This is a genomic window from uncultured Clostridium sp., assembly GCF_934754915.1.
In the GTDB taxonomy this organism is placed as follows: domain Bacteria; phylum Bacillota; class Clostridia; order Clostridiales; family Clostridiaceae; genus Clostridium.
Map to the genome: position 1 here is coordinate 1 of NZ_CAKVKB010000023.1, position 42,204 is coordinate 42,204.

Consider the following 42,204-nt stretch of genomic DNA (forward strand, 5'->3'; position numbering starts at 1 on the left):
ATATACAGTATGCCCTATCTATTTTGAAAGCAGTATAAATAGGGGGATGGCCTTTAAAATTTGCAGTATTTAAAGGCTTATTTGTCTTTGCAAAAAATAACAGTATGATTAAAAATTATATTTTAATCATACTGTTATTCTTTTTATATCATTTAAAATTTCTATATTATCGTCTTAACTTTTCATTTCTGTAAATAAAATTCGAATTTGAATTCCATCTATGTTTTTAATTTCTAGAATATTTTGATATTATTTCAAAATTATAGGCGTTATATTTATATTTTTTTGTAAAGTTATTAAATTATTAATAATAGTTATTTAAAAATATATTATAATTATTTAATAAATATTTATAGTTATATAATAATATAAAATTATTTTAAAAAATATTTTTATACTTATTTAAAATATTCATATTTTTATTTAAAAATTATTTACAGTCATTTAAATAGTTTTTAAAGTTATTAATTATTTTTTACTAATTATTTAATAATTCAGGCTTGTTATAAAATAATAAAATAAAGTCATTAATAATTCTGATAAAGTTTTTTGCAATTTAAGAAAAAATATAAAACTTCAAAATTTCTAAAAAGCTGATTATATCTAGTTTTAGAGTAGATTGTTGATTTCGATAAACTGTAAGTAAATAAATAAATAGTATGATAATAAATAAATTGAAAGTAATGATATAAACAGTAGGATTTAAAATTAACATAGATAAATTTCAATAAAATAAAGAAATAATCTGTTTAACTGGAACATAAGTTTGTATTTTGTTATAATAATTTCAAGAATATGGCCTAATAAATATATATGTTTTAAAAGTTCAATTATAGTTCATTATGAGAATTATTTATCTTACTTAAAATAATTCTTTAAAGTTAAATAGAGGTGAATTTGTTTTATGAATATAACTAAGAAACAATTTGAAGAACATCCCAAAGTAGATTATGTTCTAAGTGAATATTTATATAAATATAAAATAGATATGGAAAAACAATATTTTTCTACATCTAAAGATAATAAAGCTATTGATGCTGATAAAATAAAAGCATGGCAACGCTCATATAAAATAAATTACTATAACATTATGCTTTTTGATAAATATCTGTATATGAAATATGGGAAGACAGACTTTTCAATAAGAGACATAAAAGAAAAACATATTCAGGAATTTTTAGATTTCTGCCTTAATGTAATGAAAAACAAACCTATAACCATAAACCAGAAACTTGTATCATTAAGGCTTATAATGAAGTATATATGCAAAAATTATAATGTACTTCCATATAATATTGCTCTTATGGTTCCTAAATTAAAGATAGAACAGGTAAAACCACAATCTATAAGTTATAGTGATATAAAAAAAATTCTTTCTATATTAAGAGATAAGAATTATGGAATAAGAGATGTGTGTATATGTAAAATAATTATGACAACAGGAATGAAGATAACAAGTATATTTAATATGAAAATAAGTGATGTAGATATTGAAAATAGACTTATAAAGTATAATAATTCTGGAAAAGATATATTTTATCCTATTCAAGACACATTGTATAATGATTTATGTTGTTATATTAATTTTAGAAAGAATATAAAACCAAAGTGTGATAATTTATTTGTGAATTCATCAGGAAAACCTAAAAATATAAGATCATTTCAAATAGCATTCAGAAATGCTGTTATAAAAGCTGATTTAGATGAAGCTTATACAGCACAGAATTTAAGAGCAAGTTTTCTTTATGAAATGGGAAGAATATTAAATGATGAAGATGAGTTAAGTGAACTTACAGATCAAAAAATAGTAAAACAGTATATTGCACTTAAAGAAAATCATTTTAACAATATAATTTAAAAAATTATTAGAATGATTTAGGTTTTAAGTAATTTAATCGTAAAAAAGTCTGCCTTGCATATTGTGTGTTTCTGCTTTTTTTCTAAAGTTATCCCCCAATATATTTCCTATAGAATAAAAAATAAAATTTTAAGATTCTAAAGATTTAAAAACTCTTAGAATCTTAAAATTTTTATAACTATAGATTAATCAATCTTTTTTATATTATATTTTTCCTTTAATTTTTGTATTTCAGCTAATAAAGAATCTCTGTATTCATTTGGAACTTTTATAGTTATACTACTTAGCTCACTTTCATTTAGAAGCAAAGATAGTTTTTCTTTATCTATAGTTCCATTTTCTAAATTATATGCTGATTTAATTTTTGAATATTTTTTATTCAAAATTGAAATTTCATAGTTATCAATAATATAATTCTGATCTTGTGGCAGAAGCTTAGAAATTGCGACTCCAGCTTTTATGCTTAATTTATCATTATCAACTGCAAGTTGAGCTTTATCAGTAAGATTACCAAGACATTTATACGAAATAAGCTGTCTGCTTGTTATATGATATTCTTCAGCAATTATAGAATTTATATTAAATTTAAGTTTTTTATCTAAAGAATCCTTTTTAAGTTTTCTATATTTAAAATTTATTGAGCGGGCTTTTTGTATTGTTGTAAGCTGCCTTTGAACCCAGTTTGTATCAACTATAATCTCTTTTGCTTCTTCTTCAGAAAGATCATTTTCTTTTATTACTGCATGAATTTTAGCATATTTATCATAATCCTGATTATCTCTAAGTATTTTAAATGCATGAACTCTATTATGTCCACTTAAAATCATATATTTTCCACTGTTATCTTTTTTCCATACGATAACAGGTTCTTGAAGTCCGATGCTTACAATGCTTTCAATAAGTTCCTGCATTTTTCCAGCAGGAAGCCTATCATAGAAATTCCATTCATCTGGAGCATTATATAAGTCATCAAGATTTACAAGTACAGAATCAAGACCGCTTGAAGCATTGACAAGGTGATTTACTATGCTGTCTGTATAATTAGATGTATTAGCATTATTTAGTTCAGTTTTCTCAGTATTTTCCTGTGAAGGAGTGCTGCTGAAAAAACTTGAAGCTATGCTATTTTTTTTATCTGTATTTCTATTAGTTCGTAAATTAAAAGTACTATTTTTTTTTGCCATGTTTATACTTTTCTCCTATTATAAACAATAATAATTTATATCATATTTATTTAAAGTTATATTATTTTACTATTTTAAGAATTTCTTTAGTTAATTCCCTGAATTCTTTAGAAATTCTGCAGCTGCTGTTATATTCAAGAACAGGCATGTTTTCAACCTGTGCATTTTCAATATTTGTATCAACTCTTATCATACTATTTAATAATATATCACCATAATTTTCTTTAAGCCATTCATGACTTTTTTTAGTTATGCTTTTTCGTGAATCATAGTTATTAATTACAAGTTTATAATCTACAAAATCTGAATTAAATTGTTTTGCGTCATCAATAAAGTTTAACAGTATTCCAATTCCTTCTAAACCAAAAGCTCCAAGCTGAACAGGAACTATGCAGTAATTTGTTACATTTATCACATTAAAGTTAAGGATTGAAAGACTTGGATTTGTATCAATAACTATAAAATCATAAATTCCCTCATTAATTGTATTAGTCAGAATTCTTTTGAATATGTATTCTCTTGCATTTTTTGTGAACATAAGCATATCTATTGCAGATAATGCAGAATTGTATACTACAAAGTCTAAATTATTATATTCACTTTTTAATATACAATCTTTTATGTCAATTTCATTTTTTAAAGCAACTGCCAAGTTCTTGTCTTCATCAGTTTCAAGGTTAAAAGAGTGTGTCAAATTACCCTGCATATCAGCATCTATACATAATACCTTGTAACCAAGTTCTGCAAGACAAAATGATACTGATCCTGTAACAGAAGTTTTTCCCACGCCCCCTTTGTTACTCATAACTGAAATAACTTTAGTATCTCTGAAGTTTTCCATGTATATTTCATCAATATTTAATTTCAAATAATCACAAATTTTTTTTAAATGTTTCTTTGGAGGTATAAACTCTCCAGATTCCATTTTTTTATATTCATCTAATGGAATATTCAATTCATCACAAATCTGCTTTTGAGTTAAATCAAGTTCGTTTCTTTTATCTTTTATTAATTTGTAATATAATTTGCCTTTCAAATATAATCACTCCTCTAATGTATATATTACCATAAATATGAGCAAATTTGACTCATTAATGAACAGTAAATCTTATAAATTTTATAAAATGTCTTCATAATTGAAATTTTAGGTTAAAACCATATATATTACAATTAATAATGTACAATTTACAATTGACAATGAAGGATGAAATCTTTTAAAGATTTCTTTAATGTTATGTATTTTTATTATTGGGATATATCTTTTCTTAAAATACTCACATATGAATAATTTAAGCAAAAATATATATTTTTTTAAAATGCATATTTGAAAATATTTATAATATCTACAACATTATGTTATGAAAAGATAAATTATTATTATATGAGAGGATAATATAAAAACTATATAACAGAAATAAAACCAATATATAATTTTTATATAATTCAGCTATAACATGCATATAGCACAGATATAACAAAAATATAACGTTAAAAGTATATAAAAAATATATAGATGTTACATAAATGTTATATTTGATTATATAACATTTATGTAACATCTATATATCCTAAATTTAAATAGCTTAATAGCGAAATTGACAATATTAGGAAAATGTGATAGCATGAGTAAAAATGGAAAAAAATTTCAAAAGCGGATTATGCATAATAAAGGTCAAGTATTGATAAATAAAGAGAATTTTTAGTTGTACATATAACAAAAGAATTAAAGTAACATAATAAACATTAATTAAATTCTGATTTCAAAAGGAGAAGTGAATATTCTCATAAGAAATGGAATTTTTTTGACTTTAAATTAAAAAATATTCTCATAATTTATATATGATGGAGGAAAATATCATGAAGAAGGAAGTTTACATTGCAGTTGATCCAGGATTTGATACAATCAAAGTTGTAGCTAATGGGGAATTTTTTAAATTTCCATTTAATACAGAAAAAACAGACGAAAAAAAAATATCTAATATGACTGTTGCTGATGATTTTATCTTGTATAGGAATAAAGATAATGAAACATGGAGGATAGGACAGTATGCAAGAGAGCTGCTTTTTGAAAAGAAAGACAATTCAGATGTGGAAGAAAAAATGAAAAATTTCTATTCAGAGAAGAGATTTGTTTCTGATGAATTTACAATAGGATTAAGAACAGCTATAGCAATAGCAGTTTCAAAACTTGGTCTATATGAAAATATAAAAAATATAAATATCTACATTATGGTGGCTCTTCCTCATTCAATAAGGGATAATTATTCCACTCAAGTACGATCTATATTGGCAGGAAATCATAATTATTATCTTCGTATTGGAAAGGAAGAGGAAAAAGAATATGAATTTTCTATAGATGAAAATAATATTTTTACTGTAAGTCAAACAATAGCATCAATATTAGGAGAGACGTCAGATGATGAAGGAAATATAGATGAAGATAAATTTTATTACCTATCTGATGGTCCTACTTTAGTTATAGATGGTGGATTTTATACAATAGGAGAAGTTGCAGTTGATAGAGGAGGAAGTATAGATGAAGAAAAAACATTTAGTGATACTAGTCATGCAATGAAAAATATAAATAAAGAAATATCTAAAGAATTGGAAGAACAAAGACCTGATATTAAATATTATGTTATTGAATATTTAATGTCTAAAAATAATGGAAAAATAAAATATCTCAAAGATGGCAAAGCAGAGATAATTGATTTAAATGAATTAAAAAAATTTAAGATAAAGGATATGAGCAGTAAATTTATTGAAAGTCTTAATAAAAAATATAATAATCTTTTGGATTTTAATTATGTTCTAGTTACAGGTGGTACTGGAGCAAGTTATTATGAATATTTGAAAGAATATTATGTTGGAAAAGGAATTGTTGAGGAAGACAGATTAATATTGACCAATAATATATTAAATGGAAAAACTTTCGATATTGAATTTGCTATTGCTGCTGGGGCTTATAAAGGACTAAAAGGAAAGCTTGCAGCTCTTAAGGAATAGATAAATGAAATCTCAGAGAATTGGATTAAGATTTAGCAAAAAGGATATTGATATTATTTCATGGTTTTTAATGCTCAGGGAAAATAATATTGAACAGAGTTTTGCAGTAAAAACTTTACTAAAAGCATTTTTTTTAAATGAAAATATAAATGGAGGAACAGTAAAACTTAGAGAAAATTCATATATGGAACCTACATCTATATCTATAAATGAGAATGACATTAATGATGATATTATGCAAATAAAGGTTCAGGGAATAAAATTGGCAGCATTTACAAAAGATATAATAAGGATGTATATAAAAATAGGAAATGAAGATAAAATTCCTGATATTTCATATTTTCAAAATATTAATACAAAGTATAAAATGAAATATTTAAATAATATTTTTTATAATACCTTTAATAAAGTAGAAAATGAAAAAGATACTATTAAATATTGATAATAGCAAACAAGTAAAAGAAAATATTGATTATGATGAAAACAAATCAGTAAATGAGATAAAAGTTTCAAAAAGAGATTTTACAAATCAAAATCTTTCTAAAAATTCGGAAGTATTAAAAGCAGACAAAACCAATAATATATATAAGGAAAGTAATGAAGTGGAACAAAAAATTGAAGTAAAAAAAGATATTAAACCTAAAAAGAAAAATCCATTGCTTGCACAGATTTAAAAATGCAAAAGTGAACTTAGTTCACTTTTGCAAGAAAACTTTCATTTTCCTGCAGGAAATTATATAAAAGGAACTTTCACATAAAGATTAAATCATAACATATAAAGCATTAAATAACTTAATCAATATACTTATAATATGATAGCTGATTTTTTAAATTTAACAGTTCCTTTTATTCAATAATAAAACTATTTAAATAATTAAAGAAATATTGAAAAGATTTCATTATCAATTATCAATTGAAATATATACAATATTATGCGTAATAATTAGGAATTAATATATTGTTACTTCTATTAGTACATAGTAAAATATAAAAAGGATTTAGAATTGAAACATATAATCATAGAGAAGTTTTATAGCTTAGAATTTTTTAATTAAAAAAAGATAAATATAATTTATAAAATTTTATAAATTGACTAATAAATAAATTTGGCTAAAATATATTAATGAGTTATATATGTTCCAATAATAAAACTACATAATAATTAAAGAAATCTTAAAAAGATTTCGCTATTCATTGTCAATTGTCCATTATACATTGTCAATTGGAGTATATGTTTAAAATAATAGAACTATATAATGATTAAAGAAATATTGAAAAGATTTCATCATCAATTGTCAATTATACATTGTTAATTGAAATATATATTAATGAGGTTTATATAATAGTGAAAAAAGTCAATGAAGTTTTTAGTGATTATAAAACAGAAAGCAATATAAAAGAAGCTGTTGTTACAAAAGTAATACTAAAAAAAAAGAGCAGAATACTTGAAATAGAAATAAGCTCAAATAATTATATTGATATAAATGAAATTGAAAGATTGAATAATTTTATAAGAGACAGATTTCTCTTAAATGATGCCAAAATAAGTATCAAATATCATGAAGATGTTGAATTAAATCCTATAGAGAACGAAATGGATAATATTTTAAATTTTCTATCTAATAGGCATCCATATTTAAAAGCAGCAATAAATAAATGTGATTATGAAATAAGAGATAAAGAAATAAATTTTAGTTTTAATATGGCAGTATCACATATGCTGAAAAATTTAAAATATGATAATGAGATACAGGAAGCTATAAAAAACATATATGGCAGAACTTATAATATTAAATTTCATGATATTGTTACAAATGAAGAACAGAGCAGACTTAATGAAAATAAAAGAAAAGAAGAAATGCTCAAATTACAAAAAGAATTTGGAATGGAAAGCAGCAGTAATCATAAAAGTACAAAGAACAATGGCGATTTAACAAATTCAGAAAAATCAAATGTGTCATCGGCTGTTACTAATCCATATAATAAAGGATATGAAAATAAAAATGGAAGTGACTTTAAAAGAGAAGATAAAGGAAGCAAAAAGAATAATCCATTTCTTATACTTGGAAGAAGTACAAATATAAAAGACCCTATAATAAAGATTGTTGATATTACACCATATGAAGGAACAGTTGCCATTGAGGGTGAAATATCAAATTTGGAAACAAAAGAATTAAGAAGTGGAAAGATACTTGCATCTTTTGATTTATATGATGGTTCAAGTTCAATGTGCTGCAAATGTTTTATAAAACCCGAACAGAGTGAAGAAGTTATATCTAAATTAAAAAAAGCCAAAGGTGTAAGGCTTTTTGGAAATTCAGGATATAGTAAATTTTCTAATGAAATTGAAATAATAGCTAATACAATAGTAGAAACAAATGGAATAAAGAGAGCAAAAAGAGTTGATAATTCTGAAGTGAAGAGAGTAGAACTTCACATGCATACAAAAATGAGCCAGATGGATGCTATGACAAGTGCCACTGATCTTATTAAGAGAGCTATGGAGTGGGGTATGAAATCTATTGCTATAACTGATCATGGAGTAGTTCAAGCATTTCCAGAAGCACATAAACTTCTTGGAAGAGATAATCCTGATATGAAGATAATTTATGGGGTAGAAGCATATCTTGCACCAGATAAAACTCCTTCAGTTAAAAATATAAAAGGACAGAGTATTGATACGATATATTGTGTACTTGACCTTGAAACTACAGGGTTTTCACCTAGACATGAAAAGATAACTGAAATAGGAATAATGAAAGTCAAAAATGGAAAGGTAATTGATAAATTTAGTACTTTTGTAAACCCTGAAAAGCCGATTCCACCAAGAGTTGTTGAAGTAACTAATATTACAGATGACATGGTAAGAGATGCTGAAACAATAGATAAAGTATTTCCTAAAATGCTGGAATTTATTGAGGGAAGTGTTCTTGTTGCACATAATGCAGAATTTGATATTGGATTTCTAAGACATTATGCAAAAGAATTGGGATATGATTTTGACTTTACATATATTGATACATTAACTCTTGCACATGATCTTTTCCCAGAATATAAAAGCTATAAGCTTGGACGAATAGCTAAAAATCTGGGTATAAAAGTTGAAGTGGCACATAGAGCTCTTGATGATGTTGATACTACAGTAAAAGTATTTAATATAATGATTGATATGTTAAAAGAGAGAGGAACAGAAACTCTTGAAGATGTTGAAGAATATGCATGCAATGAAGAGTCTAAGAAAGTACAGTATAAAAAAGTAAAGACATATCATGCTATAATACTTGCAAAAAATTATGTAGGGTTAAAAAATTTATATAAGCTTGTATCATATTCTCACTTAGATTATTTTTATAAAAAGCCTCGTATATTGAAGAGTATGTTAAAAAAATATTCAGAAGGTCTTATACTTGGAAGTGCTTGTAGTGAGGGAGAACTTTATCAGTCAATATTACTTGGAAAGTCTGATGAGGAAATTGAAAATATAGCAAAAGAATATGATTATCTTGAAATACAGCCTCTTGGAAATAACGATTATCTTGTAAGAAATGAACAGGTTCCTGATAAAGAATATTTAAAAGAAATAAATAAAAAGATAATAAGTCTTGCTGAAAAGTTAGGAAAACCTGTAGTTGCTACTGGTGATGTTCACTTTATGGATCCTGAAGATGAAATATATAGACGTATTCTTGAAGCAGGACAGGGATTTAAAGATGCAGATATGCAGGCACCTTTATATTTAAGGACTACAGAAGAAATGCTTGAGGAATTTTCTTATTTAGGAAAAGAAAAGGCTTATGAAGTTGTTGTAGAAAATACAAATAAGATTTCTGATATGTGTGAGCAGATAAGTCCTATATCGCCAGAAAAATGTCCACCTCATATTGAAGGATGTGAACAAACAATTAAAGATATAGCATACGGAAAAGCTCATGAGTTATATGGGGAGTCTCTTCCAGATGTTGTACAGGAAAGACTTGACAGAGAACTTGATTCAATAATAAAAAATGGATTTTCAGTTATGTATATCATTGCTCAAAAACTTGTTTGGAAATCAAATGAAGATGGATATCTTGTTGGTTCCAGAGGTTCGGTTGGTTCATCTGTAGTTGCATATATGACAGGAATTACAGAAGTTAATGCCCTTCCGCCTCATTATAGATGCCCTAAGTGTAAATATTCAGATTTTAATGATTATGGAGCAAAAAATGGGTTTGACCTTCCGGATAAAGTATGCCCTGTTTGTGGTGAAAATATGGGAAAAGATGGAATGGATATACCATTTGAGACTTTCCTTGGATTTAATGGTGATAAAGAACCTGATATAGATTTAAATTTCTCAGGTGAATATCAGGCAAAAGCGCATAGATATACAGAAGTAATATTTGGAAAAGGAACTACATTTAAAGCTGGAACAATAGGTACAATTGCTGAAAAAACAGCTTTTGGATATGTAAAAAAATACTATGAAGAAAAGAATACACAGATAAATAAAGCTGAAATATTAAGAATTTCAAAAGGCTGTACAGGAATTAAGAGAACAACAGGACAGCATCCAGGAGGAATAATTGTTGTACCAAAGGGAAGAGAGATATTTGAATTCTGCCCTGTACAGCATCCAGCAGATGATCCTGATTCAGATATAATAACAACACATTTTGATTACCATTCAATTGACCAAAATCTTTTAAAATTAGATATACTGGGTCATGATGATCCTACGGTAATAAGAATGCTTCAGGATATTACAGGAGTAGATCCTCAGAAGATACCTCTTGATGATAAAGAGACAATGTCACTATTTTCATCTACAGAAGCTCTTGGCGTTACACCTGATCAGATAAATTCAAAGGTTGGTACTTTTGGTGTTCCAGAGTTTGGTACAAAATTTGTAAGAGGAATGCTTGTAGATACACTTCCAAAAACTTTCTCAGACCTTTTATGTATATCAGGTCTTTCACATGGTACTGATGTATGGCTTGGAAATGCTAAAGATCTTATAGATGCAGGAGTAATTACAAGTATAAGTGATGCCGTATGTTGTAGAGATGATATTATGGTTTATCTTATTAAAATGGGACTGCCCAAAAATACATCATTTAAAATAATGGAAACTGTGCGTAAAGGTAAAGCACTCAAGGACCCAGAAAAATGGGCCGAATATGAAGCGCTTATGAGAGAGCATGAAGTGCCTGAATGGTACATTGAATCATGTAAAAAGATTAAATACATGTTCCCTAAAGCCCATGCAGCAGCTTATGTAATGATGGCATTTAGAATTGCATGGTTTAAAGTTCATATTCCTAAGGCTTATTATGCAGCATATTTTTCAATAAGAGCGAAATCATTTGATGCTGAATATATGATTTTTGGAAAAGAAAAAGTTAAAGAAAAAATGGCAGAAATAAATGCACAAGGAAATGATGCTGCTCCAAAAGATAAGGATATGTATGATGATCTTGAAATAGTTCTTGAAATGTATGAAAGAGGACTTAAATTCCTGCCAATGGATTTGTATAAATCTGATGCTACAAAATTTAAAGTTGAAGAGGAAGGATTAAGACCGCCTTTAAATAGTATAGCGGGAATGGGTAATGTAGCTGCTGAATCTATATATGCAGCAGTTCATGAGATAGATCCAATAAGTTCAATTGATAATTTGAAAAAACGTGCAAAGATAGGTAATTCAGCTACTGATTTATTAAGAAAATTTGGATGTCTTGATGGTATGCAGGAAAGTGATCAGGTAAGTTTCTTTGATATGATAAGTTAATTTGAATTTAATCAGATGTTATAAAAATATAATTTTATAGCATCTGATTTATTTTAAAAGAAATAAAAATAAGATATAATAAAGATATTGATTAATTATTTAACGATAAAATTAGATAGGAATAGGTAGAACATGGCAAACGAATTAGATAAATATTACGGGAAATTTTGCGAAGACAAAAGACTTACAAGAAGACATGGAAATGTAGAATATGTAACTTCAATGAAATATATTCATGAGTATCTTGGAGATAATAAAGAAGCAAAAATATTGGATGTTGGTGCAGGAACAGGAAGATATTCTGTACAGCTTGCAAATGAAGGGTATGATGTGACAGCAGTTGAGCTTGTAAAACATAATTTAGGGGTTTTAAAATCAAAGAAGAGTTCGGTGAAAGCTTTTCATGGAAATGCATTAGACTTATCGAGATTTGAAGAAAATAGTTTTGATATGACATTAGTATTTGGACCAATGTACCATCTATATACATTTGAAGATAAACTGAAAGCTTTAAATGAAGCTAAACGAGTAACTAAAGTTGGAGGAACTATATTAGTTGCATATTGTATGAATGATTATAGTGTAATAACATATGGATTTAAACAGAATCATATACTTGAATGTATTGAAGCTGGAAAGGTTACAGATGATTTTAAATTTATATCTTCACCAGAAGATTTATATGATTATGTGAGAGTCGAAGATATTGATAAAATATATAAATCTGCTGGACTTACAAGAATAAAACTGATTTCAGCAGATGGACCAGCAAATTATATAAGAACTACATTAAATGCAATGGATGAAGAAACATATAATAAGTTTATTGAATATCATCTTGCTAATTGTGAAAGACCTGAACTTTTAGGAGCAGGTGCTCATACAGTTGATATTTTAAAAAAAGAGTAAATTATTAGTTTTGCATAATATCATTTCCTTTCGTTAGTATTGGTAGTGGTGTTATGCTATCTTTTTGTTCAACATTTCTGTTAAAATTTTCATCAATAAAATATTGTTATTGTATATAGTTATATTTTATTATAGCAGGTGAAATATATGTTTTCCCCACTTGTGGGGAAAAACTAATTCTTATTTTTTAACATGTATTGATTGTTTTTGTCATTATATGAAATCATCTCAAATTAGCTTTTATCCATTCCAGATAACTTTTTATACGAACTTAATTTGTAATTTATATTTTTATCATAATTAAATTTGAAGTAGCATGTATATATACAGTCTAAAACGTATAGTAAAGACAGCCTTGTTGAAAAAGATGAGATTTTATTAAAGTGATTTTCATCTGAACTTAAATATAGATGATAATCAGCGTATTTTGTGATGGGATTCTTATTTGTAGATGAAATTAAAATTATTGGAGTATTATTCTTTTTCAGGATTTTAGCTAATCTTTCTACAATCAATCCTCGACCTTCAAAAGACACAATTATTGCAGTATGATTTTCGTTGCTTGTAGATGCAGTTAAAAGCTGATGATATTCTTCAATTGGAACGTTTATGAATTTTCCTATTTCCTGCATTTGAAATTTGAAGTTTTCTGCAAAATATATATTTCCTGCTGATGTATAAAAATCAATATTTTCTGCTTTTAATAAAACATTGGAAACAAGTTTTAGCTGGTTAGGATCCATTAAATTGAGCGAAGATGCAATTGTATGTTCATATAATTCCTGCATTTTTAATATAATCTGATTTTGAGTTTCATTTTGCTTAAATGGATAGTTATAATCTATTGAGTCATCTTCCTTTAAGTATTCATTAAATGACATGGATATATTGACTTTTAATTCTGATAAACCAGATAAATTTAATTTTTGACATAGTCTATATATTGTTGAAGTTGAAATAAAACAAGCATTACTTATTTCAGAAGCATTCATTTTTACAAAATCTTCAGGAGAGTTCTCCATATAAGATACCAGCGTTTTTTCACTTTCTGTTAAGTTTGTAAGTTTATTTAGTTTAGTAAAGATATTCATGAATGTTCACCTAATATTTACATAATAGTCTTATGTATTATTACTAAATAATACATAAGACTATTATATAATAAATTTAAATAATAAACCCATATTACAAGTAAAGAAATTTTTGTAATATGGGTTTTATTATTGTTGTACATTATTGACTAAATTATATGTATTATGTAATTTATAATGTACCATTTATAATGGAAGATGAGATTTTTAAAATATTTTAAATATTTAAATGTTTGTTTAAAGTGAAAGCAATTCCATCTTCTTCATTTGATAAAGTGATTTCATCAGCAATATTTTTAAGTGCATCTACAGCATTAGCCATAGCAACTCCTATACCCGCATATTCAATCATTGATTTATCGTTGTGTCCGTCTCCGAAAGCAATCATTTCTTCTCTTTTATATCCCATAGGTGTAAGAACAGTGTCTAAAGCTTTTGCTTTATCAATACCTTTAGCTGTAAATTCAAAATAGAAATCAGCTGTAAACATGCAGCTTAAAGAATCTTTAAATGGTTCCATCATTTCTTTATAATGTTCTTCTAAATATTCAGGTTCTCCAGCTGTAAGAATTTTATTTAATGGATAATCAGCAAAGGCTGCAAGATCATCTTTTTCACATAATTTAAATCGGCCATTACGAGACTCATATTTTATTATGTTGATAACTTGATTTTTATGATGAATTTCATTATCAAAAACATCATTTACATACATATATTCACCTTTATCTATCATAGGTTTTACCTGAAATTTTTTCATATGTTCAAGAACAGCCTGTCCTTCTTCAACACTCATTGTTTCATTAAATAAAACTTTGTTGGTTTGACAATCAATAACTTTTGAGCCATTAAAGCATACTAATAATCCATGATGTTTATCCATCTCTAATTCTTTTGCAAAATACATAAGTCCAGAAGTAGGTCTTCCAGAAGCTAGTATCAATAAAACTCCATTTTCCTGTGCTTTTAAAAGAGTGTTTTTTGTTTTTTCTGTAATTATTTTTTTATTATTAGTTAGTGTTCCATCAATATCCATTATGATTACTTTTATATCTGCCATATTAGTACCTCCTAAATACTGTTTCTAAGTTAATTATATTTATTAATGATTTATAGGTAAACTAATGTTATAAATAATGAATTAAAAGTGTCATAAAACAGTCATAATAATCTGGATAAAATGATAAAAATATATCATTTTAATATTTAGTAGTTTATTTAAAGATAAAGATCATATGTATATATAAATTATAGATATAAAAGTAATAAGCTGTAGATTTATTTAATGTAAACATTTATAATATATGTACAAAATGTATTATAGAACACATAATTTATATTTAATTACTATGTAATATTTAATTGTTAAAGGGGAGTCGTTTATGAGTCAAAAAGAAAGAATGTTAGCAGGATTACCATATAAGGCATGGCTTGATGGTCTTAAAGAAGAAAGAATTGAAAATAAATTGAAGATATATGAATATAATAATACTCGTCCAGATGAAAAAGAAAAAATGGATGAGCAGATAAAAAATATATTAGGAAAAACTGGTGAAGAAGTTTTTATTGAACAGCCGTTTCACTGTGATTATGGAAAGAATATTGAGGTAGGAAATAATTTTTATGCAAATTATAATTGTGTAATTTTAGATGTTGGAAAAGTCGTTATTGGAGAAAATGTAATGTTTGCACCTAATGTATCTATTTATACAGCAGGGCATCCTATTCATCCTAAATCAAGAAATTCAGGATATGAATATGGAATTGAAGTTACAATTGGAGATAATGTATGGGTTGGAGGAAGTGTTGTAATAAATCCAGGTGTAAAAATAGGAAATAATGTTGTTATAGGTTCAGGAAGTGTTGTAACAAAAGATATTCCTGACAATGTTATTGCAGCTGGAAATCCATGCAGGATAATAAGAGAAATAACAGAAGATGATAGAAAATATTATTTTAAAGACAGAGAATTTGATGTACAGGATTATTAAATTAATAAGAAGCGCTGAATTCAGAAATTACTGAGTTTAGCGCTTTCTTATTTATTGAGATGATGAGAGAAGTTTTCCAATTAATAATGTACAAATGTTAACTTACAATAAAAGAGGAAATCTTTCTAAGATTTTTTTGATTATTGAGAAGTTTTATTGTTAACATATATGAAATTTAAATATAGTTTGGTGGAATGTTCACATTAAATAGAAAAAATGTTGCGAATGTATATTTTTTCGATTTATTTAAGAGATTATAGCTTAAATTTAATTTATAGAGAGATAAGAATTAAAAATCCTAGTTTGCAACTAGGATTTTTAAAAAAACAATATTTTATATTTTATGAATTATAATATTAATAAATAAATCAAGTAATATCAAGGGATTATAGCAATTAAAACAGCTAAAAAATAATTTTAGAAATGAAAATAGTATACTCATATTTTTACTAAATTTAATATTTTTATAAAGAAAATAGATTAAACCTATTTACAAACTAGGAATACTAGGATATAATGTATTCAAATCAAGAAATTAACAGATAATAAATTAAAATACATAAAGATAAGAAAATATAAATTAAATAAAATGTTGGGAGAGATGAATTATGGCAAAAATAGCAAAGAAATTAACAGACCTTATAGGAAATACACCATTGCTTGAATTAAGCAATTATGAAGAAAAAAATAATTTACAGGCAAAAATAATTACAAAACTTGAATATTTTAATCCTCTTGGAAGTGTTAAAGACAGGGTTGCAAATGCAATGATTGAACAAGGAATCAAGGATGGAAAGATAAATAAAGATACAGTTATTATTGAACCTACAAGTGGAAATACAGGAATCGGGTTAGCATTTGTAGCTGCTTCAAAAGGATTAAAATTAATTCTTACAATGCCTGATACAATGAGTGTTGAAAGAAGAAGAATTGTATCAGCATTAGGAGCTGAAGTTGTTCTTACTCCAGGAGCAGAAGGAATGAAGGGAGCAATAAAAAGAGCAGAAGAATTAGCACATGAATATGGAAATGCATTTATTCCACAACAATTTGAAAATGAAGCAAACCCGGAAGTACATCGTAAAACTACTGCTGAAGAAATATGGAATGATACAGATGGAAAAGTAGATATTTTTGTTGCAGGAGTTGGTACAGGTGGTACTGTTACTGGAAATGGGGAAGCTTTAAAAGCTAAAAATCCAAATGTAAAAGTGATAGCAGTTGAGCCAGCAGGATCTCCAGTATTATCAGGAGGAAAAGCAGGAGCACATAAGATTCAAGGAATAGGTGCTGGATTTGTACCAAGTGTAATGAATTTGGATATTGTAGATGAAATAATAAAAGTTGAAAATGACGATGCATTTGAAGCTTCAAGAAATGTAGCTAAAGATGAAGGGCTTTTGGTGGGAATTTCTGCAGGAGCAGCAATACACGCAGCAACAGAGCTTGCAAAAAGACCAGAAAATAAAGGAAAGAATATAGTTGTTTTATTACCTGATACAGGAGAAAGATATTTATCAACTTCGTTATTTGAATAAAGAATAATTTTTTTAAAATTAAATCCTAGTATTCTTATTTGAATAATTTAAATATCATTGATTTGCAAATTACAATATTAAAAAACTCTATAAGAATTTTTTAATAGCTGTAAATTGAAGTAGAGGTGGAATAATGATTAAATTTGGGGCAAAAATCTTTTACACATATGGAAATATACGATGTTGCATGTGCAGATAAAGCAAAATAGCAGAAGTATATTAAATATGAAATGGAGAGATTTACATGAAATTAAAAAGAATAATCAGTTTAGGATTAGTATTATCATTAGGGGCTATAACATTAACAGGGTGCAAAAATGAATCAGAAGTTAAGGCTGATTCAAAAAATACAATCGAAATTACTAATGTATCTTATGATCCTACAAGGGAGTTATATGAAGCATATAATGAAGAGTTTGCAAAGTACTGGAAAGATAAAAGCGGTCAGGATGTAAAAGTGACACAGTCTCATGGAGGTTCTGGAAAACAGGCACGTTCTGTAATTGAAGGAAATGATGCAGATGTGGTTACATTAGCATTAGCACATGATATTACATCCATAGAAAATGCAGGACTGATAGATAAGGGATGGATTAATGAATTTGAGAAAAATAGTTCACCATATACATCAACAATTGTTTTTTTAGTCAGAAAGGGAAATGAAAAAAATATAAAAGGATGGGATGATCTTGTAAAGGATGGGGTTGGAGTAATTACACCTAATCCAAAGACTTCAGGAGGTGCATGCTGGAATTTTCTTGCAGCATGGGCATATGCAGATAAAAAATTTAATGGAGATGAGGAAAAGACAAGGGAATTTGTTAAAAAACTTTATGAAAATGTTCTTGTATTAGATTCAGGTGCCAGAGGGGCTACTACTACATTTGTTGAAAATGGACAGGGAGATGTGCTTATTGCATGGGAGAATGAAGCATATCTGTCAGTAAAAGAACATCCAGATGAATTTGAAATAGTAACTCCAAGTTTAAGCATACTAGCAGAACCATCAGTTGCAGTTGTTGATGAAAATGCACAAAAAAATGGAACTGAAGAAGTATCAAAAGCTTATCTGGAATATCTATATTCAGATACAGCTCAAAGAATTGCTGGAGATAATTTTTATAGACCAAGCAATCAGGATATTTTAAAAGAGTATAGTGATGTATTTGACTTAAATATTAATCTTGTAACAATAGATGGAGAATTTGGAGGCTGGGACAAGGCGTATGAAGATTTCTTTGAAGATGGAGCTGTTTTTGACCAAATATATCAATAAAGCTCAATAGAAATAATATGAGTTACGGTAATTTTAATAGTTATTGAGAAGAGGATGTGGATCATGAGCAGAATCAATTTAAATTTCAGAAAAAAATCTTCAAAAAACATAATACCAGGCTTTGGCCTTTCAATAGGAATTACAATATCAATGCTTAGTCTTATTATACTTATTCCAGTTGTATCAATTGTAATATGTGCTTCTGGGTTAACAGTTGAAGAATTTATAAAAGTTGTAACTTCTAAATCAGTTATATCTGGATACAAAGTAAGCTTTGGGTGTGCATTTATTGCAGCTGTAATTAACAGCATTTTTGGTGTCATACTCTCATGGGTTCTTGTAAAGTATGAATTTCCAGGAAAAAACTTATTGGATGGAATGATAGAACTTCCTTTTGCTCTTCCAACAGCAGTAGCAGGCATAGCGCTTACATCATTGTATTCCAATGAAGGATGGATTGGAAGCATATTTTCAAAAGCGGGAATACAGATAGCTTATACAAAGATTGGAATAATAATAGCCATGATATTTATTGGAATTCCATTTGTAGTCCGTTCAATACAGCCAGTTTTAGAAAAAATGGATAAACAATATGAGGAAGCAGCAGCAATGCTTGGAGCAGGTAAAACAAGAACATTTTTCAAGGTTATATTTCCAGAAATATTTCCTGCAATGCTTTCAGGATTTGGACTAGCACTTGCAAGAGGAATAGGAGAATATGGAAGCGTTGTATTTATAGCAGGGAATATACCATATGAAACACAGATTGCACCGCTTTTAATTGTATCAAAACTTGAGCAGTTAAAGTATACAGATGCAACAGCAATAGCACTTGTAATATTGGCAGCATCATTTTCAATTTTATTTATAATAAATATAATTCAGTCAATAGTAAGTAAAAGAACAAATTAGGAGGCAGAGATATGGATAAGGATAATAATTTGAAATATATAAAATACATACTGATTACAATAAGTGTTTTGTTTGCATTCATAATGCTCATAATGCCTCTTGCTGTTGTTCTTATATATGCTTTAAGTAAAGGCTTTAATGCATATATGAATGTCATATTAGATGAGTATACTATCAAGGCATTTAAACTTACCGTTATTACAACAGTGATTGCTGTACTTATAAATACCTTTTTTGGTCTTTTTGCAGCTTGGTGTATAACTAAATTCAAGTTTAGAGGCAAGCATCTTCTTACAACCTTAATAGATATACCATTTGCAATGTCTCCAGTTGTAGCAGGTCTTCTTTTTACATTGACATTTGGAAGAATGGGATGGGCATATCCTTTCTTATCACAACACAATATAAAAATTGTTTTTGCAGTGCCTGGAATAATACTTGCAACTATATTTGTAACATTTCCTTTTGTATCTAGAGAAATAATTCCAGTCTTAAATTCTGAGGGGACTGATGAAGAGGAAGCGGCAGCACTTATGGGAGCAGGTGGTTTTACTATATTCAGAAGGATAACTTTTCCTCATATAAAATGGGCATTTTTATATGGAATTATATTATGCAGTGCCAGAGCAATGGGAGAGTTTGGAGCTGTTTCAGTTATTTCAGGTCATTTAAGAGGAAAGACAAATACCCTTCCTCTTCATGTTGAGATTTTATATAACGAATTTAAATTATCAGAAGCATTTGCTGTCTCTTCTTTGTTGGTAATAATGGCAGTGATAGTATTGATATTAAAAAATATTGTTGAACATAAGGCAAAGAAAGCAGGTGGCACAAATGTACGTTGAATTAAAAAATATAAATAAGACTTTTGGAGATTATAAAGCATCAAATAATGTTAATTTTGGAATTGAAAAAGGGAAACTTATAGGACTTTTAGGACCAAGTGGAAGCGGAAAAACTACGATTTTAAGGATGATAGCAGGTCTTGAAACACCTGATTCCGGGGATATTTTAATAGATGGAGTAAGAGTAAATGACATTGGAGCAAGCAAGAGAGGAATTGGATTTGTTTTTCAAAGTTATGCACTTTTCAGATATATGACTGTATTTGATAATATTGCTTTTGGATTAGAAGTTCAGAAAAAAAGCAAAAAAGAAATAAAAGAAAAAGTTTCTGAAATGATAGAACTTGTAGGTCTAAAAGGAATGGAAAAAAGATATCCCAATCAGATATCAGGAGGTCAGAGACAGAGAGTTGCTTTTGCAAGAGCACTTGCTCCTAATCCACAGCTTCTTCTTTTGGATGAACCATTTGCAGCAATTGATGCTAAGGTGAGAAAGGATTTGAGAAGCTGGCTTAAAGAAATGATTATGAGAGTTGGAGTAACAAGTATATTTGTTACTCATGATCAGGATGAAGCTATAGAAGTTGCAGATGAAATAATAATTACAAATAGAGGAACAATTGAACAGGTGGGGACACCTATAGAAATCTATAAAAAACCTGCAAATTCATTTGTTGCAGAATTTATTGGACAATCTACATCTCTTGATAAAAACTACAATTTAAAAGGCTTTTCAAGTGTTGGAAATCTTGAAAAAGCTGTAATAAGACCTGAATTTATAACTGTAAAGAAACTAGGAGATTTAAAGCAGTATATGAGTGCAGCTGAAGAAGGCATAGTACAGGAAGTTTTATTTAGAGGAAGTTATATAGAAGTTAAAGTAAATATAAATGGACTTATTCTTACAGCAGATCTATCACTAGACGAACCACAGGTTCAGGTTAATGAAAAAGTTAATGTACTTATAAATAGATTATATGCATTTGAGGACAATGAAACTAAATTAGTTGAAAATGCAGCAATGAAGGACAGCAACCCAATATTTATTTAATAGGTTATGAGGAGTTTATTAGAAGGAGGGAATTTCCTTGAAAATGGAAGTAAATATAAAAAAGATAAAGACAGATGTTCTCATAATAGGTGGAGGAACATCAGGGTGTTATGCTGCCATTACATTAAAAGAGCAGAATCCAGATATTTCTGTAGTAATTGCAGAAAAGGCTAATATAAAAAGAAGCGGGTGCCTGGCTGCTGGAGTTAATGCAATAAATGCATATATTGTAAAAGGAAGAAAACCTGAAGATTATGTTGATTATGCGAAAAATGATGCACAGGGAATTGTGCGTGAAGATCTTTTATTGACAATGTCACAAGGATTAAACAAAGCAACTAAAAAATTGGAAGATCTGGGACTTGTAATTTTAAAGGATGAGAATGGAGAATATGTTTCAAGAGGAAATAGAAATATAAAAATTAATGGTGAAAATATAAAACCTATACTTGCAGGAGCTGTTGAAAAGTTTAAAGATGTAACAGTATATAATCATATGAATGTTATAGATTATGTTGTTAAAGAAAATAAGATTTATGGAGCATTTGCAATAGATGTAAATGAAAATAATCTATATTTTATAGAAGCTGAAAGTGTAATATGTTCAACAGGAGGAGCAGCAGGACTATACAGACCCAATAATCCAGGATTTTCAAGACATAAGATGTGGTATCCTCCATTTAATACAGGTGCAGGTTATTCAATGGGAATAAGAGCAGGAGCTGAAATGACTACATTTGAAATGCGTTTTATAGCACTACGCTGTAAAGATACAATAGCTCCAACGGGAACAATTGCTCAAGGAGTATCAGCAAAACAGATAAACTCAAAAGGAGAAATTTATGAAAATAAATATGGTCTTGCAACTTCAGAAAGATTATATGGAACTGTAAGGGAAAACATTGAAGGAAGAGGTCCATGCTATTTAAATACATATGGAATCGATGAAAAATTGGATGATGATTTAAAAAAGGCATATCTTAATATGGCACCAAGTCAGACATTAAAGTGGATAGAAAGCGGAAAAAATCCAAGTGAACAGAATGTTGAAATTGAAGGAACAGAGCCATATATAGTTGGAGGTCATACTGCCAGCGGATATTGGGTTGATACTGAGAGAAGGACAACAATAAAAGGACTTTATGCTGCTGGAGATGTTGCTGGAGGATGTCCTCAGAAATATGTTACAGGTGCTCTTGTAGAAGGGGAAATAGCAGCTTTAACTATATTAAAGGATTTAAAAAATACTGAAACTGAAAAAAGTCTTGATGAAAGTGAAAAGAATAGACTTATAAATCAAAAGAAAATAGAAGTTGAAAATATTTTAAATGAAAAGAATGAGGTATTTTCAGTAGAAGAATTGGAAGAAGCTATGCAGAAAATTATGGATAGTTATGCTGGAGGTATAGGAAACAATTATCAATATAATGAAAAGCAGCTTGATATGGCAGATGAAAAAATAAGACATATTATTTCATTATCAAATCATGTAAAAGCAGATGATATGCATGAGCTTATGTTTGTATATGAACTTAAGGAAAGGCTTACTGTATGTCTTGCTGTAATTGCTCATTTAAAAGCCAGAAAAGAAACAAGATGGCATAGTTTTGCAGAAAATCTTGATTATCCAGAAAAAAGCAATCAATATCTTAAATATGTAAATTCGAAAATGGCTGATGGCAAAATAGAGATTATTTTTCGAGAACTTGTTGGGAGGGAAGAAAGATATGAGCATAAAGATTGATAAGAGTAAATGTATTGGATGCAGAAAATGTATTGAAGTATGTCCAGGAAATTTAATAAAGGTTGATGAAAATAACAAAGCTTTTATTAAATTTCCTAAGGACTGCTGGGGCTGTACATCATGTGTCAAAGAATGTACAAAGCAGGCAATCTATCTATATCTTGGAGCAGATATTGGAGGCAGAGGAAGCAAACTTACAGTGAAAAAAGAAGGGGATATAATGCACTGGCAGATTGATAAATATGATGGTGAAGTATGCATTATAGATATAAATAGAAAAGATTCAAATAAGTATTAAATTATAATTTATAACTGGGAAATCGGTTAGAAATGGAGGCTATATATGAATGAATTATCTCATTTAGATGAATTAGAAGCAGAAGCAATATACATAATAAGAGAGGTTGCAGCAGAATGTGAAAAACCAGTAATGCTATATTCAATAGGAAAGGACAGTTCAGTAATGCTTCATCTTGCCATGAAAGCATTTTATCCTGAAAAACCACCATTTCCATTTTTACATGTAGATACTACGTGGAAGTTTAAGGAAATGATAGAATTTAGAGATAAAACAGCAGAAAAGCTTGGAATAGAAATGCTTACTTATACCAACGAAGAAGGTGTCAAGAAAGGAATAAATCCTTTTGATCATGGATCAGCATATACAGATATAATGAAAACACAGGCGTTAAAGCAGGCATTGAACAAATATGGGTTTACAGCTGCATTTGGCGGTGGAAGACGTGATGAAGAAAAATCAAGAGCAAAGGAACGTATTTTTTCATTCAGAAATGAAGCTCATGCATGGGACCCAAAAAACCAAAGGCCTGAAATGTGGAAACTCTTTAATACAAAAATAAATAAAGGTGAAAGTATGAGAGTATTTCCAATATCAAACTGGACAGAAAAGGATATCTGGCAGTATATAAAAAGAGAAAACATTGATATTGTGCCACTATATTTTGCAAAAGAAAGACCTGTTGTGTATAGAGATGGAAATATAATAATGGTTGATGATGACAGAATGAAGTTAAAACCTGGAGAAAAAATAGAATATAAAAAAGTAAGATTCAGAACACTAGGATGTTATCCACTTACAGGAGGATGTGAATCAGAAGCAACAACACTTGATGAAATAATTGAAGAAACTCTAAGTGCTGTTTCTTCAGAAAGAACAACAAGAGTTATAGATAATGAAGCTGCAGGAAGTATGGAAAGAAGAAAAAGGGAGGGCTATTTCTAATGAAAGGATTATTAAAATTTATTACATGCGGAAGCGTAGATGATGGGAAATCAACCCTCATAGGACATATATTATATGATGCAAAACTTTTATATGCTGATCAAAAGAAAGCACTAGAACTTGACAGTAAAGTTGGAAGCAGAGATGGAAAAATAGATTATTCTCTTCTTCTTGATGGACTTATGGCAGAAAGAGAGCAGGGAATAACCATTGATGTTGCATATCGTTATTTTACTACTGATAATAGAAGTTTCATTGTTGCTGATACTCCAGGACATGAAGAATATACAAGAAATATGGCAGTTGGAGCATCTTTTGCAGATCTGGCAGTAATATTAGTTGATGCAAAACAAGGAGTGTTAGTTCAGACAAGACGCCATGCAAGAATATGTTCTTTAATGGGAATTGAACATTTTGTATTTGCTGTAAATAAAATGGATTTAATAGATTATGATGAAGAGAAATTTAAAAAGATAGAAGAAGTTATTAATGAACTTTCAAAAGAATTATCACTTAAGGATGTTAAAATAATTCCATTATGTGCTACTGAAGGAGATAATATAACGACAAAATCAGAAAATATACCATGGTATCATGGAGAACCTCTTTTAACATATCTTGAAAATGTAGATGTATCAGATGTTGATGAAGAAGGATTCTATATGCCTGTACAGAGAGTATGCCGTCCTAATCATGAATTCAGAGGATTTCAAGGTCAGGTTGAATGTGGAGAAGTTAAGATAGGAGATGAACTTACAACACTTCCAAGCAATGAAAAAGCGCTGGTAAAAAGCATAAACATTGGAGAAAAGGAAGTTGAAAGAGCATTTAGAGGGCAGCCTGTTACAATTACTTTAAATAAAGAAGTTGATGTATCAAGAGGATGTGTATTATTTAAAGATGCTCATATTAAGAGTGAAAAGAACATTGAAGCAACTATTTTATGGATGGATGACAGCAAATTAAATAATGGACAAGAGTTCCTTGCTAAAATTGGAACTAAGCTTATACCAGCAGTTGTATCTAAGATTGAATATTCAATTGATGTAAATACTGGAGAACATAAAGATTCCTATGAATTAACAAAAAATGAGATTGCATATTGTAAAATAGTATTGGCAGAAAAGGTCGTTGTAGATAGATTTAATTCTCATAAGACATTAGGGGAATTAATATTGATAGACAGGGTAACAAACATGACTTCAGCTTGTGGTGTAATTGAGTATGTGGGAGAGAATTCAGAAAGAAATACAGCTTTTGTAAATGGAAAATTACATGCAAGAGGCGATATATTTGAAGAGTTCTATTATAATATGGAAAGTCTTAATATAACAAAATATTATGATAAAAAGCAGAAATATTCAATAGGTGATGAAATACCTATAAAAGGAGAAAGTTATGAATATCCTGAAAATTTCGATATTTTGATATTGAGAGATAATACGGCTGTAAAGATAAGAAATAAAAAGGTTGAAGAAATAATAAGATTAGATAAATATATTTATGGTGATTATCCAATTACAAACGGAAGAGGATTTAAGATTAATGTTTCATCAACAGATGAATTTAAAGAATTTATTGATGAATATAATTCTTCTAAAAAGGAAAAATTACAGGATGAATTCTTTAATAAATGGATGAGTTTTGAAGCCTATCGTAAAATTGTATTTAAAAATATATATTAGGTATTAATATATATCTTGAAAAATTTATACAAAGGATGTATTTTATAGAAGTAAGATAACATACTTGACGAAAATAGGCTTAATTCTATAAAAAGGTGTGGAGCTTAAGCCAGCCATCTAAGATAATAATCTGAGATGAGTTGGCTTATTATTTTAGAATTTGGGGGTAAAAACAATGGTAAGTGCGCAGAGACAAAAAGAACTTAAGGCAGTAGGATTTTTATTGCAGAATGATAAGGAGCATTATGCAGTAAGATTTTTAGGACGAGCTGGTAATTTTACTACTGAGGAATTAAAAAATCTTGGATATATTGCAGACAAATATGGACGTGGATACATGGGAATGACAACAAGACTTCAGATTGAAATTCCATGGATAAAAGATGAAGATGCTGAAAAAGTTATGGAAGAAGCTAAAAAATTAGGATTAAGACATGGTGGAACAGGACAGAAAATAAGACCTCTTGTAGCATGTAAGGGGACTGTATGTCTGCATGGAAATATAGATACTCAGGAAATATGCAGAAAACTTGAAGCAAAATATTTTGGAACAGATACACCTCATAAATGTAAAATAGGAATTGTTGGATGTGCAAATAATTGTGCAAAAGCCAATATAAATGATATTGGAATAATGGGAAGAGGTGTTCCAGGTTTCAATTTGGACAAATGTGTAGGCTGTGGTTTATGTGTCAAGGGATGCAGACAGAAAGCATTACAGGTTATTGATAAGAAAGTTGTTTATAATGAAGAACTATGCGTAAAATGCGGAGAGTGTGCAAGATTATGCAAAACTGGTGGAATAGTTTTTAAAGAAAAAGGAGCAGAAATATTCGTAGGTGGAAGATTTGGACGTGGAATGAGGATTGGTGATTCATTAGGAAAAATATTTAAGGAAGAAGAAATAATTCCAATGGTTGATAAGATAATGGACTTCTACAGAAAAACTGGAAATAAAGGTGAGAGAATTTCTCATGTAATGGATAGAATAGGAAAAGATGAATTTATAAGCCAGGTTTTAAAGTAGAATATGAAAAGTTTAATAAAAATATAGCTATTAAAAAGCATATAATGTGAAAGTAAAAGCTGCAGTAAAAAATATATTTTTAGTATATCTATATTAAATTTTAGCAATACAGATATATTGAAATTCTTAAAATATATTATTACTGCAGCATTTATATTAATTAGTAAGGGTATTATTGTTTTACTGATTCAGAATTTACAAGAAAGGTAAAATATGTATGAGGATATGGTATGCTTTTAAAGTAAAATGCCACCATTTTGTGTCAAGAGGTTTAAAACCATATTTAACTATGGCATCATTAAGTATTTTTCGGTTTGTAAGTTGTTCTAGTCAAGATGAGAAAGTTCACTCCCAATAATACAAGAATGGAGAATGTCAACATGAAAAAGGATGTGTGCTTTTATATCAGACACTTTTAATATGTTCGATAGCTTTTTGGCGTCTATATTCTAAAGGAGATATATTAAAATGAAGTTTAAATACAGAAGCAAATTTACTCTGATTCATATATCCAACCTGTTCTGCAATTTTAGAAATTGGAAGCCTGGTATTTTCAAGCATTTCTGAAGCTTTCTTCATACGCATTTTGCGAAGATAGACAGATATATTTTCACCATACACACCTCTAAAATAATTCTTTAAACTTGTCTCACTTATTGAAAACAGTTCTGCTAGCTGCCATGCAGGATGGTGCTGGCTCAAATCTGATGTAATTATCTCTTGGGTTTTCTGTGCTATTTTAACTTGAGTACTTGTAAAAAAAGTACAGGATTTTTGTTTAGGCATGTTTTCTTTTACTGAAAGAATTTTAAGCAATCTTAAGGTAAGTATCTGTATGGTAAAAATATCATTAAGGTTTTTTCCATTATATAAATTCCACATTTCCATAAGAAGTGTTGCAATGTTTTCTGTACATTTAGAAATGTATATGTTTTGTGAAGAACAGTAAATATTTATAAAATTAGCAATATCAATCTTAAAAATATCATTAATATATGAGGCAGTACTTGAAATAAGATCAATATCAATAAAGAATTCAATTCCTTCGTAATATTTTGTAGGATAAGTATAATCTTTTTGAGCACATTGAGTGGTAATGGAAAAATCACCATTTTTCAAATAAACAAAAGTATTATTATCTAACAGGAGCTCACAGCGGCCAGAAATACAATAATTCAATAAAAGGGGATTTTTTATTGAAGAATTTTTTGTTTTTGATAAATCTGGTGCAGGCCATAAATCTGAATTTATAGAAATATAAGCTATAGAAATGCCAGGGAATATTTGATAAAGATTCATAGAACCAGTACCATGGGGATGATTAAGTATAAGCAATATGTTATTTGGGCCTGATTTAAATGAAACTTCAGGAAATTCAGTACATTTTTTTATGATTTCTTCTGTATTCATAATAATATTCTCCTTATAATTTAAGTAAATGCTGTCATTTTATTATTATAATAGATTTATAAAATTTTACTATGAAAATTCTAATATTCGATGCTATTTGGAGCTGAAAAGATAAATTGTCATAGAAGTGAAAATCAGTATATGTTATATTTAGGCAGAAAGTTAGAAGATGCTAACTTAATTTATAGTATAATGGAGGTTTTTAGATGAATAATAAATTACAGGCAAAAGACCTTATTAATATTGGTCTGTTTACAGCATTATATTTCATTATTGGATGTGCAGTTGCAATTCCAATAGGATTTATACCCATTTTTATGCCTATTTTAGGTCCATGCTGGATACTTATTACTGGAATAATATTTATGATTTTTTCTACAAAGGTAAAGAAATTTGGAATGGTTACGATTATGGCAATTTTAAGCGGAATGCTTATGGGACTTACAGGAATGGGATTCTGGGGTATGCCATTAGGAATTGTTTCTGGTTTTATTGGAGATTGGATAATGAAATCTGGAGAATATAAAAGTGTTAAAAAAAATATTTTAGGATATTCAGTTTTTAGTTTATGGATGATTGGGACATATGTACCAATGTATTTTATGGCAGATAAAGCATATGCAGATTTTGCAAGCGGTTTTGGAGAAGAATATGCAGCGCAAGTTATGTCTGTTATGCCTACATGGAGTATTATCTTAGTTATTATAGGATGCTTTTTATGCGGAATAATAGGAGGACTTATTGGAAAAGCAGTCTTGAGAAAACACTTTGAAAAAGCAGGTATAGTTTAATGGAAACATCTTTTTTATCAATGGAAAAAAATAAAACTTCTATAATATTTGATCCAAGATCAAAGCTGTTTCTTCTCATAACAGTGACAAGCCTTCTTTTAAGTACTGGAAACAGTGGAAGCATGAATATTATAAGACCTTTTTTGAGTATTATACCATTTATATTAATAATTACAGAAAGAAGGTATAAAACAGCTGTAAAATATTTAATACTGTATTTATTATGTTTTGTAATGGAACATATAGCTGTTAAAAATTTTGAAGGAATATTCTCTTATGTTTTATTGGCAACATGTTCTATAATGACAAGATTTGCTCCTGGGTTTATGACTGGCGCGTATTTATTAGCAACAACTTCAGTGAGTGAATTTATTTCAGCAATGGAGAAAATGCATCTTCCTGATAAGATTGTTATACCATTATCAGTTATATTTCGTTTTTTCCCAACAATAAAGGAAGAATATGAATCAATTACAGATGCAATGAAAATGAGAGGAATAAGATTTGGAGGGAAAAATCCTCTTTTAATGATTGAATACAGACTGATTCCTCTTATATTTTCAGTAATAAAAATAGGGGATGAACTATCAGCTGCGTCTCTTACAAGAGGATTAGGTGCACCTGTAAAGAGGACCAATGTATGCAGAATAGGAATTCATATTCAGGATGTTTTAATGATAGCAGTTTGTTTAATATGTTTTGCAGGCTTTTTCATATACGGTTAAACATATGAGGAGGGAAAAATTTTGATTGAACTAGAAAATGTTTCATTTGTTTATGCAGGAGATAATAAGGGTGGCGTAAAAAATATTAGTCTGAAGATCAACAAAGGAGAAGTTGTTGTTTTGTGTGGTGAAAGCGGATGTGGAAAAACTACAATTACAAGATTGATAAATGGACTTATTCCCAATTTCTATGAAGGAGAATTGACAGGAAGTGTAAAGGTTAATGGAAAAGTAATTTCTAATCAGCCTTTATATGATACTGCAAGGTTTGTTGGAAGTGTCTTTCAAAATCCAAGATCTCAGTTTTTTAATGTAGATACTACAAGTGAAATTGCATTTGGATGTGAAAATTTTGGATTGACAGAGGAAAAAATTAATGAACGTATTGATAAAACGGTAAGAGAATTTAATATGGAAAAACTTATGGGAAGGAATATTTTTCATCTTTCAGGAGGAGAAAAGCAAAAAATCGCATGTGCTTCTGTAGCGGCTATGGAACCTGAAATTCTGGTTATGGATGAACCATCTTCAAATCTGGATGTAAATTCAATAATGGAACTGAGAAATATTTTTAAACATTGGAAAGAAAAAGGAAAGACAATTATAGTATCAGAACACAGGCTGTTCTATTTGCAAGGATTAGCAGATCATTTCTTATATATTTGTGATGGACAAATTATGAATAAATATACAGGTGAAGAATTTGAAAAATTGAAAGAAGAAGAAAGAGAGAAAATGGGATTAAGAAAATATACTCTTAATAACATAAAAGCAGATAAACATAAAATTTATTCAAATGAAAAAATTCAACTTAATGATTTCAAATTCTCTCTTAAGAATAATTCCATGATTTTGTCTATAGAAGATTGTGAGATACCTGCAGGTGGAATTACTGCAATTATTGGTAGAAATGGAGCAGGTAAATCTACTTTTGCAAGATGTTTCTGTGGTCTTGAAAAAAATAAAGGAACCATTATATTTAAAAATAAAAAAATGAAAGCAAAGGATAGATTAAATATATGTTATATGGTGATGCAGGAAGTAAATCATCAGTTGTTTACGGAAAGCGTTTCAGATGAAATACAGATAAGTATGAATGATGATAAAGAGAAAGTTAAAGAAGATTATATTTTGGAGCAGCTTGATCTTCTAAAATATAAAGGCAGGCATCCTATGTCACTTTCAGGTGGCCAAAAACAGAGAGTTGCTATTGCATCAGCTATTGCATCCAACCGTTCAATTTTATTTTTTGATGAACCAACCAGCGGACTTGATTATAGGCATATGAAAAAGGTAGCATCTTTATTAAAAAAACTTCAGGAAAGTGGCAAAATAATTTATGTCATTACCCATGATCCTGAATTAATTATGGATTGCTGTACAGATGTCATACATTTTGAAGATGGTAGAATAGTAGATCAATATCCAGTTGATGAAGAAGGAACAGCTAAAATAAGGAGATATTTTTTAGTATAAAAATAATATATGGAATATAAATGTATTACATATAGATGTTGACAAATATAAGCGAAAGTCATAAAATAACATTGTTATTAAATAACAATGTTATTTTATTTTGCTAAGGAGGAAAAATGAAACTTATAAATGAAAAATTAGCATGTGATATTCTTGAAGCAGGTAAAAAAGAATTTCTTTTAAAGGGATTTCAAAAAGCATCTATGAGAAATATAGCAGCTTCATTAAACGTAACAACTGGTGCAATTTATCGATATTATAAAGATAAAGAAACACTGTTTGAATTAATAGTGAAAGAAACAGCAGATACTTTAGAACAGAATTATATAAAAGATCAGGAAGAATTTTCAAAAATGCCTATAGATTTTCAGGTAGAAAGTTTGAAGAGTTTTACTGAACAGGATTATGACTGGATGATTGAATATATTTATGACAATTATGATGTTTTTAAGCTCATAGCATGCTGTTCTAATGGAACAAAATATGAAAACTATGTAGACAGGCTTATAAGCATAGAAGTTAAATCTAGTCATATATTAATAAATCATATGATGGAAGCCGGGCTTTTGAAAAATCATATTGATACAGGTCTTATCCATATCGTAGTAACTGCCTTTTTTCATGGAATATTTGAAACGATAATACATGATGTTAAAAGAGAGCAAGCAGTAGAATATATGTCACAATTAAGGGATTTTTATTCAGCAGGCTGGCTGAAGATTTTAGGTCTTCTGTAATTTTAGGAAGAATTATTTCAGGTTGTAGAAAATAGCAGAAATCATTGATTAATAAAAATAATAATGCCTGGCTTGATATAGAAATAAAATATAATGTTAAGCCAGGATATAAAAAAATGGGAATAATATATTCTTTTATTGAGAATGATTTTAATTATATATTAATTTTAATAATCAATGTTTATATATTAAATTTAAAGGAGATGTATTTATGGAAGAAACAAAAAAAACTTCTCCATTCGCAAAGTTGTGGGAATGGAGCAAAACAGAGCATTCATGGTATATACTTTCAGTTATATTGGCTGTATTGGGTGTTGCATGCAGCATAGTGCCTTATTTTTGTGCAGCTGAGATTATAGGAATCCTTCTCAAAGGTTCAGTTGAATTTTCTGATTTTTTTAAATGGATAGGGATTGCATCAGCAGGATATATTGGACATGTTATTTTTGCAAATTTATCAACAGGAGTTTCTCATACAGCAACTTATCATACATTAAGGGAAATTAGAAAAAAAGCAATTTTGAAATTATCACGTATTCCAATGGGAACAATTTTAAATACTCCTTCGGGTTCTTATAAAACAACTATTGTTGACAGAATAGAAGGAATGGAGCCAACTTTAGCACATCTTATTCCTGAAATGACTTCAAATGTATTAGTTCCATTATTTATAGCTATTTATATATTTGTACTGGACTGGAGAATGGGATTGGCTTCTTTAGTTACTACTGTAGTTGGAGTATTTATTGCAAGTTTAAGTGGAAGGACATATGCAGTACGCTGGGAAGGGGCAGTACAGGTTGGAAAGCGTATGGCAAATGCAATTGTTGAGTATATAGGAGGAATTCAGGTTGTAAAAGCATTCAGCCAGTCAGCTGGATCATATAAAAAGTATTCAGATTCAGTAGAAGCAAATGCACAGTATTATGTAGACTGGATGAGTGATAATCAGAAATATATGTGTAACATGCAGTCTATAGTTCCTGCTGTATTAGTTACAATACTTCCTATAGGTTATATATTGTGGTTAAATGGAAGTTTGTCTGTTGAAAATTATTTCACCATAATCATATTATCACTTGGACTTACAGGACCACTTCTTGCAGCTATGACATTTGTAGATGATCTTGCTGTAGTTGGAACAAATGTTTCAGAAATTTCTTCAATACTTGATGCAGAGGAACTTATAAGACCTGAAAAGAATGTAAAATTAGATAGCAGAAACATATCATTAAAAGATGTGTCTTTCAGTTATGAAAAGGATCAGGAAAAAGTTCTTAAAAATGTAAATCTTGAAATAGAATCAGGAAAAGTTACAGCACTTGTAGGTCCATCGGGTTCAGGAAAATCTACTATTGCAAAACTTATAGCGGGTTTTTGGGATGTTACAGAAGGATCTGTAAGTATTGGTGGAATAAATATAAAAAATATTCCTTTTGATCAGCTTAATAGTCAGATTGCATATGTATCTCAGGACAATTATCTATTTAACTGTTCTGTCAGAGAAAATATAAGAATGGGAAAAAGAGGAGCATCTGATGAAGAAGTTGAAAAAGTAGCAAAGGCAGCAGGATGTGATTCGTTTATCCGTCAGCTTGAAAATGGTTATGATACAGTTGCAGGAGGAGGCGGAGGACATCTATCTGGTGGTGAAAAACAGAGAATATCCATAGCACGTGCAATGCTTAAAGATGCTCCCATTATAATTCTTGATGAAGCAACAGCAGCTATTGATCCTGAAAATGAAGCATTAATTCAAAAAGCTTTATCAAAGCTGGTAAAAAATAAGACTCTTATTGTTATAGCTCACAGACTTTCTACAATTGCAGATGCAGATAAAATCATTGTAGTTAAGGATGGAAATATAGTAGCTCAAGGAAAACAGGATGAACTTTTGAAAAACTGCAGTTTATATTCAGATATGTGGAATGCTCATATATCTGCTAAAGACAAGATTTGAAAGGAGTAGTGAGTAAGATATGTTTCAAGTATTAAAGAAAATATTTTTGTTTGCAGGTAGCAGGAACAAGCTTTTAAAAAGATCTATAGTTATATCATTTATAAGCGCAGTGTTTACAGCTATGCAGTTTGGTGCTTTGATAATTGGATTGGATAGCGTAATAAATAATCAGCATGATTCAGCAGCTGGGTGGAAAATGCTTATAATAATGTTAATATCAATTGCTGGAAGATCAGTTTGTACTTATTATTCATTAAGTGATCAGACAGGTGCAGGATATTTTATGGTTTCTGATAAAAGAATACATATTGGAGATCTTTTGAGATATATACCAATGGGATTTTTCAACAAGAATAGTCTTGGAAACATTACAGCAGTAGTAACAACTACTCTTGGTGATATTGAAAATTCAGCTTCAAGATGTCTTGTAGTTGTTCTTGGAGGATTCCTAAATACTGCAGTTTTGTCACTTGCAGTCTTTTTAGTAGAATGGAGAATAGGATTAATTGCTATATTGGGAATAATTGTTTATCTATTTTTTACAGAGCTTGCTCAAAAGCATATAGTTAATTCAAGTGCAGAAAGACAGCATGCACAGGAGAGCCTTGTAGAAGCAGTTTTAGAATATATACAGGGAATTAGTGTTGTAAAGGCATTTGGACTTGAAAAAGATTCAAAACAATCCGTTCAGAAAAAGATTAATGATAGTTGTGAAAAAGCTTTAAAAATTGAATATAATGTAGTTCCATGGGCAGCTTTGAGGCAGTTTGCAGTAAAAGTGTTTAACATTGCTATTATGGCTCTTTCAATAAAATTTTATATAGATGGTTCTATTAATATGGCATATTGCATTTTGATGGTAGTAGTATCATTTATGATATATAAGGAATTAGAAAGTGCAGGTAATATGGCGGATTTATTACAGATGCTTGGAGCATCAATTGAAGTAGTAAATTCAATCGACAAAACTCCTACAATGGACATTGAAGGAAAAGATTTGAAAGCTGAAAGTTCAGATATTGAATTTAAAGATGTAAGTTTTTCTTATGGAGATAAGAAAATATTGGATCATGTTGACTTAAAAATTCCACAAAAAACTACAACTGCAATTGTAGGTCCATCTGGTGGAGGTAAAACAACATTTTGTAATCTTATAGCAAGATTTTGGGATGTGGATTCTGGAGAAATACTTCTTGGAAATCACAATGTAAAAGATTATAAGTTAGATACTTTAATGAAAAATATTTCAATGGTGTTTCAGAATGTATATCTATTTCAAGATACTATTGAAAACAATATTAAATTTGGTAAGAATGATGCAACTCATGAAGAAGTTGTGGAAGCAGCCCAAAAGGCATGCTGTCATGATTTTATAATGGAGCTTCCAGATGGATATAATACGGTTATTGGAGAAGGTGGCGGAACACTTTCTGGTGGTGAAAAACAGCGTATATCGATTGCTCGTGCAATGCTTAAAGATGCTCCTATAATAATACTTGATGAAGCAACTGCTAATGTTGATCCAGAAAATGAAAAAGAACTTCAAAGTGCAATTGAAGCATTGACACATGATAAGACAATTATTATGATTGCTCACAGATTAAAGACAGTTGAACATGCTGATCAGATTATTGTATTAAGTGGAGGCCATATTGTGCAAAAAGGAACTCATGAAGAACTTTCAAATCAATCTGGAATATATGCAGATTTTATAAATGCAAGAAAAGAAGCACTTAGTTGGTCACTGTAAATTAAGAAAAAGTGTTTTTATGATTTTATTTAATATTTAGAGTTAAAATTCCATAAAAATGATAATAAAAAATGTTGAAATTAAATTTTCAACATTTTTTATTTATTTTCTGTATTATATTGAATTATAGTTAAAAAATAATAATTATTATAGATTTAATATTTATAATAATAAAAGAATATGGATTAGTAATTAAAAGATGAGATTTTAAATATAATTTTAATCTTGTACAAAATATATTATATATGGTTAATAATTTTTGATTAGATTTATTACGATTTTAATGGTAATATATTCATATAGATATATTTTTGTAAACTAAAGTAAAGTTTTGTGAAATTTTGAGTATACATCAAAAATATGAATATCTAAATATTTGCTATTATTATGATATATGGGGGAGAGAAACGGCATGTATGAATTTAAAGAAGAATTTAAAACAGGAATTGATATTATAGATGAACAGCACAAAAGACTTTTTGAAATAGCAGATGAAACTTATAAATTACTGAAGAATGAATTTATAACTGATAAATATGATAAAATTGTTCACTTAATTGAAGAACTTAAAGAATATACAAGCTTTCATTTTAAGACTGAAGAGGATTATATGGAAAGTATAAATTATAAGAGAATGTTTACTCAAAAAATAGAACATCAAGCTTTTATCAAGAAATTAGATGAGATTGATTTAAATAAAATCGATGAAAATCAAGAAGAATATATTTTAGAATTGTTAAATTTTTTAAATGACTGGCTTGTAAATCATATATGTACAAATGATAAGCTTATAGGAAAGTAAGTAATATATATTAATTTGGTTTTGATGCTTATTTAATATGTAAAATGTTTAAATAAAATAATAAATAGAATTGATAAGTTGCTGGTATTATTTTGAAATTTCATATTTCAAAATAATACCAGTTTTTATTATGAATATGATTTAGAAATTTGGAACAAATAATATAGGAAAATAATATTTTATATAATAAAAAATTTTTGTATTGACAATTATTATCAAATGATTTAATATAAACATATGAACAATTATTCATATGTTTGAATATAAATATAAGTAGGTGGTAGATTGGCAATAAACGATGTAGAATGCTGCGATGCATTTCAAATACATGAAGAATTATTAAATAAAGTTAATGAAAGGATGCCAGATGAAGACGAATTGTATGATTTGGCAGAACTTTTTAAAGTCTTTGGAGATTCTACAAGGATAAGAATTTTATTTGTACTTTTTGAATCTGAAGTATGTGTGTGCGATTTAGCAAGCATTCTAAATATGACACAGTCTGCTGTCTCACATCAATTGAAGATTTTAAAACAGGCAAAGCTTGTAAAGAGCAGAAGAGAAGGCAAATCAGTATTCTATTCCCTAGCAGACAGCCATGTAAGTCATATTATTGATCAGGGAAGAGAACATATTGAAGAATAATAAAAATTTGAAAGGGGAAATATATATGAAAAAGAAATTTAAATTACAAGATTTAGACTGTGCAAACTGTGCAGCAAAAATGGAGGAAGCTATAAAGAAAATTCCGGGAGTAAATGATGCAAGTGTTAGTTTTCTAACTCAAAAGATGATGGTTGATGCAGTTGATGATAAATTTGATGATATAATGAAGGAAGTTGTATCTGTCTGTGCAAAGGTTGAACCAGACTGTGTAATATTAATGTAATCAGGAGCCCGGATTATGAGAAATAACCTTTCTTGAATCTGGGCTTTTATAGAATTTCAGTACTTAATTAAAAAGGAGGATGAGAAGAATTGACTAAGAAACAGAGAAAAATGCTCATTCGTATAATTATAACATTTGTTTTGTTTGTTCTGTTAATGATTGGAGAACACACAGAATTTATGAAAAATATAGATAATCCATGGATTTTATTTATAATATATTTAATTCCATATCTTGTAATAGGATATGATATAGTACTAAAGGCTTTCAAAAATATAAGAAATGGACAGATTTTTGATGAAAACTTTCTTATGGTAGTAGCTACTTTTGGAGCATTTGCTGTAAGGGAAAATTCAGAAGCTGTTGCTGTTATGCTGTTTTATCAGGTAGGTGAATTATTCCAGGGATATGCAGTGGGAAAATCACGTCAGTCTATATCTGATATGATGGATATATGTCCTGAATATGCCAATATTGAAGAAGATGGAAAATTGATACAGGTAGATCCAGATGATGTTGAAGTTGGTTCTACAATAGTTGTAAAACCAGGAGAAAGAATTCCCCTTGATGGAGTTGTAGTAGAGGGTGAATCACTTATTGATACTGCTGCACTTACAGGTGAATCTGTACCAAGAAAAGCATCTGTAGGAGATGAAATAATAAGCGGATGTGTAAATGGGAGCGGTACTTTAAAAGTAAAGACAACAAAAGAGTTTGATGATTCAACAGTTGCAAAGATTTTAGAACTTGTAGAAAATGCAAGTACAAAGAAAGCTAAAGTAGAAAATTTTATAACAAGATTTGCAAAATATTATACACCAGTAGTTACTATAGGAGCAGCTGTTCTTGCAGTATTGCCGCCTATAATTTTAGGCGGAGGATGGAGTACATGGATTCAAAGAGCTTGTATTTTTCTAGTTATTTCTTGTCCATGTGCATTAGTAATATCTGTACCCCTTGGATTTTTTGGAGGAATAGGCGGTGCATCAAAGATTGGTGTATTAGTAAAGGGAAGTAATTATTTAGAAGCAGTTGCAGAAATGACTACTATTGTATTTGATAAGACTGGAACATTGACAAAAGGTGAATTTAAAGTAACAGATATATTACCAGAAGAAGTATATAATAAAGATGAACTTCTAGAACTTGCAGCATTAGGCGAAGCATATTCTAATCATCCAATTGCAGGATCTATAAAAGAAGCTTATGGAAAGACAATTGACATGAACAGGGTATCAGATGCTGAAGAAATAGCAGGACATGGAATAAAAATTCTTATAGATGGAAGAGAAGTTCTTGTTGGTAATGAAAAACTAATGAAATCAAAAGGAATAAAATATACTTCATGCAGTAAAATGGGAACTATTGTATATGTAGCATGTGAAGGAAAATTTGCTGGAGTTGTTGTAATTTCCGATACCATAAAAGAAGGCGCAAAAGAAGCAATTAAAAAAATGAAACAGGTTGGTGTGAAAAAATGTATCATGCTTACTGGAGACAGAAGAGCAGCAGCAGAAGAGGTTGCAAGGGAGCTTGGAATTGATGAAGTTCATGCAGAACTTCTTCCAGGTGATAAAGTAGCACAGGTTGAACGTCTTCTTAATGGACAGAATGAAAAAGAAAAACTTGCTTTTGTTGGAGATGGAATTAATGATGCGCCAGTATTGACTAGAGCTGATATTGGAATTGCAATGGGAAGTCTTGGGTCAGATGCAGCCATTGAAGCAGCAGATGTTGTTCTTATGGATGATGATATTAGAAAAATAGCATCTATTGTGGGAATTTCAAGAAAGACACTTAAAATTGTAAAGCAGAATATTGTATTTGCTTTGGGAGTTAAGGCATTAGTTCTTATTTTAGGTGCATTTGGAATGGCAAATATGTGGGAAGCTGTATTTGCAGATGTAGGAGTTTCAGTAATTGCAATCTTAAATTCTATGAGAGCATTAAAAATAAATTAGGAACGTAACTAAAAATAAAAAGTTCAAGATGCAAAAACACATCTTGAACTTTTTGTTTTAATATTGAATATCTGATTTTTTATATTTATTGCATACATTTATAAAACTAAATATTCAGAAATAATTATGATAAATACTAGGAAAAAGCTCATTAAGGTTAATATTTTGAATTTTACATAAATTAATTTAGTGCATTGAGATTTTCCCCACTTGTGGGGAAAGATGATTATACTTTCAAAAGTATGTCTTTTGCCAATGGAGAAGGGTGGTGTAAGATGGATATTCAACTTTGATGTGTACAGAAGTAATTTTCATGTATAATCTGTATTATAGTTTACAGTTAATAAAGAAATAAAAAACCTCTGTTTAATTAATATCAAATAAGGCTACTTTCGCATATATATGTAATGTGAAAGGAGAGAAGTGTATGGAATTTAATGTAAAAGGTGTAGATATAAGCAATAATAATTCTATATCAGATCTGTCAGTTCTTAAACAAAATAAAGTAGAATATCTTTATTTAAAAGCTACAGAGGGAACTACATTTGTAGATAAGCTTACTTCAAAAAGATATCTACAGGCAAAGAGCCTTGGATTAAAAACAGGATTTTATCATTTTTTAGTGGGAACAAGCAGTCCTGAATCACAGGCTGAAAATGCTTATAATGCAACTAAAGACTATGACCATGATCTTGTGTTTATGTTAGATGTTGAAGTTTATTTCAACAATCTTTCAGGATATGTTTTACGTTTTATAAACAGATGGCAGGAGTTATCCTCTGTGGAGATAGGAATATACACTTATAGTGGTTTTATCAGTAATCTTAGTTTAATAAAGGGCTATGTTCAGGATAGAAAATGCTGGATAGCAAATTATACTTCATCATTTAAAAATGTGTCTACTGGTTTTTTTAAAAATATTGTAGGATGGCAGTATACTGAAAATGGAAGAATAGGAACTTTTGTAGGAGACTGTAATTATTTCAATGAAAGCTGTGAAACTGATTCAAAGAAAGGACACTGGGAGCTTGACAATACTGGATGGTGGTATAAATTTGATGACGGAACCTATCCAAAAGATAAATGGCAGAAAATAAAAGAAAACTGGTATTTATTTGACAAGAGAGGATATATGCTTTATGGATGGCAGTGGTCTGATGGAGGAAACTGGTATTTTCTTGGAGATAGAAATGATGGCTCAATGAAAACAGGATGGGTTTTGACAGATGGAAAGTGGTATTATTTTAATTCTAGCGGAGCTATGCAGGTTGGATGGGTTAAAATTAATGGAGAATGGTATTATTTTGATAATTCAGGAGTAATGCAGACTGGATGGATAGAGGATAAAGGAAAGGATTATCTTTTATATAGTAATGGACAAATGGCTCATGATACAGAATTGTATGGTTATAGATTTAATAGCAGCGGGGCAGCAACTAAAATAAAATAATTGAGTAAAGAAGTGGATATGAGAAGTTTTCTTATATCTACTTTTTTATTCTATAGGAAATTATATTTTCGAACAATCTGTGGATAACTTTTGAAGGGGGCAGAAACACACAGTCTGCGAAGCAGATTTTTTTATATATTAATCCCAATTACAGTGATAACTACATTTTCTACAGTACAATTTTAAAATATATAGAATTAGGATATAATGATAAGACAGATATAGAATTGAATGGAGGAAGGTGTATTATGAATAATAAACCCTTACCAATAGGAATAGATAATTTTGAAATGATAATAACAAGAGGATATTATTTTGTAGATAAAACATTATTGATAAAAGACCTGATTGATAATAAAGCATCAGTAAATTTATTTACAAGACCAAGACGATTTGGGAAGACGCTGAATATGAGCATGCTTCAGTATTTCTTTGAAGACAAAAGGAATGAGAAGACTGGAGAGAAAAAAGATAACAGTTATCTTTTTAATGGAATGAATATAATGAATGAAGGTGAAGAATACACTTCACATATGGAAAAGTATCCTGTCATAAATTTATCATTAAAATCTGCAAAACAGCCTACATATGAACTTGCATACAGCTGTCTTAAAGAAAAAATAATTGATGAATTCAATAGACATAGATATATTTTAAATTCAGAAATGTCTAATAAAGATAAAATAAGATATGAAAATATATTAGATGGTCTTGAAGATGAAAAGCTTTATGTTACAGAATTGGAGTTTTTAAGCAAATGCTTGGAAGGGTATTTTAATAAAAAAGTAGTAATTTTAATAGATGAGTATGATGTACCACTGGAAAATTCATTTTTTAGAGGATTTTATGTAGAGATGATTGACTTTATAAGATCACTTTTCGAATCATCGCTTAAGACTAATGCTTCACTTGAATTTGCAGTAATAACAGGATGTCTTAGAATTTCAAAGGAATCCATATTTACAGGTCTTAATAATTTAAAAATAATATCCATATTAAATACAAGATATGATGAATATTTTGGGTTTACGCCAGAGGAAGTTGAAAAAATATGCAAGGATTATAGTATGGAAAATAAATATGAGACTATAAAGGAATGGTATAATGGATATATTTTTGGAGA

34 protein-coding genes are annotated in these 42,204 nt (G+C 29.0%); 29 read left to right on the forward strand and 5 right to left on the reverse strand.

Annotated features, from left to right (window positions below; genetic code table 11):
- Positions 1–904 precede the first annotated feature (904 nt).
- The gene (locus tag Q0F58_RS05850) at positions 905–1,858 is read left to right on the forward strand and encodes a tyrosine-type recombinase/integrase (RefSeq protein WP_294373585.1); all 954 of its coding nucleotides are present in this window, start codon (positions 905–907) and stop codon (positions 1,856–1,858) included.
- Between the two features lie 185 nt (positions 1,859–2,043).
- On the opposite strand, the gene Q0F58_RS05855 is transcribed toward Q0F58_RS05850, so the two are convergent.
- Both Q0F58_RS05855 and Q0F58_RS05860 read right to left on the reverse strand, forming a co-directional pair.
- Entirely contained in the window at positions 2,044–3,042 is a 999-nt protein-coding gene (locus Q0F58_RS05855) for a ParB N-terminal domain-containing protein (protein WP_294373586.1), read from the reverse strand.
- Positions 3,043–3,103: 61 nt separating this feature from the next.
- Positions 3,104–4,078 (reverse strand): AAA family ATPase, encoded by a 975-nt coding sequence (locus tag Q0F58_RS05860; protein WP_294373590.1) that lies wholly within the window; start codon positions 4,076–4,078, stop codon positions 3,104–3,106.
- Positions 4,079–4,899: 821 nt separating this feature from the next.
- Here Q0F58_RS05860 and Q0F58_RS05865 point away from each other — a divergent pair.
- The 5 genes from Q0F58_RS05865 (at position 4,900) to Q0F58_RS05885 (ending at position 12,727) form a co-directional block, all read left to right on the forward strand.
- Positions 4,900–6,048, forward strand: coding sequence for a ParM/StbA family protein (locus Q0F58_RS05865; RefSeq protein ID WP_294373592.1), 1,149 nt, complete (start codon positions 4,900–4,902; stop codon positions 6,046–6,048).
- Between the two features lie 4 nt (positions 6,049–6,052).
- Positions 6,053–6,490, forward strand: coding sequence for a hypothetical protein (locus Q0F58_RS05870; RefSeq protein ID WP_294373593.1), 438 nt, complete (start codon positions 6,053–6,055; stop codon positions 6,488–6,490).
- A complete protein-coding gene (locus Q0F58_RS05875; protein ID WP_294373596.1) occupies positions 6,465–6,722 on the forward strand; it encodes a hypothetical protein in 258 nt (85 codons plus the stop codon). Before Q0F58_RS05870 ends, Q0F58_RS05875 begins: the two co-directional genes overlap by 26 nt.
- Positions 6,723–7,393: 671 nt before the next feature.
- Positions 7,394–11,818: a DNA polymerase III subunit alpha gene (gene polC / locus Q0F58_RS05880; protein WP_294373598.1), complete on the forward strand. Its 4,425-nt coding sequence runs from the start codon at positions 7,394–7,396 to the stop codon at positions 11,816–11,818.
- A 132-nt stretch (positions 11,819–11,950) separates the two neighbouring features.
- Positions 11,951–12,727, forward strand: a complete 777-nt coding sequence (locus tag Q0F58_RS05885; protein WP_294373600.1) for a class I SAM-dependent methyltransferase — start codon at positions 11,951–11,953, stop codon at positions 12,725–12,727.
- A gap of 233 nt (positions 12,728–12,960) precedes the next feature.
- Here the strand turns inward: Q0F58_RS05885 and Q0F58_RS05890 are convergent, their stop codons facing one another.
- Both Q0F58_RS05890 and Q0F58_RS05895 read right to left on the reverse strand, forming a co-directional pair.
- On the reverse strand, positions 12,961–13,818 hold the full coding sequence (locus Q0F58_RS05890) for a MurR/RpiR family transcriptional regulator (RefSeq protein WP_294373602.1): 858 nt from the start codon (positions 13,816–13,818) through the stop codon (positions 12,961–12,963).
- 217 nt (positions 13,819–14,035) lie between these two features.
- Positions 14,036–14,878: a Cof-type HAD-IIB family hydrolase gene (locus Q0F58_RS05895; protein ID WP_294373604.1), complete on the reverse strand. Its 843-nt coding sequence runs from the start codon at positions 14,876–14,878 to the stop codon at positions 14,036–14,038.
- 322 nt (positions 14,879–15,200) lie between these two features.
- Between Q0F58_RS05895 and Q0F58_RS05900 the strand changes: the two genes are divergently transcribed.
- The 11 genes from Q0F58_RS05900 to Q0F58_RS05950 all read left to right on the forward strand — a co-directional run bounded on the left by Q0F58_RS05900 (position 15,201) and on the right by Q0F58_RS05950 (position 27,130).
- Positions 15,201–15,809, forward strand: a complete 609-nt coding sequence (locus Q0F58_RS05900; protein WP_294373606.1) for a sugar O-acetyltransferase — start codon at positions 15,201–15,203, stop codon at positions 15,807–15,809.
- 608 nt (positions 15,810–16,417) lie between these two features.
- Entirely contained in the window at positions 16,418–17,347 is a 930-nt protein-coding gene (gene cysK, locus Q0F58_RS05905; RefSeq protein ID WP_294373609.1) for a cysteine synthase A, read from the forward strand.
- Positions 17,348–17,591: 244 nt separating this feature from the next.
- Positions 17,592–18,623: a sulfate ABC transporter substrate-binding protein gene (locus tag Q0F58_RS05910; RefSeq protein WP_294373611.1), complete on the forward strand. Its 1,032-nt coding sequence runs from the start codon at positions 17,592–17,594 to the stop codon at positions 18,621–18,623.
- Between the two features lie 63 nt (positions 18,624–18,686).
- Positions 18,687–19,535, forward strand: a complete 849-nt coding sequence (gene cysT, locus Q0F58_RS05915; protein WP_294373613.1) for a sulfate ABC transporter permease subunit CysT — start codon at positions 18,687–18,689, stop codon at positions 19,533–19,535.
- Between the two features lie 11 nt (positions 19,536–19,546).
- Positions 19,547–20,380, forward strand: a complete 834-nt coding sequence (gene cysW / locus Q0F58_RS05920) for a sulfate ABC transporter permease subunit CysW (protein WP_294373616.1) — start codon at positions 19,547–19,549, stop codon at positions 20,378–20,380.
- Complete coding sequence (locus tag Q0F58_RS05925) at positions 20,370–21,431, forward strand: sulfate/molybdate ABC transporter ATP-binding protein (protein WP_294373618.1); 1,062 nt, start codon at positions 20,370–20,372, stop codon at positions 21,429–21,431. The genes cysW and Q0F58_RS05925 overlap by 11 nt, the downstream gene beginning before the upstream one ends.
- Positions 21,432–21,474: 43 nt before the next feature.
- Positions 21,475–23,175: an adenylyl-sulfate reductase subunit alpha gene (locus Q0F58_RS05930; RefSeq protein ID WP_294373660.1), complete on the forward strand. Its 1,701-nt coding sequence runs from the start codon at positions 21,475–21,477 to the stop codon at positions 23,173–23,175.
- Positions 23,159–23,473 (forward strand): ferredoxin family protein, encoded by a 315-nt coding sequence (locus Q0F58_RS05935; RefSeq protein WP_294373620.1) that lies wholly within the window; start codon positions 23,159–23,161, stop codon positions 23,471–23,473. Before Q0F58_RS05930 ends, Q0F58_RS05935 begins: the two co-directional genes overlap by 17 nt.
- 45 nt (positions 23,474–23,518) lie before the next feature.
- Positions 23,519–24,418, forward strand: a complete 900-nt coding sequence (gene cysD / locus Q0F58_RS05940; protein ID WP_294373622.1) for a sulfate adenylyltransferase subunit CysD — start codon at positions 23,519–23,521, stop codon at positions 24,416–24,418.
- Entirely contained in the window at positions 24,418–26,103 is a 1,686-nt protein-coding gene (locus Q0F58_RS05945; protein WP_294373624.1) for a sulfate adenylyltransferase subunit 1, read from the forward strand. Before cysD ends, Q0F58_RS05945 begins: the two co-directional genes overlap by 1 nt.
- A gap of 175 nt (positions 26,104–26,278) precedes the next feature.
- A complete protein-coding gene (locus tag Q0F58_RS05950) occupies positions 26,279–27,130 on the forward strand; it encodes a 4Fe-4S binding protein (protein ID WP_294373627.1) in 852 nt (283 codons plus the stop codon).
- Positions 27,131–27,535: 405 nt separating this feature from the next.
- On the opposite strand, the gene Q0F58_RS05955 is transcribed toward Q0F58_RS05950, so the two are convergent.
- Positions 27,536–28,540, reverse strand: a complete 1,005-nt coding sequence (locus Q0F58_RS05955; RefSeq protein ID WP_294373630.1) for an AraC family transcriptional regulator — start codon at positions 28,538–28,540, stop codon at positions 27,536–27,538.
- Between the two features lie 206 nt (positions 28,541–28,746).
- On the opposite strand from Q0F58_RS05955, the gene Q0F58_RS05960 reads away from it, so the two are divergent.
- The 12 genes from Q0F58_RS05960 to Q0F58_RS06015 all read left to right on the forward strand — a co-directional run.
- Entirely contained in the window at positions 28,747–29,331 is a 585-nt protein-coding gene (locus tag Q0F58_RS05960; RefSeq protein ID WP_294373632.1) for an MptD family putative ECF transporter S component, read from the forward strand.
- A complete protein-coding gene (locus tag Q0F58_RS05965) occupies positions 29,331–30,056 on the forward strand; it encodes an energy-coupling factor transporter transmembrane component T (protein ID WP_294373635.1) in 726 nt (241 codons plus the stop codon). Before Q0F58_RS05960 ends, Q0F58_RS05965 begins: the two co-directional genes overlap by 1 nt.
- Before the next feature lie 21 nt (positions 30,057–30,077).
- A complete protein-coding gene (locus Q0F58_RS05970) occupies positions 30,078–31,532 on the forward strand; it encodes an ABC transporter ATP-binding protein (protein ID WP_294373638.1) in 1,455 nt (484 codons plus the stop codon).
- 116 nt (positions 31,533–31,648) lie between these two features.
- Entirely contained in the window at positions 31,649–32,269 is a 621-nt protein-coding gene (locus Q0F58_RS05975; protein ID WP_294373641.1) for a TetR/AcrR family transcriptional regulator, read from the forward strand.
- A gap of 211 nt (positions 32,270–32,480) precedes the next feature.
- A complete protein-coding gene (locus Q0F58_RS05980; protein ID WP_294373644.1) occupies positions 32,481–34,229 on the forward strand; it encodes an ABC transporter ATP-binding protein in 1,749 nt (582 codons plus the stop codon).
- Between the two features lie 19 nt (positions 34,230–34,248).
- Positions 34,249–35,979, forward strand: coding sequence for an ABC transporter ATP-binding protein (locus Q0F58_RS05985; protein WP_294373647.1), 1,731 nt, complete (start codon positions 34,249–34,251; stop codon positions 35,977–35,979).
- Between the two features lie 412 nt (positions 35,980–36,391).
- On the forward strand, positions 36,392–36,781 hold the full coding sequence (locus Q0F58_RS05990; protein ID WP_294373649.1) for a bacteriohemerythrin: 390 nt from the start codon (positions 36,392–36,394) through the stop codon (positions 36,779–36,781).
- A 285-nt stretch (positions 36,782–37,066) separates the two neighbouring features.
- Entirely contained in the window at positions 37,067–37,426 is a 360-nt protein-coding gene (locus Q0F58_RS05995) for a helix-turn-helix transcriptional regulator (RefSeq protein ID WP_294373651.1), read from the forward strand.
- A gap of 25 nt (positions 37,427–37,451) precedes the next feature.
- Entirely contained in the window at positions 37,452–37,670 is a 219-nt protein-coding gene (locus tag Q0F58_RS06000; RefSeq protein WP_294373654.1) for a cation transporter, read from the forward strand.
- Between the two features lie 89 nt (positions 37,671–37,759).
- On the forward strand, positions 37,760–39,631 hold the full coding sequence (locus tag Q0F58_RS06005; RefSeq protein ID WP_294373656.1) for a heavy metal translocating P-type ATPase: 1,872 nt from the start codon (positions 37,760–37,762) through the stop codon (positions 39,629–39,631).
- A 427-nt stretch (positions 39,632–40,058) separates the two neighbouring features.
- Complete coding sequence (locus Q0F58_RS06010) at positions 40,059–41,081, forward strand: GH25 family lysozyme (protein WP_294373657.1); 1,023 nt, start codon at positions 40,059–40,061, stop codon at positions 41,079–41,081.
- 248 nt (positions 41,082–41,329) lie between these two features.
- The coding region (locus tag Q0F58_RS06015) for an AAA family ATPase (protein ID WP_294373659.1) at positions 41,330–42,204 on the forward strand (875 nt) is incomplete at its 3' end.

Coding starts and splice junctions, on each gene's coding strand:
- Q0F58_RS05850 (WP_294373585.1), top strand. CDS start 905: ATGAATATAACTAAGAAACAATTTGAAGAACATCCCAAAGTAGATTAT.
- Q0F58_RS05855 (WP_294373586.1), bottom strand. CDS start 3,042: ATGGCAAAAAAAAATAGTACTTTTAATTTACGAACTAATAGAAATACA.
- Q0F58_RS05865 (WP_294373592.1), top strand. CDS start 4,900: ATGAAGAAGGAAGTTTACATTGCAGTTGATCCAGGATTTGATACAATC.
- Q0F58_RS05870 (WP_294373593.1), top strand. CDS start 6,053: ATGAAATCTCAGAGAATTGGATTAAGATTTAGCAAAAAGGATATTGAT.
- Q0F58_RS05875 (WP_294373596.1), top strand. CDS start 6,465: ATGAAAAAGATACTATTAAATATTGATAATAGCAAACAAGTAAAAGAA.
- Q0F58_RS05885 (WP_294373600.1), top strand. CDS start 11,951: ATGGCAAACGAATTAGATAAATATTACGGGAAATTTTGCGAAGACAAA.
- Q0F58_RS05890 (WP_294373602.1), bottom strand. CDS start 13,818: ATGAATATCTTTACTAAACTAAATAAACTTACAAACTTAACAGAAAGT.
- Q0F58_RS05895 (WP_294373604.1), bottom strand. CDS start 14,878: ATGGCAGATATAAAAGTAATCATAATGGATATTGATGGAACACTAACT.
- Q0F58_RS05900 (WP_294373606.1), top strand. CDS start 15,201: ATGAGTCAAAAAGAAAGAATGTTAGCAGGATTACCATATAAGGCATGG.
- cysK (WP_294373609.1), top strand. CDS start 16,418: ATGGCAAAAATAGCAAAGAAATTAACAGACCTTATAGGAAATACACCA.
- Q0F58_RS05910 (WP_294373611.1), top strand. CDS start 17,592: ATGAAATTAAAAAGAATAATCAGTTTAGGATTAGTATTATCATTAGGG.
- cysT (WP_294373613.1), top strand. CDS start 18,687: ATGAGCAGAATCAATTTAAATTTCAGAAAAAAATCTTCAAAAAACATA.
- cysW (WP_294373616.1), top strand. CDS start 19,547: ATGGATAAGGATAATAATTTGAAATATATAAAATACATACTGATTACA.
- Q0F58_RS05925 (WP_294373618.1), top strand. CDS start 20,370: ATGTACGTTGAATTAAAAAATATAAATAAGACTTTTGGAGATTATAAA.
- Q0F58_RS05930 (WP_294373660.1), top strand. CDS start 21,475: ATGGAAGTAAATATAAAAAAGATAAAGACAGATGTTCTCATAATAGGT.
- Q0F58_RS05935 (WP_294373620.1), top strand. CDS start 23,159: ATGAGCATAAAGATTGATAAGAGTAAATGTATTGGATGCAGAAAATGT.
- cysD (WP_294373622.1), top strand. CDS start 23,519: ATGAATGAATTATCTCATTTAGATGAATTAGAAGCAGAAGCAATATAC.
- Q0F58_RS05945 (WP_294373624.1), top strand. CDS start 24,418: ATGAAAGGATTATTAAAATTTATTACATGCGGAAGCGTAGATGATGGG.
- Q0F58_RS05950 (WP_294373627.1), top strand. CDS start 26,279: ATGGTAAGTGCGCAGAGACAAAAAGAACTTAAGGCAGTAGGATTTTTA.
- Q0F58_RS05955 (WP_294373630.1), bottom strand. CDS start 28,540: ATGAATACAGAAGAAATCATAAAAAAATGTACTGAATTTCCTGAAGTT.
- Q0F58_RS05960 (WP_294373632.1), top strand. CDS start 28,747: ATGAATAATAAATTACAGGCAAAAGACCTTATTAATATTGGTCTGTTT.
- Q0F58_RS05965 (WP_294373635.1), top strand. CDS start 29,331: ATGGAAACATCTTTTTTATCAATGGAAAAAAATAAAACTTCTATAATA.
- Q0F58_RS05975 (WP_294373641.1), top strand. CDS start 31,649: ATGAAACTTATAAATGAAAAATTAGCATGTGATATTCTTGAAGCAGGT.
- Q0F58_RS05980 (WP_294373644.1), top strand. CDS start 32,481: ATGGAAGAAACAAAAAAAACTTCTCCATTCGCAAAGTTGTGGGAATGG.
- Q0F58_RS05985 (WP_294373647.1), top strand. CDS start 34,249: ATGTTTCAAGTATTAAAGAAAATATTTTTGTTTGCAGGTAGCAGGAAC.
- Q0F58_RS05990 (WP_294373649.1), top strand. CDS start 36,392: ATGTATGAATTTAAAGAAGAATTTAAAACAGGAATTGATATTATAGAT.
- Q0F58_RS06000 (WP_294373654.1), top strand. CDS start 37,452: ATGAAAAAGAAATTTAAATTACAAGATTTAGACTGTGCAAACTGTGCA.
- Q0F58_RS06010 (WP_294373657.1), top strand. CDS start 40,059: ATGGAATTTAATGTAAAAGGTGTAGATATAAGCAATAATAATTCTATA.